This is a genomic window from Streptomyces dengpaensis, from assembly GCF_002946835.1.
GTDB lineage: Bacteria > Actinomycetota > Actinomycetes > Streptomycetales > Streptomycetaceae > Streptomyces > Streptomyces dengpaensis.
In genome coordinates this window covers 5,257,090-5,311,892 of the sequence record NZ_CP026652.1, presented here as the reverse complement: position 1 = coordinate 5,311,892, position 54,803 = coordinate 5,257,090, and the positions used below count along the sequence as shown (strand labels likewise).

67 protein-coding genes (1 of these 67 running past the window's edge) are annotated in these 54,803 nt (G+C 70.2%); 57 read left to right on the top strand and 10 right to left on the bottom strand.

The window, feature by feature from the left end:
* Positions 1–923 carry the 5' portion of a glycosyltransferase family 39 protein gene (locus C4B68_RS24630; protein WP_240634454.1) on the bottom strand. The gene continues 601 nt to the left of window position 1, outside the view, so 923 of the gene's 1,524 nt are visible here — the first part of the coding sequence; it begins with the start codon at positions 921–923; its stop codon lies off the left edge, out of view.
* 356 nt (positions 924–1,279) lie between these two features.
* On the opposite strand from C4B68_RS24630, the gene C4B68_RS24625 reads away from it, so the two are divergent.
* The 3 genes from C4B68_RS24625 (at position 1,280) to C4B68_RS44810 (ending at position 3,065) form a co-directional block, all read left to right on the top strand.
* Positions 1,280–1,612: a hypothetical protein gene (locus C4B68_RS24625; protein WP_180289328.1), complete on the top strand. Its 333-nt coding sequence runs from the start codon at positions 1,280–1,282 to the stop codon at positions 1,610–1,612.
* A gap of 58 nt (positions 1,613–1,670) precedes the next feature.
* Entirely contained in the window at positions 1,671–2,651 is a 981-nt protein-coding gene (galE, locus tag C4B68_RS24620; protein ID WP_099504386.1) for a UDP-glucose 4-epimerase GalE, read from the top strand.
* A gap of 216 nt (positions 2,652–2,867) precedes the next feature.
* On the top strand, positions 2,868–3,065 hold the full coding sequence (locus tag C4B68_RS44810; protein ID WP_099504384.1) for a DUF397 domain-containing protein: 198 nt from the start codon (positions 2,868–2,870) through the stop codon (positions 3,063–3,065).
* A 150-nt stretch (positions 3,066–3,215) separates the two neighbouring features.
* On the opposite strand, the gene C4B68_RS24610 is transcribed toward C4B68_RS44810, so the two are convergent.
* Positions 3,216–3,866, bottom strand: a complete 651-nt coding sequence (locus C4B68_RS24610) for a TetR/AcrR family transcriptional regulator (RefSeq protein ID WP_099504381.1) — start codon at positions 3,864–3,866, stop codon at positions 3,216–3,218.
* Between the two features lie 158 nt (positions 3,867–4,024).
* On the opposite strand from C4B68_RS24610, the gene C4B68_RS24605 reads away from it, so the two are divergent.
* Both C4B68_RS24605 and C4B68_RS24600 read left to right on the top strand, forming a co-directional pair.
* The gene (locus C4B68_RS24605) at positions 4,025–4,945 is read left to right on the top strand and encodes an ABC transporter permease (protein ID WP_099504380.1); all 921 of its coding nucleotides are present in this window, start codon (positions 4,025–4,027) and stop codon (positions 4,943–4,945) included.
* A 58-nt stretch (positions 4,946–5,003) separates the two neighbouring features.
* On the top strand, positions 5,004–5,813 hold the full coding sequence (locus C4B68_RS24600) for an ABC transporter ATP-binding protein (protein ID WP_099504480.1): 810 nt from the start codon (positions 5,004–5,006) through the stop codon (positions 5,811–5,813).
* Between the two features lie 79 nt (positions 5,814–5,892).
* Here the strand turns inward: C4B68_RS24600 and C4B68_RS24595 are convergent, their stop codons facing one another.
* The 4 genes from C4B68_RS24595 to C4B68_RS24580 form a co-directional block, all read right to left on the bottom strand.
* Positions 5,893–6,993 carry a glycosyltransferase gene (locus tag C4B68_RS24595; RefSeq protein WP_099504378.1) on the bottom strand — a complete coding sequence of 367 codons (1,101 nt, stop codon included), beginning with the start codon at positions 6,991–6,993 and terminating at the stop codon, positions 5,893–5,895.
* Complete coding sequence (locus C4B68_RS24590) at positions 6,990–9,944, bottom strand: bifunctional glycosyltransferase/CDP-glycerol:glycerophosphate glycerophosphotransferase (RefSeq protein ID WP_099504376.1); 2,955 nt, start codon at positions 9,942–9,944, stop codon at positions 6,990–6,992. Before C4B68_RS24590 ends, C4B68_RS24595 begins: the two co-directional genes overlap by 4 nt.
* Before the next feature lie 37 nt (positions 9,945–9,981).
* The gene (locus C4B68_RS24585) at positions 9,982–10,494 is read right to left on the bottom strand and encodes a GtrA family protein (protein ID WP_099504374.1); all 513 of its coding nucleotides are present in this window, start codon (positions 10,492–10,494) and stop codon (positions 9,982–9,984) included.
* Positions 10,495–10,704: 210 nt separating this feature from the next.
* Positions 10,705–15,645 (bottom strand): NAD-glutamate dehydrogenase, encoded by a 4,941-nt coding sequence (locus tag C4B68_RS24580; protein ID WP_099504372.1) that lies wholly within the window; start codon positions 15,643–15,645, stop codon positions 10,705–10,707.
* A 680-nt stretch (positions 15,646–16,325) separates the two neighbouring features.
* Here C4B68_RS24580 and C4B68_RS24575 point away from each other — a divergent pair.
* Complete coding sequence (locus C4B68_RS24575) at positions 16,326–16,892, top strand: DJ-1/PfpI family protein (RefSeq protein WP_099504370.1); 567 nt, start codon at positions 16,326–16,328, stop codon at positions 16,890–16,892.
* Positions 16,893–17,308: 416 nt separating this feature from the next.
* Here C4B68_RS24575 and C4B68_RS24570 read toward each other — a convergent pair whose 3' ends face one another.
* The 4 genes from C4B68_RS24570 to C4B68_RS44805 all read right to left on the bottom strand — a co-directional run bounded on the left by C4B68_RS24570 (position 17,309) and on the right by C4B68_RS44805 (position 20,350).
* The gene (locus C4B68_RS24570; RefSeq protein WP_099504368.1) at positions 17,309–17,968 is read right to left on the bottom strand and encodes an HAD family hydrolase; all 660 of its coding nucleotides are present in this window, start codon (positions 17,966–17,968) and stop codon (positions 17,309–17,311) included.
* Entirely contained in the window at positions 17,941–19,539 is a 1,599-nt protein-coding gene (locus tag C4B68_RS24565) for a recombinase family protein (protein ID WP_099504366.1), read from the bottom strand. Before C4B68_RS24565 ends, C4B68_RS24570 begins: the two co-directional genes overlap by 28 nt.
* A gap of 69 nt (positions 19,540–19,608) precedes the next feature.
* Positions 19,609–19,941: a hypothetical protein gene (locus C4B68_RS24560; protein ID WP_099504364.1), complete on the bottom strand. Its 333-nt coding sequence runs from the start codon at positions 19,939–19,941 to the stop codon at positions 19,609–19,611.
* A gap of 22 nt (positions 19,942–19,963) precedes the next feature.
* Entirely contained in the window at positions 19,964–20,350 is a 387-nt protein-coding gene (locus C4B68_RS44805) for a helix-turn-helix domain-containing protein (RefSeq protein WP_099504363.1), read from the bottom strand.
* Between the two features lie 369 nt (positions 20,351–20,719).
* Here C4B68_RS44805 and C4B68_RS42060 point away from each other — a divergent pair, with 369 nt between their 5' ends.
* From C4B68_RS42060 to C4B68_RS24320, 51 genes are all read left to right on the top strand, one after another.
* A complete protein-coding gene (locus tag C4B68_RS42060; RefSeq protein ID WP_167459158.1) occupies positions 20,720–20,869 on the top strand; it encodes a hypothetical protein in 150 nt (49 codons plus the stop codon).
* Positions 20,866–21,045 carry a hypothetical protein gene (locus C4B68_RS24550; RefSeq protein ID WP_099504362.1) on the top strand — a complete coding sequence of 60 codons (180 nt, stop codon included), beginning with the start codon at positions 20,866–20,868 and terminating at the stop codon, positions 21,043–21,045. Before C4B68_RS42060 ends, C4B68_RS24550 begins: the two co-directional genes overlap by 4 nt.
* Positions 21,046–21,113: 68 nt before the next feature.
* A complete protein-coding gene (locus tag C4B68_RS24545; RefSeq protein ID WP_240634453.1) occupies positions 21,114–21,494 on the top strand; it encodes a hypothetical protein in 381 nt (126 codons plus the stop codon).
* Positions 21,491–21,658 carry a hypothetical protein gene (locus tag C4B68_RS42055; RefSeq protein WP_167459157.1) on the top strand — a complete coding sequence of 56 codons (168 nt, stop codon included), beginning with the start codon at positions 21,491–21,493 and terminating at the stop codon, positions 21,656–21,658. The genes C4B68_RS24545 and C4B68_RS42055 overlap by 4 nt, the downstream gene beginning before the upstream one ends.
* Positions 21,655–22,020, top strand: a complete 366-nt coding sequence (locus C4B68_RS24540; RefSeq protein WP_099504360.1) for a hypothetical protein — start codon at positions 21,655–21,657, stop codon at positions 22,018–22,020. Before C4B68_RS42055 ends, C4B68_RS24540 begins: the two co-directional genes overlap by 4 nt.
* Positions 22,017–23,135, top strand: coding sequence for a phage recombination protein Bet (gene bet / locus C4B68_RS24535; RefSeq protein ID WP_099504358.1), 1,119 nt, complete (start codon positions 22,017–22,019; stop codon positions 23,133–23,135). The genes C4B68_RS24540 and bet overlap by 4 nt, the downstream gene beginning before the upstream one ends.
* Complete coding sequence (locus C4B68_RS24530; RefSeq protein ID WP_099504356.1) at positions 23,132–23,974, top strand: hypothetical protein; 843 nt, start codon at positions 23,132–23,134, stop codon at positions 23,972–23,974. The genes bet and C4B68_RS24530 overlap by 4 nt, the downstream gene beginning before the upstream one ends.
* Positions 23,971–24,312, top strand: coding sequence for a hypothetical protein (locus C4B68_RS24525; protein ID WP_099504354.1), 342 nt, complete (start codon positions 23,971–23,973; stop codon positions 24,310–24,312). The genes C4B68_RS24530 and C4B68_RS24525 overlap by 4 nt, the downstream gene beginning before the upstream one ends.
* Positions 24,313–24,378: 66 nt before the next feature.
* Positions 24,379–24,696: a WhiB family transcriptional regulator gene (locus tag C4B68_RS24520; RefSeq protein ID WP_167459156.1), complete on the top strand. Its 318-nt coding sequence runs from the start codon at positions 24,379–24,381 to the stop codon at positions 24,694–24,696.
* Positions 24,697–24,827: 131 nt separating this feature from the next.
* The gene (locus C4B68_RS24515; protein WP_099504350.1) at positions 24,828–25,703 is read left to right on the top strand and encodes a hypothetical protein; all 876 of its coding nucleotides are present in this window, start codon (positions 24,828–24,830) and stop codon (positions 25,701–25,703) included.
* Positions 25,700–26,119, top strand: a complete 420-nt coding sequence (locus C4B68_RS24510) for a hypothetical protein (protein WP_099504348.1) — start codon at positions 25,700–25,702, stop codon at positions 26,117–26,119. Before C4B68_RS24515 ends, C4B68_RS24510 begins: the two co-directional genes overlap by 4 nt.
* A complete protein-coding gene (locus C4B68_RS24505) occupies positions 26,116–26,805 on the top strand; it encodes a zinc finger domain-containing protein (RefSeq protein ID WP_099504346.1) in 690 nt (229 codons plus the stop codon). The genes C4B68_RS24510 and C4B68_RS24505 overlap by 4 nt, the downstream gene beginning before the upstream one ends.
* Positions 26,802–27,263, top strand: a complete 462-nt coding sequence (locus C4B68_RS24500; protein ID WP_099504344.1) for a hypothetical protein — start codon at positions 26,802–26,804, stop codon at positions 27,261–27,263. Before C4B68_RS24505 ends, C4B68_RS24500 begins: the two co-directional genes overlap by 4 nt.
* Positions 27,260–27,433 carry a hypothetical protein gene (locus C4B68_RS42050; RefSeq protein ID WP_167459155.1) on the top strand — a complete coding sequence of 58 codons (174 nt, stop codon included), beginning with the start codon at positions 27,260–27,262 and terminating at the stop codon, positions 27,431–27,433. Before C4B68_RS24500 ends, C4B68_RS42050 begins: the two co-directional genes overlap by 4 nt.
* Before the next feature lie 117 nt (positions 27,434–27,550).
* On the top strand, positions 27,551–28,030 hold the full coding sequence (locus tag C4B68_RS24495) for a single-stranded DNA-binding protein (RefSeq protein ID WP_099504342.1): 480 nt from the start codon (positions 27,551–27,553) through the stop codon (positions 28,028–28,030).
* The gene (locus C4B68_RS24490; protein WP_099504340.1) at positions 28,030–28,512 is read left to right on the top strand and encodes a hypothetical protein; all 483 of its coding nucleotides are present in this window, start codon (positions 28,030–28,032) and stop codon (positions 28,510–28,512) included. Before C4B68_RS24495 ends, C4B68_RS24490 begins: the two co-directional genes overlap by 1 nt.
* A gap of 84 nt (positions 28,513–28,596) precedes the next feature.
* The gene (locus C4B68_RS24485; RefSeq protein ID WP_099504339.1) at positions 28,597–29,643 is read left to right on the top strand and encodes a hypothetical protein; all 1,047 of its coding nucleotides are present in this window, start codon (positions 28,597–28,599) and stop codon (positions 29,641–29,643) included.
* A gap of 106 nt (positions 29,644–29,749) precedes the next feature.
* Positions 29,750–29,989, top strand: coding sequence for a hypothetical protein (locus C4B68_RS24480; protein WP_099504337.1), 240 nt, complete (start codon positions 29,750–29,752; stop codon positions 29,987–29,989).
* Entirely contained in the window at positions 29,986–30,195 is a 210-nt protein-coding gene (locus tag C4B68_RS24475; RefSeq protein WP_143674385.1) for a hypothetical protein, read from the top strand. Before C4B68_RS24480 ends, C4B68_RS24475 begins: the two co-directional genes overlap by 4 nt.
* A complete protein-coding gene (locus C4B68_RS24470; protein WP_099504333.1) occupies positions 30,195–30,614 on the top strand; it encodes a hypothetical protein in 420 nt (139 codons plus the stop codon). The genes C4B68_RS24475 and C4B68_RS24470 overlap by 1 nt, the downstream gene beginning before the upstream one ends.
* Positions 30,611–31,786 carry a coiled-coil domain-containing protein gene (locus C4B68_RS24465; protein WP_099504331.1) on the top strand — a complete coding sequence of 392 codons (1,176 nt, stop codon included), beginning with the start codon at positions 30,611–30,613 and terminating at the stop codon, positions 31,784–31,786. Before C4B68_RS24470 ends, C4B68_RS24465 begins: the two co-directional genes overlap by 4 nt.
* A 59-nt stretch (positions 31,787–31,845) precedes the next feature.
* A complete protein-coding gene (locus tag C4B68_RS24460; protein ID WP_099504329.1) occupies positions 31,846–32,652 on the top strand; it encodes a hypothetical protein in 807 nt (268 codons plus the stop codon).
* Complete coding sequence (locus tag C4B68_RS24455; RefSeq protein ID WP_099504327.1) at positions 32,649–33,062, top strand: DUF6221 family protein; 414 nt, start codon at positions 32,649–32,651, stop codon at positions 33,060–33,062. The genes C4B68_RS24460 and C4B68_RS24455 overlap by 4 nt, the downstream gene beginning before the upstream one ends.
* Before the next feature lie 139 nt (positions 33,063–33,201).
* Entirely contained in the window at positions 33,202–33,702 is a 501-nt protein-coding gene (locus tag C4B68_RS24450) for a hypothetical protein (RefSeq protein ID WP_099504325.1), read from the top strand.
* Positions 33,703–33,758: 56 nt separating this feature from the next.
* Positions 33,759–34,166: a hypothetical protein gene (locus C4B68_RS24445; RefSeq protein WP_099504323.1), complete on the top strand. Its 408-nt coding sequence runs from the start codon at positions 33,759–33,761 to the stop codon at positions 34,164–34,166.
* Between the two features lie 79 nt (positions 34,167–34,245).
* Positions 34,246–34,614: a hypothetical protein gene (locus C4B68_RS24440; protein ID WP_099504321.1), complete on the top strand. Its 369-nt coding sequence runs from the start codon at positions 34,246–34,248 to the stop codon at positions 34,612–34,614.
* A gap of 280 nt (positions 34,615–34,894) precedes the next feature.
* Positions 34,895–35,290 (top strand): hypothetical protein, encoded by a 396-nt coding sequence (locus tag C4B68_RS24435; protein ID WP_099504319.1) that lies wholly within the window; start codon positions 34,895–34,897, stop codon positions 35,288–35,290.
* A gap of 82 nt (positions 35,291–35,372) precedes the next feature.
* Complete coding sequence (locus C4B68_RS24430; RefSeq protein WP_099504317.1) at positions 35,373–35,585, top strand: Acb2/Tad1 domain-containing protein; 213 nt, start codon at positions 35,373–35,375, stop codon at positions 35,583–35,585.
* Between the two features lie 37 nt (positions 35,586–35,622).
* Positions 35,623–36,150, top strand: a complete 528-nt coding sequence (locus tag C4B68_RS24425; RefSeq protein ID WP_099504315.1) for a helix-turn-helix domain-containing protein — start codon at positions 35,623–35,625, stop codon at positions 36,148–36,150.
* Entirely contained in the window at positions 36,140–37,387 is a 1,248-nt protein-coding gene (locus C4B68_RS24420; RefSeq protein ID WP_099504313.1) for a PBSX family phage terminase large subunit, read from the top strand. Before C4B68_RS24425 ends, C4B68_RS24420 begins: the two co-directional genes overlap by 11 nt.
* Positions 37,384–38,868 carry a phage portal protein gene (locus C4B68_RS24415; RefSeq protein WP_099504311.1) on the top strand — a complete coding sequence of 495 codons (1,485 nt, stop codon included), beginning with the start codon at positions 37,384–37,386 and terminating at the stop codon, positions 38,866–38,868. Before C4B68_RS24420 ends, C4B68_RS24415 begins: the two co-directional genes overlap by 4 nt.
* Before the next feature lie 16 nt (positions 38,869–38,884).
* Positions 38,885–41,083 (top strand): phage minor capsid protein, encoded by a 2,199-nt coding sequence (locus C4B68_RS24410; RefSeq protein ID WP_306511468.1) that lies wholly within the window; start codon positions 38,885–38,887, stop codon positions 41,081–41,083.
* A 17-nt stretch (positions 41,084–41,100) separates the two neighbouring features.
* Positions 41,101–41,271 (top strand): Rmf/CrpP fold protein, encoded by a 171-nt coding sequence (locus C4B68_RS42045; protein WP_167459154.1) that lies wholly within the window; start codon positions 41,101–41,103, stop codon positions 41,269–41,271.
* 105 nt (positions 41,272–41,376) lie between these two features.
* Positions 41,377–42,126 carry a hypothetical protein gene (locus C4B68_RS24405; RefSeq protein WP_099504309.1) on the top strand — a complete coding sequence of 250 codons (750 nt, stop codon included), beginning with the start codon at positions 41,377–41,379 and terminating at the stop codon, positions 42,124–42,126.
* A 20-nt stretch (positions 42,127–42,146) separates the two neighbouring features.
* Entirely contained in the window at positions 42,147–43,157 is a 1,011-nt protein-coding gene (locus C4B68_RS24400) for a major capsid protein (protein WP_099504307.1), read from the top strand.
* An 8-nt stretch (positions 43,158–43,165) separates the two neighbouring features.
* The gene (locus C4B68_RS24395; RefSeq protein WP_099504305.1) at positions 43,166–43,417 is read left to right on the top strand and encodes a hypothetical protein; all 252 of its coding nucleotides are present in this window, start codon (positions 43,166–43,168) and stop codon (positions 43,415–43,417) included.
* Complete coding sequence (locus tag C4B68_RS24390) at positions 43,417–43,764, top strand: hypothetical protein (RefSeq protein WP_099504303.1); 348 nt, start codon at positions 43,417–43,419, stop codon at positions 43,762–43,764. Before C4B68_RS24395 ends, C4B68_RS24390 begins: the two co-directional genes overlap by 1 nt.
* Before the next feature lie 12 nt (positions 43,765–43,776).
* Entirely contained in the window at positions 43,777–44,166 is a 390-nt protein-coding gene (locus tag C4B68_RS24385; RefSeq protein WP_099504301.1) for a hypothetical protein, read from the top strand.
* Positions 44,163–44,480, top strand: coding sequence for a hypothetical protein (locus C4B68_RS24380; RefSeq protein ID WP_099504299.1), 318 nt, complete (start codon positions 44,163–44,165; stop codon positions 44,478–44,480). Before C4B68_RS24385 ends, C4B68_RS24380 begins: the two co-directional genes overlap by 4 nt.
* Positions 44,477–44,824 (top strand): hypothetical protein, encoded by a 348-nt coding sequence (locus tag C4B68_RS24375; protein ID WP_099504297.1) that lies wholly within the window; start codon positions 44,477–44,479, stop codon positions 44,822–44,824. Before C4B68_RS24380 ends, C4B68_RS24375 begins: the two co-directional genes overlap by 4 nt.
* Positions 44,821–45,255 carry a minor capsid protein gene (locus C4B68_RS24370; RefSeq protein WP_099504296.1) on the top strand — a complete coding sequence of 145 codons (435 nt, stop codon included), beginning with the start codon at positions 44,821–44,823 and terminating at the stop codon, positions 45,253–45,255. The genes C4B68_RS24375 and C4B68_RS24370 overlap by 4 nt, the downstream gene beginning before the upstream one ends.
* 12 nt (positions 45,256–45,267) lie before the next feature.
* Entirely contained in the window at positions 45,268–45,744 is a 477-nt protein-coding gene (locus C4B68_RS24365; protein ID WP_099504294.1) for a phage tail tube protein, read from the top strand.
* A 12-nt stretch (positions 45,745–45,756) separates the two neighbouring features.
* Positions 45,757–46,242 carry a DUF7426 family protein gene (locus C4B68_RS24360; RefSeq protein ID WP_099504292.1) on the top strand — a complete coding sequence of 162 codons (486 nt, stop codon included), beginning with the start codon at positions 45,757–45,759 and terminating at the stop codon, positions 46,240–46,242.
* On the top strand, positions 46,239–46,445 hold the full coding sequence (locus tag C4B68_RS24355) for a hypothetical protein (RefSeq protein ID WP_099504290.1): 207 nt from the start codon (positions 46,239–46,241) through the stop codon (positions 46,443–46,445). Before C4B68_RS24360 ends, C4B68_RS24355 begins: the two co-directional genes overlap by 4 nt.
* Before the next feature lie 42 nt (positions 46,446–46,487).
* A complete protein-coding gene (locus tag C4B68_RS24350; RefSeq protein WP_099504288.1) occupies positions 46,488–48,701 on the top strand; it encodes a phage tail tape measure protein in 2,214 nt (737 codons plus the stop codon).
* A 456-nt stretch (positions 48,702–49,157) separates the two neighbouring features.
* Positions 49,158–51,446, top strand: a complete 2,289-nt coding sequence (locus C4B68_RS24345; protein WP_143674383.1) for a hypothetical protein — start codon at positions 49,158–49,160, stop codon at positions 51,444–51,446.
* On the top strand, positions 51,368–52,672 hold the full coding sequence (locus C4B68_RS24340) for a poly-gamma-glutamate hydrolase family protein (protein WP_306511466.1): 1,305 nt from the start codon (positions 51,368–51,370) through the stop codon (positions 52,670–52,672). Before C4B68_RS24345 ends, C4B68_RS24340 begins: the two co-directional genes overlap by 79 nt.
* A gap of 14 nt (positions 52,673–52,686) precedes the next feature.
* Positions 52,687–53,118, top strand: a complete 432-nt coding sequence (locus C4B68_RS24335) for a hypothetical protein (protein ID WP_143674380.1) — start codon at positions 52,687–52,689, stop codon at positions 53,116–53,118.
* A gap of 73 nt (positions 53,119–53,191) precedes the next feature.
* Positions 53,192–54,133: a glycoside hydrolase family 25 protein gene (locus tag C4B68_RS24330; RefSeq protein WP_099504280.1), complete on the top strand. Its 942-nt coding sequence runs from the start codon at positions 53,192–53,194 to the stop codon at positions 54,131–54,133.
* 84 nt (positions 54,134–54,217) lie between these two features.
* Positions 54,218–54,454 carry a hypothetical protein gene (locus tag C4B68_RS24325; RefSeq protein ID WP_099504278.1) on the top strand — a complete coding sequence of 79 codons (237 nt, stop codon included), beginning with the start codon at positions 54,218–54,220 and terminating at the stop codon, positions 54,452–54,454.
* Positions 54,451–54,714: a hypothetical protein gene (locus C4B68_RS24320; RefSeq protein ID WP_099504276.1), complete on the top strand. Its 264-nt coding sequence runs from the start codon at positions 54,451–54,453 to the stop codon at positions 54,712–54,714. The genes C4B68_RS24325 and C4B68_RS24320 overlap by 4 nt, the downstream gene beginning before the upstream one ends.
* The last annotated feature ends 89 nt before the right edge of the window (positions 54,715–54,803 follow it).

Below are 54,803 nucleotides of genomic sequence, written 5' to 3'. Positions count from 1 at the left end.
AGCGGCCAGAACCGCGAGACCGCCATCAGCGCCGCGGGCGGGACCACCATCAGCGGCAGGGCGACCGCCGGGAGCGACGGTTCGCCCCGCCGCACGCGCGGTGGCCGCAGCGCGAGCGCGATCAGGACCACGTACGGCACGATCACCAGCCACGCGGGGCCCGTGAACGCCCCCAGCAGGCGCCGCACGCTCCCGAGGCCGGGGTGCGTCAGCCAGGCGACCTGCGCGGACTGGCCCTGCGAGACGAGGATGAGCGGGGCCAGGATCAGGACCGCGGCTCCCGCCGCGCAGCCCCACCTCCGCCACACCCGCGCCGGCACGCGTGCGAGCGCCAGCGTCATCGCATGGGCGAGGAGTACGAGGACCGCCAGTTCGTGCAGCAGGCACGTGACGGCGACGACCGCTCCGTAGACCCACCAGACACCCGACCGCCCCGATCGCAGGGCCCGCACCAGCAGCCAGGTCGATGCCGCCGCCCCGGCCGCGACGAGCGCGTACGAGCGGCCTTCCTGGGCGAAGTGCCCGGCCATGGGCGTGACGGCGTACAGCAGTCCCGCCCAGAGGCCGACCCGCGGGCGGCTCAGGCGGATGCCGAGGGCGGCGACGAAGCCGGTGGTCGCGGCGGCGGCACAGACCGAGGGGAGCCGGAGGGCGACCTCGCCGGGGTACGGGGCGAGGGCCAGGACGGGGTGCATCAGGAGGTAGTACAGGCCGTGCACCGCGTCGACGGAGTGCAGCAGCTGCCAGATCTGCGGAACCGTGCGCCGTGCGACCTGAAAGGTCACCGCCTCATCGCGCCACATGCCGCCGCGGTCGAGCCCCCAGAGCCCGAGCACGAGCATGACGGCCACGGGCAGCAGGACGGCCACCGCCTCCGGACGCCGCAAGCGCTCCAGGCGCCCCAAGCCCCCCAGGCGCCGCATGTCCTCCAGGCGCCGCCGGCCCTCCGGACGCCGCCATCTCTCCAGGCGCCGGATGCCCGACCGTCTCACCCACGCACGCACCATGAGGCAAATTTTTTGCGATTAACCAACCTTTGAAAGGTATTGACGGCGCATCAACCCTTATGCCCCATCCATGCGGCTTACGGTGACGCGCTCCACGCGCGCGTGCGGCGCGTTCGCGGCGCTGGGGCCCTGGTGAAGGTCTGGCCCGCCCTGACGCTGATCGGCACGCCTCACGGCCGTACGACCCGGGAGGCCTGGACGTCGGCACTGATCACCGCCGCCGGGTTGCTCACCCTCCTGGCAGCCCGTTCACACACCAGGAGGAGGGGCGGGTGGCCCTGCGCGGCGAGGCCCTTTGGCTGCCGGACCGGTACGGCGACCTCTGGACGGCCGAGACGCCGGTGGACCTGGCGGCGCTGGACGCGGGCACGTGGGATCTCCGGCTGACGCTGCGCTTCCGCGACGGCACGAGCCGGGAGGCCACGGCGCACGCGCTCGCGGGCCCCGGCCTGCTGCGCCGCCGCGCGATTCCGGAGCTGCACTACGGCGTCGTCCTTGTGCGGCCGTACCGCACGCACGCGGGGGCGCTGGCGCTGCGCACGGCGCCAGGATGGCGCGGCATGACCACTGTCGTACGCCGCCGCCTCGGACGCCTGGTTCACTGATACGCGACCGCACGACACACGCCCCACTACGGGCTCACTGACGAGGGGACGGCCGCACATGACCTGGCTGATCACCGGCGGCGCCGGCTACATCGGGGCGCACGTCGTCCGCGCGATGCTCGACGCGGGCGAACAGGCCGTGGTCTACGACGACTTGTCCACGGGCATCGCCGAGCGCGTGCCCTCCGGAGTCCCCCTGGTGGTCGGCTCGACCCTGGACGGGGACCGCGTGGCGGACACGCTGCGGGAGCACGGCGTCACCGGTGTGGTCCACCTGGCGGCGAAGAAGCAGGTCGGCGAGTCCGTCGATCTCCCCCTGCACTACTACCGCGAGAACGTCGAGGGCCTGCGCGTCCTCCTCGAAGCGGTGACGGCCGCGGAGGTCCGCTCCTTCGTCTTCTCGTCCTCCGCCGCGGTGTACGGCATGCCGGACGTGACCCTGGTCACCGAGGAGACGCCGTGCGTGCCGATGAGCCCGTACGGCGAGACGAAGCTCGCGGGCGAGTGGCTGGTCCGCGCGACGGGCCGGGCCACGGGCCTGTCCACGGCGTCGCTCCGCTACTTCAACGTGGCCGGAGCGGCGACCCCGGAACTGGCCGACGTGGGCGTCTTCAACCTCATCCCCATGGTCTTCGAGAAGCTCACGGAGAGCGCGCCGCCGCGCATCTTCGGCGACGACTACGCGACCCCCGACGGGACGTGCGTCCGCGACTACATCCACGTGGTCGACCTGGCCGAGGCTCACGTGGCCGCCGCCCGCGCCCTGGAGGCCTCCCCCGGCAGCGACCTGACCCTCAACATCGGCCGCGGCGAAGGCGTTTCGGTCCGCGAGATGATCGACCGCATCAACGCCCTCACCGGCTACGACCGCCCCCCGGTCACCACCCCCCGCCGCCCCGGCGACCCGGCCCGCGTCGTCGCCTCCGCCGACCGCATCGCCACCGAACTGGGCTGGAAGGCGAAGTACGACGTCGAGGACATGATCACGTCGGCCTGGGAGGGCTGGGTACGGCTGCATCCGGGGGCGGCGCGGGGGTGAGGCTGCGCTGCGCCGCCTGACCGTTGGGCCGTCGCCGGACGTCCGGCGACGGCCCAACGGTCAGGCGAGCCAGGTCACACGCTGGATATACACGCGCTTCCGGTAGTCGATGACCTGGTACCACACCATGAGCGGTCCCGTGGCGATCACCGCAGGCCCTGCGGTTCGTCACACTCGCTCCATCGCCCGGGTCCTGCCCCAGTGAAAGGCCCTTCCATGTCCCCGGACCTCACCTGGCAAAAGTCCTCCTTCTCCGGCGGCGGAGATGGCGACGACTGCGTCGAACTCGCCCTCCCCACCACCCATCCCGCAGCGGTGGACCGAGCTTCTGCACGTCCCCCTGCCGGGCTCAGGCGGACGGGTACTGCGGGCCGCGGAGCTCAGCGAACTGGCCCTGCGGCTGGCAGGGCGTGAGCGGGATGCCGCGCCCTGAGCAAACGGCGGTTGGCGGCCCCGTCGGGGTCGAGGAACCTGCGATGCTGCTGAACCGGCCCAGCGTGCCGGCGCGCGGGGGCCGAGGTGCACCCCCGTGCCGCAGCACGGGCGCAATATCGCTCGCCCAGATCACAACGCCTTCAGCGCCGCCGCCGTCGCCCGGGCCAGGCTCGCCAGGTAGCCCTTCGGCAGCTTGGGCCCGCGGACCACGACCGCACGCCAGTACAGGGGCCCGGACATCAGGTCGAGCGCGAGTTCCTGGTCGATGCCCGCGCGCACCTCGCCCCGTGCCGCCGCCGCCGCGACGATCCCGCTCGCGACGCTCTGCTGCCCCTCGCGCAACGCCTTCTGCAGGGCCTCGGCGATCTCGGGGTTACGGGCCGCCTCGGCCTGGAGGTCGGGGATGACCTGCCCCGCGATCGGATGGCGCAGGGCGCGTGAGGTGACCTCGTACAGCAGGCGCAGGTCCCCCTCCAGGGAGCCCGTGTCCGGGGCGGGCAGCCCCTGGACCGCGACGGCCGAGACCAGGTCGAGAACCAGGTGGAGTTTGGAGCGCCAGCGCCGGTAGACCGCGGTCTTGCCGACGCCCGCGCGGCGCGCGATGCCCTCGATGGACATCCGGGCGTAGCCGACGGCCGCGAGTTCCTCGAAGACGGCGGCGCGGATGGCCTCGGTCACGTCCTCCCGGAGGACGGCCGCCCCCGCGGGGGCCCTGCGGCGCGGCGCCTTGCCATCGGCGGGCGCGGGGGCATCGGCGTTCGGCGTCATGCCGACCAGCATAGGCCGTTACGACGAAACGGTTGCGTTCCGACGTACAGAAGCCCTACGCTCGCGTTGCGACGATACGGTCCCGTCCCGACGTAAGCAGATGGCAAAGGCGACGTAGGAAACGTCCCAGGACGGGCTCGCACCCCCACCCCCGAGCGAAAGCAGCGGATGTGAGCCAGGTCCTCCACACACCGCCCCCGACGTCGGTCTCCCCCGCCGGCGACGACGACGCCGCGGCGCTCGCCGCCCGGTACGGCCTCACCGTCAGCGGCGCCCGCCCGTCCCTGCACGCGTACGTCCGCCGGCTGTGGGCGCGGCGCCACTTCATCACCGCCTTCGCCACCGCCAAGCTCACCGCCCAGTACAGCCAGGCGAAGCTCGGCCAGGTGTGGCAGGTGATGACCCCGCTGCTGAACGCGGCGGTCTACTACTTCATCTTCGGTGTGCTGCTCGGCACCAAGCACGGGGTGGAGGACTACGTCCCGTTCCTGGTCACCGGCGTGTTTGTCTGGACCTTCACCCAGAGCTCGATCATGGCGGGCACCCGGGCGATCTCCGGCAGCCTCGGCCTGGTCCGCGCCCTGCACTTCCCCCGGGCCGCGCTGCCGGTGTCGTACGCCCTCCAGCAGCTCCAGCAGCTGCTGTTCTCGATGGCCGCGCTCGTCGTCATCCTGCTCTGCTTCGGTGTGCCGGTGAGCGTGTCATGGCTGCTCTCGGTGCCCGTGCTCGTCCTGCAGTTCGCGTTCAACGCGGGCGTCGCGATGATCATGGCGCGGGTGGGCGCCAGGACGCCGGACATCGCGCAGCTCATGCCGTTCGTGCTGCGCACCTGGATGTACGCCTCCGGGGTCATGTGGAGCATCGACCAGGTGGTCGGCAACCGTGACCTGCCGCGCTGGGTGATGGTGCTGCTGGAGACCAACCCGGCCGCCGTCTACATCGACCTGATGCGCTTCGCGCTGATCGACAGCTTCCACGCGCACCAACTGCCGGACCACGTGTGGGCCCTGGCCATCGGCTGGGCGCTGGTCGCCGGGGCCGGCGGCTTCATCTACTTCTGGAAGGCCGAGGAGACGTACGGACGTGGCTGACATCATCGCCAAGAGCGCACCCGCGGACATCACGAAGAGCGCCCCCGCGGACGCCCCTGTGGACGCGCGCACACACACCCCGCACGGCACCTCCGCCGCGCCCCGCGTCCCCACCGTCATCGCCGACCGCGTCGACATCGTCTACCGCGTCAACGGCACCGGCGTCGGGCGCGGCAGCGCCACCGCCGCCCTCAACCGCATCCTGCGCCGCAAGAAGGCCGAGAAGGCGGCGGGCGTACGCAAGGTGCACGCCGTCAAGAGCGTCTCCTTCACGGCGTACAGGGGCGAGGCCATCGGCCTGATCGGCACCAACGGCTCGGGCAAGTCCACCCTGCTCAAGGCGGTCGCGGGCCTCCTCCCCGTGGAGAACGGCAGGATCTACACCGACGGCCAGCCCTCGCTCCTCGGCGTCAACGCGGCCCTGATGAACGACCTCACCGGCGAGCGCAACGTCTACCTCGGCGGCCTCGCGATGGGCATGACCCGCGAGCAGATCAAGCAGCGCTACCAGGAAATCGTCGGCTTCTCCGGCATCAACGAGAAGGGCGACTTCATCACGCTCCCCATGCGGACGTACTCCTCCGGCATGGCGGCGCGGCTGCGTTTCTCCATCGCCGCCGCCAAGGACCACGACGTCCTGATGATCGACGAGGCCCTGGCGACCGGCGACCGCTCCTTCCAGAAGCGCTCCGAGGCGCGCATCCGGGAGCTGCGCAAGCACGCAGGAACGGTGTTCCTGGTCAGCCACAACAACAAGTCGATCCGGGACACGTGCGACCGGGCGCTCTGGCTGGAACGCGGCGAGCTGCGCATGGACGGGCCTACGGCGGAGGTCCTCAAGGAGTACGAGAAGTTCACGGGCAAGTAGCGCTCATTCGCGGGCAAGAAGCACGCAACCACGGGCAAGCAGCACTCACTCCCAGGCGAATGGCCCGCAGCGGTCGCGTTCACCGCTCCAGGAACGCGAACAACTCCTCCCAGTGCCGCACGATCTCCCCGGTCCTGTAGCGCTGGATGTTCACCCGTGCCGCCTCGCCCATCCGGTCCCGCAGCTCCTTGTCGGACATCAACGCGTCGAGGCGGCGGGCGAGTTCGCCGGTGTTGCCGAGGGCGGCGAGGAGGCCGTCCTCACCGTCGCGGATGATCTCGCGGACGCCGGGCGCGCAGTCGAAGGCGGCACACGGCAGGCCGGTCGCCATGGCTTCCATGACGGCCAGCGGGAAACCCTCGCCGCGAGAGGACAGCACGAAGACGGAGCCACCGCGCAGGGCGCCCGGTACGTCGCTCGTACTCCCCCTCCACTCGACGACATCGTCGAGGCCGAGTGCCGTGCACTGCTTCTTCAGGATCTCCTCGTCCTCGCCGGAGCCGTAGATCCGCAGCCGCCAGCCGGGGTGGCGCGGCGCGGCCTCGGCCCAGGTGTCGAGGAGCATGTCGATGCCCTTCTGGTCGTGCAGCCGGCCGACGCTGACGACGACGTTCTCGGTGCGCGGCGAGGGCACCTCGGGCATGAACGGGAGGGGGTTCGGCATGAAGGAGGCGTTGTTCATACCCTGCCCGATCCACAGGTCGGCGTCCTCGCGGGTGAGCGAGAGCATCCGGTCGACGCCCTTGTAGTGCCTGAGCACCCGCTGGAAGCGCGAGGTCTTCTTGCAGTACGCGAACGACTCGTGGCTCATCCCGATGACGGTCAGCCCGGTCGTGTCGGCCTGCTTGACCCACTCCATCGCCCACACCTGGGTGACGATCACGACCGCGCCGGGGCGTGCCGTGCGGAACAGCGCGGTCAGCCTGGCGGCCTGTTCGCGCATGCTCGCCGCACGGGCCCGGCCCGGACGCGGCGGCTGCCCGTCGTACAGCGTCGTCATCGGGTACGGGACCTCGCCGAGCCGCTGCACGACCTCGGCCGGGGTGATGCCGATGACGTGGACCCGGTGCCCCCGCTCGGTGAAGAGGCGGGCCATCTGGTGCGACCAGCTGGTCACCCCGCCCAGTTCGTCGACGCTGTTGGAGACGAAGAAGACGTCCCGCTGCGGGTACTCGGTCATCCACGCCTCCAGTCCGCGAAGAACTGGTCCACGATGTCGCGGGCGGCGCACCCCTTGTCGTACTCGCCGAAGTCGGCGACGAACCGCTCCCGCGCGGGTGCGTACTTGACCACCTGTTTCTCCAACGAGCCGAGCTCGGTGTGCAGTTCGTCCTGGGTCCGCACCACGGGGCCCGGAGCGTGCTCCAGCAGGTCGAAGTAGGTCCCGCGCCCCTCGTGCACGTACTCCTCGTAGTCGTACGCGTAGAAGAACATCGGCCGGTCGAGGAGCGCGTAGTCGAACATCACGGAGGAGTAGTCGGTGATCAGCCCGTCGGCCAGCGCCAGCAGGGGGGTCACGTCGTGGTGTGCCGATACGTCGATGACGCGGCCGCGCACGGACGGCGGCAGCACGACGTGGTTGAGGTAGTGCGAGCGGACGAGGAGCACATACCGGTAACCGAACTCGTCCGCGAAGCGCTCCACGTCGAAGGGCAGCTCGAACCGGCGGTGCCGTGCGCCGTGCCGACGGAAGGTGGGGGCGTAGAGCAGCACGGCGCGGCCCCCCGGGATCCCCAACTCGGCGGCGAGGGACCCGCGTTCGCGGTATCCGGTGGCCTCTTCCCGCTTCTTCGCCTGGACGAGTGCGTCGTTGCGCGGGTACCCCACCCGCAGCAGCGTCCGCTCCTGGAGGCGGAACGCCCGCGCGAGGGTGCGCACATCGTGCTCGGAGCGGATCAGGAACCGGTCGAAGCGGTCGAGCCTGCGCTGCTGCTCGGCCTGCTGCGCACGGGACTTGAGCTTCCACTCGGGCTCGTCGAAGCCCATCCGCTTGAGCGCGGAGCCGTGCCAGGTCTGGAGGTACGTCGTCTGCGGGCGCTTGGTCAGCTTCAGCGGGTAGCTCTGGTTGTCGACCCAGAACTCGGCTTGCGCGAGGGCCTTGAGATAGTGCAGCGACCAGCGGCGTACGAGGGTGGCGTCGGCCGGAAAGCCGTCCGGACTCCCCGCGTACGACCACACCGCCTCGAACCGCAGCCCCTGGCGCCGCATTTCCTCGTAGATCGCCTTGGGGCTGTCGCTGTACTGCCTGCCCAGGTGACTCTCGAAGACGACCAGTCCCTTCTTCACCGGAAGGCGGCTGAACACCTCGTGGTAGATGCGGATCTTGGTGTCCCCGGAGGTCAGCTTCTCGTGGAGCGTCCTGGCCTTGCGGTAGCGGGACTTGACGAACCGTCCGGCGGGGCCGTGCACACCGCGCTGGACGAGTTCGTTCGCCTTCTTGTCGGGGACGAGCCGGAAGGCGAGGTGGCCGCGCGCGGAGACGACCGGCTCTATGCGGTCGGCGACCAGCCGGGTGAGGCGGGGCCGGATCGGGACCGGCGCCCGGCCGGCGAGGAGGCCAGGGTCGGCCGCCGTGAGCCGGGTCGTGGTGCGTACGCCGTCGACGCCGAGGTGGAGTCGTACGTCCCACACGGCGTCCACGATGCCCAGGGGACGGACCGCCGCCAGGTCGGCGGAGCCCTCCCAGGCGATGGTCCCTCCCTCGTGCCGCACGCTCGCCGCGGGGAAGTGGAAGGTCTGCAAGCGCACGCCCTGGCGGCGGGCGTAGAACTCCAGCTCGCCGGTGAGGCGGGCGCCGGGCGGGATCACGCCGAGCGGGTTGGTGATGCGCCCGGCCAGACGGATCGTGCGGCCCGACTCCTCGTAGTGGGTCAGCGCGTTGCGCAGGAACATCTGCTCGACCGGCTTGGCGTGGTAGCCGAGCTCGGTGACGTCCAGAACGTGCCGACCGAAGGTGTCCTCCTCGATGTGCTCGGCGCACCAGTACACGCGCCCGTCGCGCTCGACGAGCGGCGCGGAGATCTTGTCGCGGTTGGTGAGCGTGTCCACGGCGGGCAGCAGCCGATCCCAGTCGCTCACCTGGAGGAAGTAGGCGCAGATGGCGTGGATCGGCTCGGCCTCGTCGAAGGCGGCGCGGTCGATCGACTCCAGGTACGGGCGGGCGAGCGCGGCGAACTCCTGCCGGTAGGCCGCGTCCCGGAACGGCAGCTCGCGCAGGTGCAGCATGAGGTCGTGCTTGAGCCACTTGACGTCCTTGGCGAACTTCAGCTCCAACAGGCCGTTGTCCGCGAGGAGTTGGTCGACCCGGCGGTGGATCTCCATCCGGTGCGTGAAGTTGGCGATCTCGTCACGCCGGTTGCTGATCGACTTCGCCGCCGCGTTGTCCGGCTTTTCGACGACCCTCCAGTCGTAGACCCGGTTCGGGATGAGCGTGATGCGGCGGGCGGCCACGTACGCCCGCGCGGAGAAGAGCAGGTCCTCGTAGTGGATGCCGACGGGGAACTCCAGCCCCTGATCGAGCAGGAACCGCCGGCGGTAGCACTTGTTCGTCGACAGGGTGTCGAAGACCAGCAGGTCCGGCAGCTCGGAGATCGACTCCAGGGTGCGGGTGCGCTCGTACAGCCAGGGGTACCACTTGACCTGCTTGCCGGTGCGCGAGTCGACGTGCACGCGCACGCACAGGCCGGAGACGAGGTCGGCGCCGGTGGTCTCGGCGGCCTCCAGCATGTTGCGGCAGGCGTTGCGCTCCAGGACGTCGTCGCTGTCGAGGAAGAGGACGTAGTCGCCGCGGGCCTGCCGGATGCCGTGGTTGCGGGGGGCACCGCAGCCGCCGCTGTTCTCGGGCAGCTGGAAGGCGCGTACGCGGTCGGGGTGCTCGGCGGCCAGCCGCCGAGCCACCTCGTACGAACCGTCCGTGCTCCGGTCGTCGACGATGACGACCTCGACGGCGCGCAGCGTCTGGTCGAGGACCGAGCGCACGGCCGTGGGCAGCCGGGCGGCGTCGTTGTAGACGATGACGACCACGGAGACGGCGGGGACCGCGGAATCGGCGGGGTCCACGGAGTCGGCGGGGTTCACGGACGCGGCGGGGACCACAGACACGGCAGGCGCGCGAAACTGATCCACATTCATCCTATTAATCCTAGACAGTGGACCCGTTACGCGGCGGTCAGTGACCGTGCTTCGCGTGCTGGAACACCCATGTCCGATACACGACGAAGCGGAACGCCGAGGCCAGCACGATCGACAGCACCTTGGCGATGTTCGAGCCGAGCGGGCCGCTCATGCCCAGGCCGTGGTAGCCGATCCAGAACAGCGCGCTCTCCATGGCGACGCCGAGCCCGCTGAACGCGAAGAAGAGGGCGATCTGCCCCCGGGTGCGCGAGGCCCGGTCCCGGTACGCGAAGAAGCGGAAGCCCAGGTAGTTGGTACCCATCGCGACGCAGCTGGCGATCACCGTGGCGACCATCGGGGCCCATGCCAGGCCGTGCAGCAGAAGGTTGAAGCAGAGGATGTTGACCGCGACCCCGCTGCCGCCGACGACCGCGAACCTGGCCACTTCGAGGGCGAGACGACGAGCCTTCCCGAATGCGCCCGAATGGGTGACGGGTGGGTCGGGAGAGGCGAGCGGCGGCTCAGGCGCCGGACGGCCGACGTCGGCCCGCCCCTCGAAGAGATTCACAGCCACAATTGTCCCTTTTATCGGCAATAGGTAAATTGTAGGTGCTGTTGTCCCAAGAGATCGGCAGGAGCCCGGCGAGCGGCAACCTGACCAGCGGGCCGTCGTACGCAAACGGGGGCGCCCCGGCCATCAAGACCGGGGGCGCCCCCGTCGGCGTACGGGCCGCGAACGCGTTCGTAGCCCGTACGGGCTACGCGTTCGACGTACGGGCTATGAATGCGTCCGCAGCAGCGTCCGCATCGTCCGCATCGCGACCGACAGATTCGCGAGGTCGAACGAGTCCGAGCCCCGGATCTCCTCCAGGGTCGTCCGGGCACGTCCGAGGATCGCCGCGTTCTTCTCCTCCCAGGCCTGGAAGCGCTGCTCGGGGGTCGACGTGCCGTTGCCGACGGAGAGGACATCGGCGGTGAGCGCCGCATGGGCCGCGTACAGGTCCTCGCGGATCGACGCGCGGGCCATGGACTGCCAGCGGTCGGCGCGCGGGAGCTCGATGATGCGGTCCATGAGCTGGGTGATGCCGAGGCGGTCGGCGAGGTCGTAGTAGACCTCGGCGACGGCCATCGGGTCCTTGCCCGTGTGGTCGGCCACCGAGACGATGTCCAGCGCCGGGAAGGCGGAGGAGAACCCGGCCACACGGGTGGCGAGTTCGTCCGGGACACCGGCGCCCGACAGCTCGTCGTAGATCCGCTGGTGCCACTCCAGGTCCGCGCCGCGCAGCAGCTTGGGCAGTTCGGACCAGACCTGCTCGACACCGTCGCCGAAGAAGCTGATCGTCTCGGCGAGCTGGAGCGGCTGCGGCCGGTTGTTGAGCAGCCAGCGCGTGCCGCGCTCGACGAGACGGCGCGAGTGCAGCCGGATCCGGGTCTGGACGTCCGCGGCGACGACGTTGTCGAGCGCCTCCACCGCGTCCCACACCGCACTGGAGTTGAAGATCGCGCGGGCCGCGGTCTGCGCCCGGACGATCTCCTCCAGCGACGCGCCCGTCTCCTCGCGCAGCCGGTGCAGGAAGCTCGTACCGCCCGTGTTGACCGTGTCGTTGACCAGGACGGTCGTCACGATCTCGCGGCGCAGCGCGTGCCCGTCGATCCGCTCGCGGAACTGCTCGCGCAGCGCCGTCGGGAAGTACGCGAGGAGCAGGCTCTCCAGGTACGGGTCGTCGGGCAGCGAGGTGCCGAGCAGCTCCTCGGCGACCGTGATCTTCGTGTACGCGAGGAGGACGGCCGTCTCGGGGCCGGTGAGCCCCTGCCCGGTGGTGAGCCGCTCGCGGATCTGCCGCTCGGTGGGCAGGAATTCGAGGGCGCGGTCGAGGTGGCCCTCCCTGACCAGGTGGCGCAGGAAGCGCTGCTGGGCGTGGAGCATGCTCGGGGACTGGGCGAGCGCGTTGGAGATGGCCACGTTCTGCGCGTAGTTGTTGCGCAGCACCAGGGCGCCGACCTCGTCGGTCATCTCGGCGAGCAGCTTGTTGCGCTGCTTGACCGTCAGATCGCCGTTGCTCACGACCGCGTTGAGCAGGATCTTGATGTTCACCTCGTGGTCGGAGGTGTCCACGCCCGCGCTGTTGTCGATGGCGTCCGTGTTGATCTTGCCGCCGTGCTGGGCGAACTCGATCCGGCCGAGCTGGGTCAGACCCAGGTTGCCGCCCTCGCCGACGACCCTGACGCGCAGATCGGCGCCGTCCACGCGGATCGCGTCGTTGGCCTTGTCGCCGACGTCCGCGTGCGACTCGTGGGACGACTTCACGTACGTACCGATGCCGCCGTTCCACAGCAGGTCGACCGGCGCCTTGAGGATCGCCTTCATCAGGTCGGCCGGGGTCATCTTGGTGATGCCCGGCTCGATGCCGAGGGCCTCGCGGATGTGCGAGTTGATCGAAATGGACTTGGCGGTACGCGGGAAGACGCCGCCGCCGGACGAGATCAGCTCGGTGTTGTAGTCCGCCCACGACGAGCGCGGCAGCTCGAAGAGACGGCGGCGCTCCGCGTACGACGTCGCCGCGTCGGGGGTCGGGTCGATGAAGATGTGCCGGTGGTCGAAGGCGGCGACCAGCCGGATGTGCTCGCTGAGCAGCATGCCGTTGCCGAACACGTCGCCGGACATGTCACCGACACCGACCACGGTGAAGTCCTGGGTCTGGGTGTCGAAGCCCAGCTCCCGGCCGAACCTCTTCACGGACTCCCAGGCACCGCGGGCGGTGATGCCCATCTTCTTGTGGTCGTAACCGGCGGAACCACCGGAGGCGAAGGCGTCGCCGAGCCAGAAGTTGTAGCTCTGCGCGACCTCGTTGGCGATGTCCGAGAACGTCGCGGTGCCCTTGTCGGCGGCGACGACGAGGTACGTGTCGTCCCCGTCGTGGCGGACGACGTCGAACGGGGGCACGACCTCCCCGGCGACCATGTTGTCGGTGATGTCCAGCAGCGCCGAGATGAAGGTCCGGTAGCTGCGAATGCCCTCGGCCAGCCACGCGTCACGGTCCACGGACGGGTCGGGCAGCTGCTTGGCGACGAAGCCGCCCTTGGCGCCGACCGGCACGATGACGGTGTTCTTGACCATCTGCGCCTTGACCAGGCCGAGGATCTCCGTGCGGAAGTCCTCACGCCGGTCGGACCAGCGCAGACCGCCGCGCGCGACCTTGCCGAACCGCAGGTGCACACCCTCGACACGCGGCGAGTACACCCAGATCTCGTACGCCGGCCGCGGCGCCGGCAGGTCCGGGATGGCCGTCGGGTCGAACTTCATGGAGACGTATTCGTGCGGCTGGCCGCCCAGCGCCTCCTGGAAGAAGTTCGTACGCAGCGTCGCCTTGATCAGGTTGAGGAAGGACCGCAGGATCCGGTCCTCGTCGAGCGACGCGACCTGGTCGAGCGCCGCGTCCAGCTCCTCCAGCAGGGCATCGGTCAGCTCGACACCGGCGCTCTGGCGTTCCGGCGACATCCGCGCCTCGAACAGCGAGACGAGCAGCCGGGTGGTGTGGACGTTGTCGCGGAGGGTGGTCTCCATGTAGTCCTGGCTGAAGGTCGAACCGGCCTGGCGCAGGTACTTGGCGTACGCGCGCAGCACCATCGCCTGCCGCCAGTTCAGCCCGGCGCTCAGGACGAGGGCGTTGAACCCGTCGATCTCCGCCTCTCCGGTCCAGGTGGCGGCGAAGGCATCCTGGAACCGCTCGCGGCCGTCGTCACCGAGGTAGTCGCCGTTGCCGACCACGGACTTGGGCAGACGCAGCCCGAAGTCGTAGATCCACGCGGTCGTACGGTCCGCGCGGCGCAGCTCGTACGGCCGCTCGTCGGTGACCTCGACGCCCATGCGGTTCAGGGCGGGGAGCACCGCGGAGAGCGAGACCTGCTCGCCGGTGCGGTAGATCTTGAACCGGCGCTCGCTGGGCGTTGCGCCCACCGGCTCGTACAGGCTGAGCGAGAAGTCCCTCTGCGGGTCGCGCGTGAGCGCCTCGAGGTGGACCAGGTCGGCGACGGCGGCGCGTGGGGTGTGGTCGGCCTTGTAGCCCTCGGGGAAGGCGTTGCCGTAGCGGCGCAGCAGCTCGGCGGCCCGCTCCTCGCCGCACTCGGCGGTCAGCGCTTCCGCGAAGCCGTCGGCCCAGGACCGCGCGGCCTCGACGAGGCGCGCCTCGATGCGCTCCTTGTCGATGTCCGACAGCTGCGGCAGCACGGTGCCCGGCGGGACCCGGACCACGAAGTGCAGCCGGGACAGGATCGACTCGGTGTTCCAGGCCGTGAAGTCGACGCTGGTGCCGTTCAGCTCCTCCTTGAGGATGTCGATGATCCGCAGGCGTACGCCGGTGGTGTAGCGGTCGCGCGGGAGGTAGACGAGGGCGGAGTAGTAGCGCCCGTACTCGTCCTGGCGCAGGTAGAGGCGCAGGCGCCGGCGCTCTTGCAGGTAGAGCACGCTGGTGACGATGGCGCGCAGCTCGTCGACCGGGGTCTGGAACAGCTCGTCGCGCGGGTAGGTCTCCAGGATCTGGAGCAGGTCGCGGCCGTCGTGGCTGTTGGGCGAGAAGCCCGCGCCCTTGAGGACTTCGTCCACCTTGCGGCGGATGACAGGCACGCGGCGCACGGACTCGGTGTACGCGGCGGAGGAGAAGAGGCCCAGGAAGCGCCGCTCCCCGATGACGTTGCCGTTTTCGTCGAACTTCTTCACCCCGACGTAGTCGAGGTACGACGGCCGGTGCACGGTCGCCCGGCTGTTGGCCTTCGTGAGGATCAGCAGCTTGTGCTCGCGGGCCTTGGCGCGGGCGTCGGCGGGCAGCCGTTCGAAGGACGGGCTGACGGGGTGGCTGTCCACACCGGCGTGGTGCGGGTCGGAACGGAGAATACCGAGCCCGGTCCCGGGAACGGCGGCGAGCGAGTCGTCGTCGCGCAGCTCGTACTCCCGGTACCCCAGGAAGGTGAAGTGATCGTCCGCGAGCCAGCGCAGCAGCTCGCGGGCTTCCTCGACCTCCTGGTCGCGCAGGTCGTCGGCGGTCGGCTCCTTGGGCAGTTCCTCCGCGATCCGCAGCGCGGCGTCGCGCATCTTCTCCCAGTCCTCGACGGCCTCACGGGCGTCGGACAGGACGCGCAGCAGGTCGGCGGTGATCTGCTTGAGATCGGAACGGTCGGTCTCGCGGTCGATCTCGACGTGGATCCACGACTCGACGTGCGCGTCGTGCGGCAGCTCTCCGGCGGTGGGCCGGCCGGCCAGCACCTCGATGAGCTTGCCGGTCAGATCACGCCGTACAACGATCTGCGGGTGGATGACGACATGAATGCCGCGCCCCTGCCGGGACAGCTCATTGGTGACCGAGTCGACGAGGAAGGGCATGTCGTCGGTGACGACCTCGACGACGGAGTGGCTGCAGGCCCAGCCGTTCTCCTCGACGGTCGGCGTGTGGACCCGCACGTTGGCCGTGCCCTGTGGGCGGTTCTCGGCCAGCCGGTAGTGCGAGATCGCGGCTCCGAAGATGTCGACCGGGTCGCGGTCGGCGAGGTCCTCCGGGGCGGTGTGCAGGTAGTAGCGCTGGAGGAACGCGAGCACGGTGTCCCGGTCGGGGGTGCCCTCGCCCGTCGTCCCAGTCGGTAGGTGCCCCCCGACCGGGCTGTTCTCAGCTACCCGGGCGGCCCGTTCGAGCAGCTCGGCCTTGGCTTCGTCCAGCTTGGTCTGCATTGTCCTCTGGCTCCTGTCGCGCGCCGTTGCGTGACGTTGAAGGAAGTACGGTCTCTTCTCTTCCGACGTAACGCCGTGACGCGGGGTGTCCGGTCTGCTCCGACGCTATGCCGCAAGGGGAGATGAGCGGGAGGTTATCGGCCATGTTCGCCACCTCCGGAGACTGTGACGCCGCTCTCGGCGACCTCTGTTCCGGGGGTGTTCTTGGCGTCGGTGGCGTCAGGGTCGTCAGGGGGGTTCTTGACGTACGGGGTGCGCGTACCGCGCCTGCCGCACGTGCGGCACTTGCCGCGTTCGCCGCCCCGACCCGCTCGTGAAGATCAGCGACGGCCGCCCGGTCACGGTTGTGGTCCGTGCGTTCCGGGCGCGGGGCAGGGGCGACGATGCCCCCGCGAGATATCGCGCTGATCACGCCACCAAGGCTATCGCTCCCTACCCGGGGGGCGTCATGAGCCGTATGTGTACAAAACCGGGGGGAGAACTTTGACAGTCTGCACAGGGACGAAAGGGATGGTTGACGCGTACAGAGCCGCCGGCATCCCGAACGCGGGGCCTGAAAGACGCCGGCCCCCTTGGCAAGGCGCCCCGCCCGGGGCACGTTGACCAGGACGGCCAACGAAGGCGGACGTACGGTTGAGCCATGGCACGGCCGACGCCCGGTTGAGGGGAGCGGCACCGACATGACAGCGAAAATCCTGATCGTCACCGGCGACGCGGCGGAATCACTGGAGGTCCTCTACCCCTACCAGCGCCTGCGCGAGGAAGGTTACGAGGTCCACATCGCGGCCCCCACCCGCAAGCAACTGCAATTCGTGGTCCACGATTTCGAACCCGGCTTCGACACGTACACCGAGAAGCCCGGCTACACCTGGCCCGCGGATCTCGCGTTCTCGGAGGTCGACCCCGGCGAGTACGTCGCCCTGGTCGTCCCCGGCGGCCGCGCCCCCGAGTACCTCCGCAACGACCCCGAACTCCGCAAGATCCTCAAGTCCTTCTTCGACACGGACAAGCCGGTGGCCCAGATCTGTCACGGCCCCCTCCTAACGGCGGCCGTCGACGCCCTGAGCGGCCGCCGCGTCACGGCGTACCCGGCGCTGGAACTCGACATGCAGGCGGCCGGCGCGACCTTCCACGACGCGGAAGCGGTTGTCGACGGCACGCTGGTCTCCTCCCGCGCCTGGCCGGACCACTCCGGCTGGATGCGCGAGTTCCTCAGGGTGCTGCGCGCGAAGGCTCCGGTGACCTGACCGCGACAAGCGTGCCACGAGCGGCGGCTGCCCGCCCAGGGGGCTGGCCGCGGCGCCGGGCCGCACCGTGGCGGCTGGCCGCCGTGCCGGGCCGCATCGCCCTGCCGCCCCCGGCCGGGCCGCCCTCGCCATGGTCTCCGGTCAGGCGGATCCCGCCGCCGCGGCTCCGGTGACCTGACCACGACGGACGTGCCGCGAGCGGCGGCTGCCGGCCAGGGCGTCCGCCCGGCTGCGGTGCCGGGCGGCACCTTGCTGCCGCCGCTCGGCCGGGCCGCCCTCGCCGTCGTCTTCGGTCAGGCGGATCCCGCCGTGCCTCCGATCGGCCGATGCCTGATGTCGCCCCCCGGCCGTCGCCTCCAGTCAGGCCGATCCCTGCCGCGCCGCCCGGTCAGGCTGGCCCCCGGCCGTCGCCCCGGTCAGGCCGCCAGTCGCTCGGCCTCCTCGACCGCCTCCGCCAGGCTGTCCACGACGGGCACGCCGGCCTCCTCGAGGCTGGCGCGGCCGTGGGAACCACCGGTGTAGAGGACCGCCTGCGCACCCACGTGCCCGGCGGCGAGCGCGTCGTCGGCCGCGTCGCCGATCACCACCACGCGGGACGGCTCGACGCCCGCGAGCGCGCCCACGTGCCGCACCATGTGCTCGGCCTTGCTGCCACCGGAGGGCCCGGTCCGCCCGTCGACCCGTATGAAGTGCGGCTCGATCCCGAATCCCCGTACCAGCGGGACCAGTTCGTCATGCCCGTACATGCTGAGGATCGACTGGCTGTTCCCGGCGGACCCCCACCCGGCGAGCAGCGCGGGCACGCCCTCGGTGAGCTCGCAGGCCTTCCGGTGCTCCGCGTAGTACCGGTGGAAGGTCTCGTCCATGATCTGCCACTCGTCGTCCGTCGGCAGCCGCCCGATCAGCCGCTCGTAGAACTTCGGCACCGGCACGCAGTACAACGCCCTGTACCGCTCCAGCGTGATCGGCTCCAGCCCCAGCTCGGCGAACGCCGCGTTCGTCGCCCCGATGATCGCGTCATTGTCGTGGAACAGTGAAGGTAAAACGCCTACTTGGCCCAGGGGTCTGGTTCCCACACGGGATGAAACTGGAACTCCGTTCCGGCCGTGCCGGACCCGTGCTTGACGAGGGCGACCCGGCGCAACACCTTGTGATACAGCCGGTTTTTCTCAGCCTCGTTCATGGCCGGCCACAGCCCCACGGTGTCCGCGATGAGCTCGGTGTACGCGGAGCGTTCGGGGAGCGGTTCCACCTCGGCGGGCATCGCGGCTAGCTCAGCCTCAGCCTGTTGCCGTTTCGCGCGAATCGTCGCCACGGCGTCCTCGTATTCGCCAGGCTCGAAACTGTCCGGGTCGGCCGCCCGCTCGGCGCGCAGGTTCGCGAGCGCCTGGCGCTGCCGCTCGACCTCGGCATGGAGCCGGGTACGGGCGCGCAGGGCCTGCGCCGTCTCGTGTTTGGCGCTGTCCTGGCCGTCCTCAACCGGGGTTTCTGGGGCCGCATCAATGTCTTTTGCGGCCTCCCCCTTCAGCCACTGGAAAGCCTTCTCTTCCACGACCGTGCGGCGCGCATAGCAGCCATCGCATCCCATGGACCCATGGCGGGTGCGTGTCGAGCACTGGTAGGCGTAGCCAACGGTGACGTTGCCGCCCCCTTTCACCTCAGTTCCGCCGCGGCACTGTGCGCAGCGTACGAGGCCGGTGAGTTCGTAGAGACTGGCGCGGGCGCGTGGCGGAGTCGCGGCGACCTCGCGCCGACGCTTCTGGTACGCCTCCCACAACTCGTAGCCGATCAGTTCCTCGTGCGCGCCCTGGATGTACACGTACTGGTGGCATGAGCCATCTGCTTTGCCGCACCGGTGGTTGGGGTCATGGACGCGGAGCAGGCCGGCGGGGAAACCGCCGTCCATGTAGCGGCGTACGGTCTGCTCGCTCCACAACTTGCCTTGGGTGCTGCGCCACCCGGCGCTGTTGAGCCGGTACGCGAGGGCGTGAAATCCGGTGCCGTCGATGTACTTGCGGTAGAGGTCGGCGATGACCCGGCCGTATTCGGAGTCGATCTCGTACCGCTCCTTCTGGAGTCGGAATCCCTCGGGCTCGACGGGGTCGGGGATGCGGCGTCGGTGCCAGATGTACCCGGCGCGTTTACGGCCCTGTGCTGGCAACCCCAACTTGTACTTGCGGTGTTCGTGGGTCTCGCGCCACTGCTCCCCGGCGCGGTCGCTCTCGAAGGCGCCGAACTCAAGAATCATCCCCCTCTGAAACCGGCCGATGGCGGTGGTGGCGTCGATCTGCTCAGTAGCGGATTCGAGTTGCCCTCCGGCGCGTTCGAGGCGGGCGAGCCACATGGCGTTGCCGGTGCGGTCGCGGCCGAAGCGGGAGTATCGCCAGACGGCGACGCCGCGAGCCTCGCCCTCCTCGACGCGCTCGATTGCGCTGGTGATCTTCCGCTTGAAGTGGCGGCCGGACACGTCCAGGTCGGTGACGAGGGGTTCGAGTAGGCGTTTTCCGTGCTGGACTGCCCATCGCCGAATGGCTTCTTCCTGTAGCTCCGGGCTGATCTTCTCCTCTTTCCAGGTGCTCACCCGGATGTAGCCGAGCCATGGTTCGTCGTCGGCGTCGGCGGGTGGGCGTTGTTGTGGCAGCAGCATGCAGACTCCTTCCGGGTACAGGTCGGCCCCGGTCGCGCGTGGTGGCGGCCGGGGCCCTGTCGTCGGTTGTTACTTGGCGGCGCGGTCGATGCGGACCACTCCGGCGGCAGACGAGGTGTGGTCCGGGGCGGTGTCGCCTCGGGCGAGTGCCGCATCGTGTTGGGCGAATCGGCGTCGGGTGGTGACGCCTCGGTCGTGGGCCCAGTGGTAGCCGACGTGCAGGGCGTGCGGCGCGAGAATGGCGAGGGCGAGCGTGGCGAGCAGGGTGACGGCGAGACCGACATCAGACGCGTAGGTGTAGTTGCCAGGGCTGGCGGCGCGGGCGGTGAGCTGTATGACGATGCCGATGATGAGTGCAAGCGCTGCTGTGCCGGTTGCCAGTACGGCGGTGGTGCGTCTCATGTCGCGTTTCCTTGTCCGGGTTTCAGGGCCCCCCGGTGAGAGCCCGGATCATGGTGAGCACTGCTTGTTGGTGCGCGGGATCGGTGACTCCGAGTGCCTCTAGCGCCTGGTGTCGGGTGATTCCTGTGGTGGGTCCTGCGGGGAGCTCTCCTGGCTCGATGTAGCCGCACATGGCGAGTAGTGGGGTGACTGGCACGTTCAGCCGCTCAGCGATTTTGCCGAGGGCTGTGGTGGTAGGTCGCTCGACTCCTCGGAGCCATCGGCCGAGGGCTTGTGGGGAGACGCCGGCGTCGTGTGCGAATCGTGAGCGTCCTCCGCCGCGTGGTCCGAGGTCGTATCCCCGTGCAGTGAGTTGGTCGGTGAGCCATGCGCCGAAGACTTCGGCGGCTCTGGTGTTGTCGGTAGACATGCCTGTGAGGATATCGCGCGCGATACGTTCGAGCGGTAGTTATCGAGGTATGTAGGCCCCCTCCCCTCAAGACGGCATATGCATGCCGTCTTCATCTAGCACACTAGACCGCGCCTGTTCGACAGTGCAACCCATGTAAACCGCGGGTCTTGGGCCGAAAATCGAACACAAATGGAACGCGGCAATCACGTCTCGCGCACGACACCTTTACAACTCCTTGATCTACCTAGCCAGGTAGATAGGTGCTATGGTCTACCTACCGAAGCAGGTAGTAACCTGTCGCACGAGAGAGGTAAGCCCCCCGTGAGGTACGACCGCACAGCACTACAGGCCGCAGCACGCGCCCGCGGCCACAAGAACAGCCGCCAAATGTCCCAGCATCTCGGCATCGGGGAAATGACCGGCTGGCGTCTGTGGAACGGCCACGCCGCGCCCAGCGCCCACACGGCCGCGCTCGTCGAATTCGCCTACGGCGTCCCCGCCCGGCAGCTCATCAAGCCCGCCGGAGTTCAGGGATGAGCGCCGTCATCCCCCGCGAGCAGGCGATAGCCGAAGCCCGCGCCGTCCTCGACCAGGCCCGCGCCCGCATTGCCGCCGACTACGCCGCCGGACGCCTCGACCCCGACAAGGCCGCACTGATCGCCCACCTGTGGCGCCCCGCCTCGGCTCCGGCCACGCACCGCGCCGCCGCCTGAACACGCAAAAGGGCCGCCCGGATGCGACCCGGACGACCCACCACGACCGCCAGAGAAAGGCACCGATCGTGACCACCGAGACTATCGCCCTCCCCCGCGCCATACAGGCCGTCAAGGGCGCCGACGCCGCCCGCCGCCACACGCAGCGCACCGGCGTGATCGCCCGCCAGCTCGACCAGATCGCCCCCGGCACCGTCCTCGTGCGCATCACCCCCGTCACGCACGACGGCCGCCCCCGCACCTGGGTAACCCTGGACGCCGCAACCGGGCCCGTCGAGGCCGACCGCGACGCGCACCGCGCCGCGTACGGCCTGCTGCGCCGCATGTTCCCCGGATCCGACTGGACGCGCGCCGTCCTCTACGACGCCCGCACCGGATACGTCACCTACGACGAGCCGACCGCGCCGGCCGAGCTCGGCCTCTACACCGCCGAGGAGGCCGACCAGTGATCCCCCGTCCCGTCGCCACCGCCAACGACCGCACCGATCTCATCCTTCACATCGTCCCCGCGCGAACGTTCCTACGGCGTATCGGTGCTATCTGCCCGCTGTGCAAGGGACAGCCGCCCCTCGGGTTCACCTGCAACCAGTGCGGTACGGGGGCCGACCAGTGATCCGGCCACAGCTCACCGCCGACGGCCGCGCCGTCCGCCTCCCCATCGGCGAGTACATCGCCGCCCTGGTCGACGACCTCGCCATTGCCTACACCGAGGACCCCGACCAGATCGCCGCCCTGCTGCGCGCTCACGCGGCGAGCGTCGTCGCCCTGGACTTCGCCGAGTGCAGCGAGGACGCCACCGACTACGGCCGCGCCATGCGCGCCGCCGAGGCCGACGGCACCCGCGAGGCCCTGCTCGAAGAGCTGCCCGCCGATCACCAGCTCGACCCGCAGCTCGCCCCCGACGACGCGATCAGCCTCGCCACCCGCATCACCAAGCACGCCGCACACATCCGCCTGAGGAGCACCCGCAAGTGACTGTCACGACCCTTCCCGCCGCCCGCTTGGCGCCCGCGCCCGCCCCGCACGGTGGGGCCCTCGCCGTCCGAGTCGATCAGACCGCATGGACCCCCGAGCAGGCCGCCGTGCTCCGCCAGTCCGGCATCAAGGACCAGGTAACCGCCGCCGAACTGGCCGGCTTCCTGCACCTGTGCCAGCGCACCGGCCTTGACCCGTTCTCCCGACAGATCTACCTGATCGGCCGGTGGAGCAAGAAGGACAACCGCGACGTCTACACGCCTCAGACCGGAATCGACGGGTACCGCGTCATCGCCCAGCGCGTGACCACGCAGACCGGCGGAACGTACGGCTACGAGGACACCGTGTGGTGCGACCCGTCCGGCCGGTGGCGTGACGTGTGGCTGCCCGAGGCGCCCCCGGCCGCCGCGAAGGTAACCGTGATCCGAAACGGGGAGCGGTTCTCCGCCGTCGCGACGTTCCGCGAGTACGTCCAGACCTTCCCCGACGGCAACCCGAAGGGCCTGTGGGCGAAGATGCCCGCCGGTCAGATCGCCAAGTGCGCCGAGGCGCTCGCGCTCCGCAAGGCGTTCCCCCACGACCTCGCCGGGGTGTACACCGCCGAGGAGATGGCTCAGGCCGACAACACCGACTCGGCCCCAGTCGTTGTCGAGCAGCAGCCACGCCGCAGCCAGCACGCCGAGTCGGGCCCGTGGGAGCAGGAGGCCCCGCCGCAGCAGCAGGAGCGCCGCGACTACCGCGCCGAGGCGCAGGCCGCCGAGGACGCCGACACGGTGCGAGGGCTGTGGCAGGAGGCGAAACGGGCGGGCGCGCCGACGGAGTACCTCGACCAGATCGCCGCCATCGGCCGCGACCGGGCCGAGATCGACGCGACGATCGTCGTAGCCGATGACGGTTACCGAACCATGGACCAGGACGACGCCGAGCAGTACGCCGAGGTGCGCGCGCACGCCGAGGCGGAGAACGCCCTCCGACTCGCCGCGTCCCGCGCCAACCTCCCCACGTTGGACGCCGACTTCCAGCGCGTCTACGGCCTCCCCATCGAGCAGGCCCCCGCGCAGCAGCTCGACACGTTCCGTGCCCAGATCGAGGCCGCCGCCGGGGGTGCCCAGTGAGCGAGCAGACCCCGGAGCCCACGTTCCGCGACTCCGTCACCCGCCTCGCCGCGCTCGGCGCCTTGTTCGACGAAGTCAAGGCTGCGTACAGGAAGGCCCGCACCGAGGTACAGCACCACCTGAACACGCAGTACAAGGAAGCCGGGACCACGAAGGTGGACGCCCTGTTGCCCGGCGGCACGAAGGTCGGTTCCGTCTCCCGGACCGGCGGGGAAACGGCCGCGCAGATCGTTGACCCCGATACGTTCACCGCGTGGGTCCGCGACACGTTCCCCAGTGAGCACGTCGTCGAGATCGTGCCCATGCAGGTACGGACGAGCGTCCGGCCCGCCTGGTCAGATCAGGCACTCGCCGCGATGACCGCAGCCGGGACGCCCCGGTACGTCGACGAGGCCACGGGCGAGGTGCACGACGTGCCCGGAGTCGAGATCCGGCCGAGCGCGGCCGCCGGGCTCCGCATGACGTACACCCGCAAGTCGAAGAACAGCCCGTACGACGGCCGCGAGTTGGTCGCCGAGGCATGGCGAACGGACGACCTCGCCGCGCACGTGCTGCCTGTGCTCGCTCCGGCCGCGCAGCCTGCCGCGATCCAGACGTGCGGCGCGTGCGGCGCCGGATACGACTACGGCCAGCCTTGCCCGACGTGCGAGTTCAAGGACCGCATGGCCACTGAGACCGCGCCGACCGCCGCGAAGCCCGCGCCGCAGGTCAGCCGGCGCTTCCCCGCCGCGTTCGACGGCGAGTGCAAACACTGCGACGGCCCTATCGACGAGGGCGACGAGATCGCGTACGTCGACGACGAGATCGCATGCGAGACGTGCGCGGAGGCCACCGCATGATGCCGCACCTGCCCTACGTCGACTCGGTGGCCGCCGAACTGACCCTCGCCGCCGTCCCCGCCGAGGTCGTGCGCGCCGAGGAGACCGAACACGGCGACCTGGTCGGCCTGTTTGAGTGGCCCGAGGACCGCGTCACGCTGCGCTGGCACTCCGCCGACGGATGGCGGCACGAGGCCCCGCACTGCGGCGGGCCGCTGTTCATCGACCACATCGCAGCACCCGACGTCGTCGCCAACACCGTGCGCCTACTCCTCGACGGACACCCGCCGTACCGGTCGTACGCCCGGTGGACGGGCGCCGCGACCCTCGACCGCGCCCTCGCCGACCGCGGCTGCTGACACCCCGCCACACCGCCCGCCCCGGCCGCCGTGCCGGGGCGGGCCCTCGATCGGAGACACCACAGCGTGACCACCACCAGCCTGGCCGAAGCCACCACCAGCGGACAGTGGGCCGCCCTCGCCGCCTGCACCGGCCACGACACCAACCTTTGGTTTCCCGAGGACCACGACCAGCCGACCGACGACGCCCGCGCCGAAGCGCTGAGCATCTGCGCCACCTGCCCCGTGCGCGCCGCCTGCCTCGACGCCGCCCTCGACGAAGAAGGCGGAATCAAACCGGCGAGCCGCAACGGCATTCGCGGCGGCATGACCCGCGAGCAGCGCCACAACGCGTACCGGAGCCGCGCCAGAGCCGCCCGGAAAGCCGCCGCCCAGGCCGCATGACCCCCACCGACACCCGCGCCGCGCTCGACCGCGCCGCCTAGTAACCGCCCCGGGGCGAGGACGAGCCACCCGCGCCCCTCGCCCCGGGCGCCACACCCCCCGAACCCGCACCAGCGAAAGGCGCCGCACCCGTGGCCCGCATACGCACCATCAAACCCGAGTTCTTCACGTCCCTCACGGTCGCCGGACTCACGCCCGAGCAGCGGCTCACGTTCATCGGTCTGTGGACCCACGCCGACGACGAAGGCCGATGCGTCGACGACGCACGGCTCATCAAGGCCGCCGTATGGCCCCTCGACGACCGCACCGCCGCCGACGTCGAGGCAGACCTACGCGCACTCACTGAGTCCTCACTGATCACTCGCTACACCCTCAACCGCAAGCCGTACATGGTCGTAAACGGGTGGCGCGAACACCAGCGGATCAACCGGCCCACGAAAAGCCGTTTCCCGGCCCCCGAGGACGCCGACAGCCCGCCTACCAGCGGAAATGCGCCCTCCGTGGACACTCACGCACAACTCAGTGAGGACTCACGTCCGGAAAGGAACAGGGAACAGGGAAAGGAACAGGGAACAGGGAACAGGGATTCATCGCCGGAGCTCGCTACGCGAGACACCGACCCGACGCCCGAGCGCGAAGACGTCGAGCAGCTCTGCACGCACCTCGCCGACCGCATCGAGGCCAACGGTTCCAAGCGGCCCACGATCACGAAAGCGTGGCGCAACGCCGCCCGCCTCATGCTCGACAAGGACGGCCGCACCCCGCAGCAGGTACACGCCGCGATCGATTGGTGCCAGGACTCCGAGTTTTGGCGCTCCAACGTCATGAGCATGCCGAAGCTCCGCGACAAGTACGACACCTTGCGCCTCCAGGCCACCCGCCCGACCGCCGCCCACGGCGGGAACGTCGTCCCCATCGGCGCTGCCCGCCCGTCCACGACCGACCAGCGGGTCGCCGAGGGCATGGCCCTTGCCGCCCGCCTGCGCGCCCAGGAGGCCGCACAGTGACCCCCGGCCTGACGCCCGTCGAGTTCCTGTACGGCATCAACAGCAGCGTGTCCGACGACTCCCGGTTCTACGAGCCGCCTCGCGTCGTCCAGTTCCGCATCACGAAGAAGACCCCGAAGCGGATCTACTACGTGCGGCGTGAACGCATCCCCGGCGATATCGAGATCGGCTACGTCAACAGGCAGCAGATCGAAGCGGACGGCGAGATCTACAACCACGGCGCAGGCGGCTGGTGGGCGCCCGACTTCCACCTGTACCTGACGCCGCCTGCCCTTACGCAGGCGCAGAAGCCGAGTCTCGCCGAACTGAAGTCGGCTATGGCCGCCGCGCACCCCGACCGCGGCGGAACGGACGAGGCGTTCATCGCCGCCCGCGCCCGCTACGAGCGCGCCCGAACCCAGGAGACCACACGATGACCCCCGCCGAAGCCGCCGAGCTCCTCACCCTCGCCGCCGCATTCGACCGCCGCACCGTCGGCGAGGCCGACGCCCGCGCATGGGCCGCCGCCCTCAACTCGACACCCCTCGACGACGACGCCCGCGCCGCCGTCGCCCGCCACTACGCCGAAACCGACAAGTGGCTCACCCCCGCACACGTCCGCCAGCAGCGCGCCAAGATCCGAGCCGACCGCGTCACCGCCGCGAACGTCGTCTACGACGGCCGAGCAGGCGAAACCGGCGCCGAGTCCATCGCCCGCCGCCGCGCCCAGCTCGACGCCGTCGCAAACGGCCGTATCGCCCCGCAGAGCATCACCCGCGCCATCGGATTCTCCGAGGACCGGCCCGCCCTCCCCGCCGGCGCCACCCGCGAGGAGCGCGAGGACTTCGCCGCCGAACGCCTCGCCGCCCTCGGCTCATACGTGCCCCGCTCTGTCGCCGACGCCCTCGCCGAGTACCGGCCGCACCGCGCCGAACGCGAATCCCTCGCCCAGTACGGCCAGCCCGACCCGCTCGACGTGCCGTGTCCGTACGAGCCGTGCCGCGCCCCCGCCAGCCAGCCGTGCCGCATGGGCGCCAGCCGCCGACACCGCGCCACCGCCCACCCGTCCCGCCTCGACGCCGCCACCACCCACCACAACGCCCGCCAGGAGCAGCACGCATGAGCCCCACCCCGAAGCAGGCCCGCAGCTACCACCGCAAGGCCCGCACCGTCGACACCACGAAGAACGTGACCGCGTACCGCGTCGAGGCCAGTTGGAACACCCGGCCCAACGCCCCGGTCGTCATCAAGACCGCCGACAAGCGCCGCGCCTACAGCAAAGCCCGCGAGTTCGCCAACCAGGCCGCATACGTGATCGTTCAGGAACACCAGGGTTGGGACCGGTGGCGCACCCTCGACGAGTTCGACGGGCCCGCCCTCGACGCCGAGCGCCGCCGAGCCGAACGGGCCGCCGTCGAGGACGCCCGCCGCGCCGCCGAGGAAGCCGAGCAGCGCCTCGCCGCCGCCGAGCAGCGCGACGCCGAACAGGCCGCCCTCGCCCGCCTCATGTCCCGCCCGCCCGTAGCACGCGAGCAGTCCGGACGCCGCGAAGCCCGACACGTCACCGGCGCCCAGCGATGATCCCCGCAGCCGCGGTCGCCGTCATCCGCGCCGCCATCGAAGACACACACCTCGCCGAACTCGCCCACCGCCCAGGCCACACCGCCACCCGAATCGCCAAAGCCCTCGAAGCCGCCGGATGGAACCTCACCACCAACCGGCCCGAGAACACCAGCAACAAAGCCGCGTAGGCCCTCACCCCCCATAACGGTCAGGTAAAAACCCACACCCACGCCCGGTAGCTACCGTCCTCAGCAGGTAGCTACCTGCCATAATCGATAACCACACCACCGGAAGGACCCCCGCCCATGGCAGGCGAGACACAGATCGTCGTCGTCGGAAACCTTGTCGACGACCCCGAACTCAAGTTCACCCCCGCCGGCGCCGCCGTCGCCAAGTTCCGCATCGCCTCGACCCCCCGCACCCTCGACAAGTCCACGAACGAATGGAAGGACGGCGACAGCCTGTTCCTCACCGTCAGCGCCTGGCGGAAGCTCGGCGAGAACGTCGCCGAGAGCCTGAAGCGCGGCGACCGCGCCATCGTCCGCGGACAGCTCAAGCAGCGTTCGTACGAGGACGGCCAGGGCGTGAAGCGGACCGTTTACGAGCTCGACGCCGAAGACGTCGGCCCCAGCCTCCAGCGCGCAACCGCCACCGTCACCAAGGCACAGCGCAACGGCCAGGCACCGCAGGGCGGATACGGGCAGCAGCAGCCCACCCAGGGCGGATACGGCCAGCCACAGGACAATCCGTGGGCAGCCCAGGGCAGCTCCCAGGCGCCTTTCTGATGTCCCCCGCACACGTCGAGGTACCGGCGAAGAACGGCGACGATTACGTAACCGTTCTGCTCGACCTCGACGACGCCGAACGCCTCAACGGCCGCCGCCTCTCCATCGGATCGCACGGCTACGCACAGATGTGGGAGGCCCCTCACGTCATGCTCGTGCACCGCTGGGTAATGGGCGTACAGCCCGGCACCGGACACCGCGTCATCGTCGACCACATCAACCGGCAGGTACTCGACTGCCGCCGCAACAACCTCCGGTTGGTCACACCGAGCGCCTCCAACCTCAACCGCGGCATAGCCACCCGCGAACTCCCCCGCGGCGTCTACAAGGTGCGCAGCGGCCGATACTCCGCCGTCATCAAGCGCAACCGGGTACAGCGCAACCTCGGCACGTACGACACCCCCGAGCAGGCAGCCGCAGCCGTCGAAGCCGCACGCGCCGAACTTGACCGCGACGCCTTCACACACCCCGCAGCGGCATAGCCACCACCCACGCCCGCGTCCGGACGCCGCCGCGTCCGCGCGCGCGTGCCCGCCTCGACCACACCGAGACAGGAGCCCCACCCCATGACCGAGCTCTACGCCTACGCCGACGCGCAGAACCACAAGGTGGCCATCGAGCCCGCGAGCAGCGGCCGGCACATTGCCGTGCACGCCGACGACCTCGCCATCGGTGGCGCGCACGTCGACGTGTGGGTGCCGTTCGACGAGGTCCGGCAGCTCGCCGACGCGCTCACGGACGGCGCCGCGTACGAGCACACCGACCACATGGGCGACCGCCTCGCCGTCGAGCCGTTCGCCAACTGGACGACGTTCGAGCTCACCCGCTGCCGGGAGGACGACGACGAGGAGCCCACCACGGTGCGCGTAGCCGTCCTGTCCGCCCGCCTCCCGAAGTTGCGCGCAGCGCTCACGGCCGCCACCGAAGAGCAGCCGCCCGCCGACGAGGAGCAGGCGCAGCAGCCGCGCCGGATCCTCACCGAGGACGAGTACGAGGCCGCCTACGCCGCCGCCCGTCGCGCATTCGGCAGGTACACATTCGGCACCGTAAGCCCCGCGGTAGACGAAGCGGTCACGGCCGCACTCGCCACCGTCGGCATACTCACCCCCGCCCCCGAGGCCGAGCCCGACACCTGCCCCGCCATGTTCGCCGACCCCAACGGCATGTGGTGGCAGTGCGCCGAGGACGTCGACCACGACCCCGCCGACGGGCACGACGCCGGCGACTGGTCATGGCCGCACGCAGCCGAGCAGGTCAAGGCCGCGGAGCACCCCGCCACCGTCCGCGCTCAGGCGTTCGAGGAGGCCGCCACGATCGCCGAGCAGGTCGCAACCGAGATGCGCGCGTGCGACGGGACGTGGCCCGAGGAGTGGTCGAGCCGCGACGTCCGCGACGCCGTCGAGTCCGCCGCCGGCCGCATCCGCGCCGCCGCCGAGGCGCAGCAGCGACCGCGCAGCACGTCGTCAGCGGGACCGCCGCCACGCTGCCCGCACCGGCCGCCGCCGCAATCGCCGTCGCCCTCACCGTCCTCGCCGCCGGCGCACCCCTCGGCATGTGGACCCCGCGCATCCCCGACCGCCTCGCCCGCCGCACCCGAAAGGCCCCACCCGTGAAGCCCCTCGCCGCCACCGAGGACCCGCAGCGCGACCCCGAATGGTGCCACCGCCACGGATGCCACAGCAGCCAATGCCCCGGCCCCCACTAAGGAGCGCCCCGACCATGGGCATGATCCGCGATCACTGGTTCCGCGCCGACTACGCCAACGAGCCGTGCCGCTACTCCGCCTGCGGCCGGCCGCAGGCCGAACACGTCGAGTCCGTCGGCGAATGGATGGACCCCCGCCACTGGTTCCGGCCGTCGCTGCGCCGCCCCTCACGCTGCGCCCGATGCGCCCGCCTGTTCGCCCACTCCACGCACCACGGCAGCCGCAAGAACCGCCGCCTGTGGTGGCGCCGATGAAGTGCAAGCAGTGCGGCCGGCGCCTCACCCGCCCGGCCGCCGACAGCCTCGGCCCCGTCTGCCGCCGCCGCCAACGCGCCGCGCACGCCAAGCACGCCCGCATCGTCGCCGCCTACCGCGCCAAAGCGCACCGCATCATCCGCGACCGCGCCACACGCCAGCCCACCCCCGACCAACTCGCCCTCGACGAGCAGGAGAACGACTGATGGCCCGCAACATTGGAGCCGACGGCCGCACCGTCTACCGCGCCGTCATCGTCAAGACCTACGCCGACGGCCGCACGTACACCGCGCACGAAGGCCCGTACACCGAGCCCGGCCCCGCCCGCGCCCGCGTCACCTTCTGGGTCAACCGCATGACCGCGTACGGCGACGGCCGCAGCGCGACCGGGCACGTCGAGCAGGCGCACACCGTATGGGCACCCGTGGGCGAGCAGGTCGACCCCCTCGCCGCCGCCCGCGCCCAGGCGTACCGCGGCGCCGCCGACGCCCTCGACGCATCCGAGACGCTGCGCGACCTCACCGACGACCACATGAGCGACGTACACGCCGCCGCCAACGAGCTGCGCCGCCTCGCCGACGAGATCCACCTCGCCACCACAACCGCCGAGGAGTCCGACCAGTGACCCGCCGCACCATGGCCGAGCGCAAGCGCCGCGCCGCCGAGCGCGACACCCGCCGCGAGAGCCTGTTCGTCCTGCTCTCACGCGCCCGCCGCGGCGTACCGCTCACCCCCGCCGAGGCCGCCCTCATGTTCGCCCACGTCGAGGTAGAGCTCACGGAGGCCGACGAGCTACGCCGCACCGTCGCCGGACAGCAAACCGCCATACAGGCCGCCCACAACCGCACGGCCGCCGCCGAGGACGCCATACGCGAGGCCGAACAACGCGCCGAGCAGGCCGAGGAGCACCTCGCCCGCATCCGCAGCATGGCGGACGCGTGGGAACGCCGGCTCCCCGCGACCATCCGCACGGCCACGGCCGCCGAAGCCGTCCGCCGCGCCGCCAACGGGGACGACAGCCCGGTCATGTTCGCCTTCACGGCCGAGAAGACCGCCGAGGAGCAGCTCGCCAAGGCCCAGCGCCGCGGCGACATTTGGAAGGCCAAGGCGCACGAGATCGAGGAGCACCGCGACCGCGGCGAAGCCACGTTGCAGCGCGTACGTGACGCCGACGGTCTCGGCGCAGCCCTCGCCGCCGTCGCCGAACACGACGGACTCACCCCCGACGCCGCACGCGCGCACGCAGCGTTCACCGAAGCCGCCGAGTCACCCCGCGCCCGCCTCGCCGAGCAGCAGCGCGCGCACGAGATCGAGCTCGCCACCGTCCGCCGAACTTTGTCCGACTCCGAGACCCTCGGCCACCGCCTGTTGCAGCGCGCCGAGCGCGCCGAGGAGCGCCTCGCCGTCGAGCGCCGCCGTGGCGACGGATGGCAGCGGCACGCCCTCGACGCCGACCACAAGGCCGACCGGTACCGAACCGCATGGTTCGCCGCCCGCCGCGACCGCCGCGCCGACCGCGCCGCCATGGCCGCCGAACTCCCCCTCGTTCACGCCGGACGGCGGGCCCTCGCCGAGGCCGCCGAGCCGTGCAAGTCCAAGAGCGTGGGCAAGGACCACCCGATACACGAGTTGCTCGCCGCCCTCACCCGCGGCGACGCGCTCGACCGGCCCGCCGCCGTCGACCTCACCAGCCGGTACTACCAAGCGATACACGACGCGTACTGCCCGCGCTCCCACCGCCCGCGCCGCCCCGGCCGCGCCGCCGAGGCCAACCTCGCCGCCCTCGCCCGCCCGTAGCCGCCACGGCGCCCCGCACCACCGCGGGGCGCCCCCTCGACCGCCAGGAGCAGCAGCCCATGACGACCCCGCCCGCCGGACACCGCGCCGCCGTCGACCTCGCCGCCATCCGCGAGGCGTGGGGCGACCTACTCGCCGCCATCGACACCCCGCCCCGCGCCGAATGGCCACCCCGCGACTCCCGCGCCCTCGGAGTCATCGACCACGGCATCAAACCCGACCCGGGCCCCACCATCGGCCGCATGCCGCTCATCCTGCGCGAGCACCCCGCCCCCCTCAACGTCGACGCCCTCGACGCCGCCCTCGACGTCGAGCGAGCCATGTTCGACCTCGCCGACACAATCGCCGCCGCCGTGCAGCGCCCCGTACGGCGTGCCCTCATACAACCGAAGGCGACGTTCCTTCGGTGGGGCGAGGACCAGGCCGACCGCGACGATCCGGCACGATGGCACTACAAGGCGCCCACCTCGCCCGGATCCCGCGCGTACGGCCTCCACTGGGCCGCCGTATGGCTGGAAGGCCGCGCCCTCGACGAGCCCGCCGGCGACCTGTTCACGCCCATACCGGCGCTCATCCTCGACGACCTCGCCACCGTCGCCCACCGCGCCCGGCAGCGCGTCGAGAAGGCCCTCGGCCGCGACGGACGGACAACGACGCTCGCCGAGCCGTGCCCGTGGTGCAAGGGCGAGTTGACCGCCCGCACGCAGTCGGGGGGCGAGCCGTCCGTGTCCTGCTCGACCGGCGAGGCGTGCACCGCGCCCGCGCTGCTCGACCGCGGCCGGCGGATGTGGCGGGGCGCCGACTTGGTGGGGTTGTACGTGGCAATGGAGGCTGCACAGCGCCGCGAGGAAGAATCGGCAGCATGAGCCACGACATCGACATGGTGCGGTTCCTCCGCAACCGCTACGACGAAGACGAGCGCACAGCCCGCGCGGCCATGTGGGACGAGGAGTCGGGCGTCTGGACGGCGCGCCCACCCCAGGCCAGTTACGAGCGGTACACGGTCGCGGACTACTGCGATGACGGCGTGGTGGTCGTTACCCCGGAGAACGCCGACGCTGACGGTGTGGGCCGCCACATCGAACGCCATGACCCGGCCCGTGTCCTGCGCGAGGTCGACGCCAAGCGGCGGATCCTCGACGACTACGAGCGCTACGCCGCCGAACGCCGCCGCGAGTTGGGCGGCTGGAACACCGACGAGGTTTCGCCCATCCTGACGGCTCTTGCCGTCGTGTACGCCGACCACCCCGACTATCGGCCGGAGTGGGGGCTGTAGCCACCGAGAGGCGAACAACCCGAGGGGCGCCGGAAGTTGACCGGCGCCCTTTTGCTTGAACCGCTTGTGTACTCAGTGCAGCACTCAGTACAGTGGCGGAGCCGGACCACACCCGGCACACCGAAGGGAGCACCCCCTCATGAAGACATACGCCGTCCGCGGAGCCCGCACCAAGCTGACCGGCCACTACCGCCGCCCCGGTACCCGCGACCTCTACTGCGGCCGACCCGCGGGCGCCATCAACGACTACGCCCGCGAAGTGCACGGCTTCAAGCTCTGCGCCCGCTGCGTCAAGAACGAAGCCCTCGACCGCGCCGCCGCCACCGCCACCGCCGAGGCATGGCTCGACCAGGCGCCGACCGAAGTACAGCAGGCGGTCACCGAGGCCGCCGAGGAGCGCGCCGCCCGCGCATCCGTCCGCCACTACATCGCCCGCGAGTTCCCGCTCGTTGCCGACCTGCTCGACATCGACCGCAAGGCCGCCGAGGACGAGGCCCGTCTCGCCGCCCAGATGGTGACTGAGGCCGAGGCCACCGCGGGCACGTGGCGCGGCGAGTGGATCGGCGCCCGCGCCGCCTCGACTACGCCGACCCTGTTCGATGTCGACCCCGACACCGAGCAGGGCGCACTGTTCGCATAGCCCGACCGGCCCGCCCTCGGTTGAGGGCGGGCCCACCGAAGACAGGAGCACAAGAGATGAGCTACCCCGACGGCCCCCCGGAAAGCTGGACGTACCGCGAGCTGTACGACGACGTACGCGGCGCCCTGATCAACCCCGCAGCCCTCGACGCCCTACTCGCCAAGCATGGCGCCCAGCAGCCCAACGAGCAGACGCCGGCCGCGACGTACGTACACGTGAGCAGCACCAGCGACACCCCGGCGCCCAAGCAGCAGGCCGCCGCCGCCTCGGCCGCCGCCGCCCGCCTCGCCGAGGCCGCCCTCGCCCGCCGCGCATGGAAGGCCGTAGAGCCGGACATGCCGCAGATCATCGCGGACGCCAAACGGGCCGGACGGAAACCCCGCGACATCGCCCGAGACCTCGACACCGGCGATTCGTACGTCTACCGGATCTTGCGCGAGCAGCGCGCCGCCGTCGAGCAGTAGCCCACAACCAGCGCGGGCCCGCACCGGCGACCACACCGCCGTACGGGCCCGACTAACCACAGAGGGAGTAACCCCCGCCATGGCCAAGACCAACCCTACCCAGCCCAAGAAGCCGACCCCGCCCCAGCCCGGCTCACGCCCCAGCATCCGCGTAGACGACGCCCTCGCCGACGATCTCGCCGTCCTCATGTCGACCGGCGCCAACCTGTCCGACGCCATCCGCGCCGCCGTCCGACAGTCCGCCGACATGCACCGCACCGCATGGGCAAACGGCATCGTCCCCCGCGGTACCGCGCCCCGCCTGCTCGCCTACCAGTTGGAGCAGAAGCCGACCCGCGCACCCCGCCCGACCAGCCCGTATGCCGCCGCGTCCGACAAGCGACCGACGCCACATGCCACCGGCCGCCGCATCCCCGCCCCACCCATCGGACAGACCCACCGCGCATGACGACACCGCGCCCCGCCGTCCGACACAGCGGGGCGCACCCGTCCGACGCCCGTCCGGACGCCGCCATGTCCGCGCGCAGGAACGTTGCGCCGTGACCATTTCGTGATCTACAGTTGGCCGCGACCCCGGCGTGCCCGGAAACGGGGCCGGACGCATGCAGACCGAACGCCCCGCCGAAATCCCCCCGCGGCGGGGCGTTCGCATGCACCGTGCAACCTTCCCCCCACCCCACGCGTCACAGACTCCGCGAACAATCGCGTACCCGTGGGGGGACCACACCGTGAAGCACCACCGCACCACCGCCGCCGCACTGGCCGCCGTCGCCGCCCTCGCAGCGCTCACCGCATGCAGCAGCAGCGACGACGACAAGCCCGCCGCCAACGTCCCCGCGTACAAGATCACGCAGCAGGACGACAGCGGGAACCAGCGCAACGTGTCCGTCGAGGTCACCTCGACCAAGGATCTCCGCGCCGTATTCGACGACGTGGCCGCCAAGCTCACCGACCCCGCCGGCTACTTCGTGTCGATCAACTGCGCGACCGGCGGCACCGGCAAGGTGGACAACCGGCTCGCCAACGGCAGGAAGGCCGTAGGCAACATCGGCGCAGCCTCGACCGGCCTCGACGACGGCCAGACCGACTACAAGGCCAACACGGGCCGCACCTGCCCCGCGTAACGGCCCCGCCCCACAACGCCCCGTCGCACACCGCGGCGGGGCGTTTCGCATGCCCGCCCCATCGCCGACGAGAGGCCCGCCCATGCTGCCCGAAGACATCGAGCACCGGTTCGCATTCCACGCCGCGACCACCGACGAGAAGCGCGACGCCCACACGTCCGTACGCCAGGCGTGCCGCCGCCTCGCCGACCACATCAACGAGACGTGCCCCGACGGCCGCGAGAAGTCCCTCGCGATCACGGCCATCGAAGAGGCCATGTTCTGGGGTAACGCCTCCCTCGCCCGCCAGCAGTAGCAGCGGGCCCCGTGACCCGTGCAGGAGGTGACACCCCATGGCGCGCCCCATCACCGATAAAGACCGCGCCGCGGTGCGCCGCCTGCACGGCCAGGGCATGAGCCGAAACGACATCGCCCGCAAGCTCAGCCGCTCGCCGTCCACCGTGTCGAAGATCGCGACCGCGCTCGGCCTGTCTTTCGACCGCGCCGCCGAGGTCCAGGCCGCGACCGCCGTACGCAAAGCCGACCTCAGCGCACGCCGCGCCGCATTCGCCGAACGGCTACAGGACATCGCCGAACGCGAGGCCGACAAGCTGCACGCGCCCACCCTGTACTGGGAGTGGGGCGGCAAGGACCACAAGTACGCCGAGAAGACGGCAGACGAGCCGATCCCCGCGGACCGGCGCGCCATCATGTCGACCATCGCGACCGCAGTCGACCGCTCCCTGAAGTTGGTTCCGCCGAAGGACGACGGCGCCGCCGAGTCCCGCAGCGTGATCGGCGACCTTATGGCCGGCCTCGCCCTCGACTACGCCGCGCGCCACGGAGGGCCGCCGCCAGAGGCCGCCGCCGATGCGGAGTAACCTCGCCCTCTCCCCGAAGCAGATCGATTCGATCATGGAGGCCCGAGCCTTCCAGAACATTTGGGAAGGCTCGGTTCGCTCGGGGAAGACGATTGCGTCCTTGCTCCGGTGGCTGGACTTTGTGGCCAACCGGCCCGAGGGCGGCGAGCTGGTCATGGTCGGCCGCACCCGCGACAGCCTCGCCCGCAACGTGTTCGGCCCGCTCACCGACCCCACGATCTTCGGCAGCGTCGCGCAAGACATCCACTACACCAACGGCGCCCCGACAGCGAACGTCCTCGGCCGCACCGTGCATGCCCTCGGCGCCAACGACGCCCAAGCCGAGCCGAAGGTCCGCGGCCTCACGTGCGCCGGCGCGTACTGCGACGAGATCACCACTCTCCCCCGCACGTTCTACGACCAGCTCAACGCCCGATGCTCGGTCGAGGGATCGAAGATCTTCGGGACGACCAACCCCGACAACCCGAATCACTGGGCCCGCAAGGAGTACCTACTCCGCCCGCGTGAGACCCGGCTCCGTTCCTGGCACTTCGTCATGGACGACAACCCCGGCTTGTCCGAGGCGTACAAGGCCCGCACGAAGGCGTCGTATCGCGGCCTGTTCTACAAGCGCAACGTCCTCGGACTTTGGGTCATGGCCGAGGGCGCCATTTACGAGGCGTACGACGAGGCGACACACGTCGTCGACGAGCTGCCCGAGATGCGCCGCTACTGGCTCGGCATGGACTACGGCACCGTCAACGCGACGTCCGTGATCCTGCTCGGCGAGGGTGTCGACGGCCGCATGTACGCGTGCGCCGAGTGGCGGCACGACTCCCGCAAGGCGCTACGGCAGATGACCGATGCGCAGTACTCCGCGGCGATCCGCGCGTGGCTTGCCGAGCTCGGCATCACGCCCGAGTGGTCATTCGTCGACCCGTCCGCCGCGAGTTTCATCACGCAGGCGTACGAGGACGGATTCCCCAACCTCGCCAAGGCGACCAATGACGTCGTCGACGGCATCCGCAGCGTGGCATCCCTGCTCGCCGCCGGCCTGCTGCGCATCCACCGATCCTGTACCGGCCTGCTCGACGAGCTACCCGGTTACGTGTGGGACGAGAAAGCCGCCGAGCGCGGCGACGACAAGCCCATGAAGGTCAACGACCACAGCGTTGACGCGCTCCGCTACGCCGTCCACTCGACGGCGCACGAGTGGCGCCACCTACTCACCGCGCCGACGGAGGCGACCGACGAATGAGCCTGCCCGAGAACGGCGCAGCATGGCCGCCCCGCGAATGGGCGCCGATATACGACGCGATGCGCGTTGACGATGCTTGGTACTCCGGTGACCGTCACCGCCTCGCCCGCGTCTACGGCCACAACCCGCGCCCCGCGGAGCGCCGCCGACTGTGGGGGCGCCGCAACGCCGAGCACCAGCAGGGCCGCCGCGACCACCGGTTGCACGTCCCGCTTCCGAGCGATATCGCCTCGACGTCCGCAGACCTTCTGTTCGCGGACATGCCGACGATCACCCTCCCGGAAGCCGACGCCGCGACGGCCGACCGCCTCGCCGTCCTGCTCGACGAGGGCCGCGTGCAAGAGACCCTGCTCGGCGCCGCGGAGCAGGCCGCCGCCCTCAGCGGTGTGTTCCTGCGCGTCACGTGGGACCGCACCCTGACCGACCGGCCGCTACTCACCGTCATGCAGCCCGACGGGGCGATACCCGAGTGGCGTTTCGGCATGCTGCGCGCCGTCAACTTTTGGCGTGAGCTCAGCGGCTCGACCGAGGCGACCGTGTGGCGGCACATCGAACGCCACGAGCCGGGCCGCATCGTCCACGTCCTGTACGAGGGCACCGCCGACAGCATAGGCCGCGCCGTGCCGCTCACCGAGCACCCGGACACCGCGGACCTGGTCGGCAGCCTCGACGCCGAGGGCGACGGGCAGAGCATCGCCACCGGCATACGCGACCTCACCGCCACGTACGTACCCAACATGCTGCCCAACCGGCTGCACCGCGGCAGCCCGATAGGGCGCAGCGACTACGCCGGCGTACACGACCTGTTCGACGCCCTCGACGAAACGTGGACGTCTTGGATGCGTGACATCCGCCTCGCCCGCGCCCGGCTGATCGTCCCGGACAGCTACATACGCGGCCACGGCCCCGGTAACGGCGGATCGTTCGACGACGACCGCGAGGTGTGGGAGGCACTGAAGATCCCGCCGACCGAGGGCGCCGGTATCACCCTGTCTCAGTTCGCGATCCGTGTCGACGAGCACCAGGCCACGGCCGAGGCGATCGTTCGGCAGGCCGCGCAGACCGCCGGATACTCGCCGCAGTCATTCGGCCTCGACGGGGGCGGGCAGCCCATCACCGCGACCGAGGTCGACAGCCGCGACCAGCGCAGCATGGTCACGCGGAAGAAGAAGTCCGGCTATTGGCGCCACTCACTCGCCGAGATGCTGCATGTTCTGTTGCAGGTTGACGCCGTGCGGTTCGCGAGCGGGGTCACGCCGGACCGGCCGCGCGTCGAGTTCGGCGATGGGGTGGCCGAGAGCGAGCAGGCGACCGCGACCACGCTCGACCTGTTGAACCGCGCCGGTGCTGTGTCGACCGCGACGAAGGTCCGGGCGCTGCACCCGGAGTGGGAAGACACCGCTGTGCAAGCCGAGGTCGCGGCGATTCTCGCGGAGACCGGCGCCGCCGCCCCGGACCCCGTCGGGAACTTCCCGCTGTAGACGAGGGGGGCGTGCCGTGGCGATCCATCCGGGCATGGTCGAGGACCTCGCCGAGCGGACCCGCGACCTGTACGCCGCCGCCGAGGAACGCTTGTTGGGCATCATCGCCCGACAGCTCGCCGACGGGCACGACGCCCCAGGGTGGGCAGAGCGGAAGCTCGCCGCCGTGCAGCGGGTACGCCGCGCGTCGGGTGCCGTCGTCGACGAGCTCGGCCGCGCAATGTCGTTGGAAGTGTTCGACGCGGTGGCCGAGGCGTACAACACCGGGCACCGCGCCGCCGTTGCTGAGCTCGGCGTTCTCGACCCCCACGGAGTGCGCCACCTCGACGACGTCCTACCGGCCGCGCAGGCTGTCGACCGCCTCGCCGCCGAGACCGTCGACCTACTCACCGAGCGGCACCGGAGCATTCTGCGCGCCGTCGACGACGGATACCGCGCCGTCGTTGCCGAGGTGACCGCCACGCCGCTACTCGGCACCGGTACCCGCCGCCAGGCCACGCAGGACGCCATGACGCGGTTTGCAGACCGCGGCATCAGTTCCTTTACGGACCGTTCCGGCCGCCGCTGGCAGCTCACGTCTTACGCGGAAATGGCCGTCCGTACGTCCGTGGGACGCGCGGCGACCGAGGCGCACATGCGCACCCTCGGAGACGCTGGCGTAGACCTGGTGATTGTGTCCAACTCGCCGCGCGAGTGCCCGCTATGCCGTCCGTGGGAAGGCAAGATCCTTTCCATTGGTGGCCGCGCGGGAACGGTCGAGGTCGAGCACGCCATCGACGACGGCCGCATGGTCCGCGTCGACGTCGCGGGCAGCCTCAACGACGCCCGCCAGGCCGGACTACAGCACCCCAACTGCCGCCACAGCGTGTCCGCGTACACGCCCGGTATCACCCGCGTCGACGCCGCCGAGTCCGACCCGGAAGGCTACGAGGCAGGGCAACGACAGCGCGCCATCGAGCGGAACATCCGCAAGCACAAGAACCGCGCCGCCGCCGCCACGACCCCCGAAGCCAAGCGGGCCGCAAACGCCAAGGTGCGCCAGCATCAGGCCGCCATGCGCGAGCACCTCGCCGCCCACCCGGACCTACGGCGCAACCCCAAGCGCGAGGCCCCCGGGGCGAGCAACCTGCCCGCACCGCGCCGCACCGTGCCCGACGAGGCGCAGCAGGCCGCACGCATCCGTTCCGGCGACGACCTCACCCCGCGCGAGATGAGCGACGACCAGCTCAGCGCCGCCATGCGGCACGGCGAGTTGACCGAACGCGACCGCGCCCGCATCGAGACCGAGGCGGACCGCCGCGACACTGCCGCCCTGCTCGACCGCGCCGCACCGGGCGGACACCTGTCCGACGACCTGCTCGCTCTGTCCGACGACGACCTCGCCCGCGTGTTCGGCCACGTCGACGACCGCGACCGGTTGCGCATCATGGCCGAGACCGACCGCCGCGACCGCGCCGGACAGTTGCCCGGAGCCCGCCGCGACCTGCTCGGCCTGTCCGACGACCAGCTCGCCGCCCGCTACCGCGACGCCCCCGCAGACCGCGACGCCCTCGCCGCCGAGGCACACCGCCGCGACCTGCTCGCCCAGCACTTTCCCGGCGGGCAGCTCGCCGACCGCCTCGACGACGTCGGAGACGACGCCCTCGCATGGTGCATGCAGTACGCCGACGAGCGCGAGATCCTGCGCATCGCCGAGGAGATGGACCGCCGCGACGCCGCCGCCATGCCCGCGCCCGCGGCGACCGGCGACGCCGTCGACGACCTGCTCGCCGACCGCAACGCCCTCGCCGAGGCGATGGACCCCGCCCCCGATCCGGACGGGTGGGGCGCCCTCGCCGACGACGCCACGTTCGCCGAGCAACTCGCCGAAGCCGTCGACGAGAGCGGAGCAGGCGAGGAGGTACCGCGCATCACCCGCGCCGAGGCGCGCGCCATGTACGACGAGTACGTATACCGGCAGTACCTACAGGCCGAGGACGACCTACGGGGCGTTCTGCTCAACAAGAAGGCACAGGCCGCCGGACGAGCCCCTATCACCCTGTTCAGCGGTCCCGCACGCATCGCCCACGCGAACGCATCGGACGAGCTAAAAGAGTGGTGGGCCGAACACGGCCGCCTCACTCAGGCCGAGTTCATCGAGAAAGCCACCGGCCAAGCGCAGCGGTGGGCAGCCGGAGCCCGTAAGAATGAGTCCGACCACCAGAACAAACGCTGAGACCCGGGGGCGACCGCATGGGCACACGGCAGGACATCGCGCGAGCGATCCAGCAAGGGCAAGAGGCCGGCAGGACCGGCGAGCCGCCCACCGTATGCCCGTACGGCGCCGCCGACATCCTGCGCACCGCGTGGATACGCGGCTACGCGCAGACCGCGCCGAGCCCCACCCAGGGCGACGACGCATAGCGCACCCCACTGACAGCACCACCCGAGGGCCCGCCAGGAGCGGGCCCTTTTTGCATGCCCACACGCCCGCCAGGAGCGGGCCGACCAGCCCCAGGAGGGCACCCCATGACCACGGCGTTCCGGCATCCCCTGGCCACCCATACGGCCGACACCATCCTCGGTTACCGACGCGACGGACGCCCGATCTACGCCATCGCAGGAGGCGACGGCACCGGAGAGGGCGGACAGGGCGGACAGGGCGGACAGCAGGGCGACCCCGGCAACCAGCCGACCGGGCAGGACCCGGCCAGCGCAGCGCCGACCACGCCGCAGCAGCCCGCCACACCGGCCGCACCCGCGAACGAGGACCCCGCGGCGACCATCGCCCGCCTCACGTCGGAGCTCACCGCCGCCCGCAAGGACGCCGGAAAGTCGCGCGTGACCGCGAAGCAGCAGGCCGCCGACGACGCCCGCAACGAGCTCGCGCAGCAGATCGGCAAGGCACTCGGCATCGTCAAGGACGACGCCCCCGCCGACCCTGCGCAGCTCACGCAGCAGCTCGCCGCCGAGCAGGCCAAGGCACGACAGACCGCCGTCGAGCTCGCCGTTTACCGCACCGCGCCGGCCGCGGGCGCCAACCCCGACGCCCTGCTCGACAGCCGGGCGTTCGCCGACGCCGTCGCCGCGCTCGACCCCACCGACACCGACGGCATTACCGCAGCCATCAAGGCCGCCGTAACGGCAAATCCTCGCCTCGCCGGACAGGCACCCAAGGGCCCGGAACGGGGCGGAGCCGAATTCAACGGGCCGCCCGCCGCCGAGCGGAAGCCCGCAACCCTCGAACAGGCCATCGCCGCGCGCATGAGCAGCGGCTGACACCCCAGGAGTAAACCCCCATGGCTACTACGCTCGCAGAGGCCAAGCTCAACGCACAGGACGACGTCGACGTGCAGGTCATCGACGAGTTCCGCAAGTCCAGCGACATCCTCGACCGGATGACGTTCGACAACGTCGTTTCGCCGACCGGCGGCGACACCCTCACGTACGGATACCGCCGGCTGATCACCGAGCGCGGCGCGGACTTCCGCGCGATCAATGCGGAGTACACGTCGGCCGAGGTCACCTCCCAGCGCTACACGGTGGACCTGGTCCCCCTCGGCGGATCGTTCAAGGTCGACCGCGTCGTCGCCCGGATCGGCCCGGCCGCGTCCGGCGCCGTGACGCTGAACATGCAGCAGCTCATCAAGGCCAGCCGGGCAAAGTTCGCCGACGCTGTGATCAACGGCGACACCGCCGTCGACGCCAACGGATTCAACGGCCTGTCCAAGATCCTCACCGGCACCGCGACCGAGTACCTGCCGCTGACCAACGGCGTGAGCCTCGGCTACGTCGACTGGACCACGGTCGACACGAAGGCCGAGGCCCTCGCCGAAATGGCCCGCCTCGACGCCTGGCTGTCGCTCATGGACGACCGGCCGGACGTCATCTACGGCAACCGCAAGACCCTCGCCCTGTTCAAGATGCTCGCCGCGTGGGCCGACCAGATCGACAAGACGACCGACGCGTTCGGCCGTCCGGTCGTCGCGTACAACGGCATCCCGCTGGTCGACCTCGGCGCCAAGGCCGGAAGCAATACCGACGTGATCGGCCTGGTTTCCCGCGATGCCGACGGTGGCGGCGCCGGCGGATCCATCGCCAACCTCGGCGACCTGTACGCCGTGCGCTACGGCCTCGACGGTTTCCACGGTGCGAGCGTCGGTGGCGGCGCCCCGCTGCTGTCGACGTACCTCCCGGACTTCACCACGGCGGGCGCTGTCAAGACGGGCGAGGTGGAGCTCGGCCCCGTCGCCCCGGTCCTGAAGGCGACCAAGTCGGCCGCCGTGTTCCGCAACATCAAGAGCGCGTGAGGTCCGCCATGACGATGCGCATCACTGCGCCCGTCGCCGGATACAGCGGCGACGGGCCCGGCGGCATCCAGTTCCTCGACGGCATCGCCGAGACCGACGACATCGCCGTCATTGGCTACTGCCAGGGCGCCGGCTACGACCTCGACCCCCTCGACGACACCGCGCCGCCGGACCCCGAGCCCGAGCCGGACCCCGCCCCGAACGCCCCGCAGGCCAAGCCCGCGGGGCGTTCCGCTTCCCGCAGAAAGGGTGACGCCTGATGCCCCGCACCACGCTCACCGCGCAGAAGGTGACGGGGGCGACACCTCTCGTCCCCCTCACGTTCGGCCCGGTCGACGCCGCCAACGGCAACCAGTGGATCTACACCGGCCGCCGTCGACTGATCGTGAACAACGCCTCGGCCAGCCCGGTAACGGTCACCGTGCGCACCCGCACGCCGCTTGCCGTGGCAGGGCTCACCGTCCCCAACCGCGTCATCACGGTCGCCGCCGGAACGCTGGCGTTCATCGTCGAGTCCGCCGAGGCGCGACAGAGCACCGACGGAATGGTCTACGTCGACTTTTCCGCCGCGACGTCTGTCACCGCCGCACTGGTCGAAGATCAGTAGAGGGGGCCGCCGATGAGCCGCGTCTACGCCACCCCAGCGCAGTACGCCGCGTGGACCGGCCAGACGGCCCCCACCGGCGCCGACCGGCTACTTGCCCGCGCGTCCGAGGACATCGACGACGCCCTACGGACCGCGGTCTACGACACGGACGACGCGGGCATGCCGACCGACCCGGACATCGTTACGGCGCTCGCCGACGCGACCTGTGCGCAGGTCGAGTACCAGCAGGCGACCGGCGACGACGGGACCGGAGCCGCGGGCCGATGGGGCAGCGTCTCTATCGGCCCCGTGTCCCTGTCTGGCCGCACGGACACCGCGGCGGGCCCGTCCGGGCTCGACCTCGCACCGCGCGCGGACCGCGCCCTACGACGGGCCGGATTGCTGCCAGGGGTGATCTGTTGAGAGTCCCCGGCTACCTACTGCGGCACCGGATCACGGTCGAGCCGTATCTCGGCGTATCGGCGTACGGGCCCCGCTACGGGCCCAAGGTCGAGGACGTTCCCGCACTGGTCGACGAGACGATCAAGCGGGTACGGGACGCGACCGGAGCCGAGGTCACCTCGACCGCGCAGATCATCGCGGCCCCGGACCTCAACTGTCCTACCGGGTCACGTATCACCCTGCCGGACGGCCGCACCACGACCGCGCTCACCGTCGCCCACCACACCGCGCCAGGCCTCCCCGTCCCCGCGTCAACGGAGGTGAGTTGCGAGTGAGAAGCGCACCCATCAGATGGAACGGTGACGCCGCCCTCGCAGCCATACGGGCAGGCGCGGTGCGGGGCGTACGCCTCGGCGCCGAGCACCTGTTGCAGGTCTCCCGCGAGCGCGTACCGATCGAGGAAGCCACGTTGGAGCGGTCCGGGGTCGTGTCCGTCGACGAGTCGTCCATGACGGCCGTCGTCAGCTACGACACCCCGTACGCCGTCCGCCAACACGAGGAACTGACCTACCGCCACGACGCGGGCAGGACAGCGAAGTACCTCGAAGGCCCCTTGCACGAGGAAAACGGCACGATCACCGAGATCATCGCCGCCCAAGTCCGGAGGGCGATCCAGTGACGTTCCTGGTCGCCATCGTCGACGGCCTCGCCCGCCTGCTCGACACAGCAGGCGTCGCCACCTACCGGCCCGACGGCATATACGCCCCGACGGATACGGCGATCACGGACACCGTCATGCCCGACAGTCCGGACCGCGCCGTTGTCCTCACCGCCTACGACACTGCCGACGATCCCGCGCTCACCGACTGCACTGTGTTCGTACAGGTACGCACCCGCGCCGGTACCGACCCGCGCGCCGTGGCCGACCTCGACGAGGCCGCATTCGGTGTGCTGCACGGCCTACGCAACCAGCAGTTCGGCACCGCGCACGTGCAGCTCATCAAGCGCGAGAACACCGCGCCGATGGGCGCCGACGCCAACGGCCGCCACGAGCGGACCAGTAACTACACGCTGCGCGCCCAGCGCCCGCAGTCCGACCGCCTCGAATAGGAGGAGCCCCCCATGTCCACCCCTGTTGAGACAGAGACCGCGCTCGCGCGCCGGTACCGCCTCGAACTAAACACCGGCACCGACGCCGCGCCCGCGTGGGCGATCGTGCCCGGCGTCAAAGACTTCGCGCCGAAGGTCGATCAGACCATGCAGGCGTCCACGACGTACGAGGACGAGGGTTGGGCCGACCAGACGCCCACCGAGTACGCGTGGAGCATCGAACTGACGATGCTGCACCGCTGCCACCCCGTCACGAAGGCGTTCAACGCCGCTCAGGAAAAGCTCAGGCTCGCCGCGGAAGCGTTCGGCGACGCGGGCAAGGTGCACGTTCGCTGGTACGACCGTGAGGGCCGCGACGAGGCGTACGAGGGCCGCGCCCTGGTCAAGTGGGAGCAGGACGGCACCGCCACTGACGACCTTGACTCCGTCAAAGTCACGCTCACCGGCAAGGGCAAGCGGACCGCGATCACCAACCCGCTCGCGGCGTAGGAAGGCTGATCGATGGCCTTTCAGGCACTGGGGGAGTTGCTCGACGAGACACTCGCGCTCCCCATCAAAGACAAGACGTACACCATCCCGCCGCCGTCCGCGGCAACCGGCCTGCGCGTGCAGGCCATCATGCAGGCCGCCGCGGTGGCCGCGGACGGAGGGCAGGTCGACGAGGCCGTTTTGGCGGATGCCGCCGAGCGCGACATGTACCGCGACGTGCTTGGCACCGCGCACGCTGAAATGGTCGCCGACGGCGTTACGTGGCCTGTGCTCAAGCACTGCGCCGTGACCTCGATGGTGTGGATCGTGCAGGACAAGGGCGCCGCCGAACGCTACTGGAACAGCGGCGGCGACCCTTCTCGTCTGGCCCCGAACCGGAAGCAGCGCCGCAGCTCACCGGCTGCGGCGAGCAAGACCCAGTCTCGGGGCTCCACGAGTGGTACGAACTCCCGCCCGGCCAAGTCCGCCGGCGGAAAAAAGGCCGCGCCGCGCGCGTGAGCTGGGCGCAGATCCTCGACGAGTGGCCGCTCGTCGAGGCCGACCTACACGAGACGTACGGCATCGACATTGGGGCGCCCGGCCTGCTCGATACCCGCTCCTGGCGATGGCTGCGCGTCCGCATCCTCGGCCTGATCTCGGCCGACTCCCGCCTTAACCGGCTGCTCAACCCCCCACCCGACGCGCCAACGGCGCGTAAGTAGCACCGCGCCCCGCGCGGCCCCCATACGAGAGGAGGCCCGCGCATGGCGCTGACTGTGGGCGAGCTTGCCGCCACGATCACCGTGGACGACAGCGAGGCCGAACAAGGCCTCGACACCTTCCAGTCCCGTTTGCGGTCCGCCCTATCTCGCATCACCCAGCGGGCCCGCGAGGGTGGGCAAGACGCCGGCGACGCTCTCGGCGAGGGCATCGAAGAGGGCGCCAGCGAGGGCGCCGAAGCTGCCGGTAGCAGCATCACCGACAACCTGAAAGGCCTCGCCCTCGGGGCGATCGGCGGCAGCCTCGGCGCCGCGCTCATGTCCGGTATCGGCGCCGCGCTCGAGCAGGAGCAGATAACCGCCAAACTCGGTGCGCAGCTCGGCGCCACCGGGCCCGAGGCGGAGCGGTACGGGCACATCGCAGGCGAGCTCTACGCGAACGCCATCACGGAGGATATCCAGGGCGCCGCGGACGCGATCAAAGCGACCATGAATGCGGGATTGCTGCCGCCGGACGCGACGAACGACCAGATCGAGAGCATCTCTACGAAGCTCTCGGACCTGTCCACGGTCCTTGAGATGGACGTGGGCGACGCCGCCAACGCGGCCGGCGCCATGGTCCGCAACGGTCTGGCGAAGAACGCCGAGGAAGCTCTCGACATGCTTACGCAGGCGTCCAACCAGGGCGCCAACCGGTTCGGGGACTTGGGCGACACGATCACTCAGTCCGCGAACAACCTGCACCATTTCGGGCTGACGGGCGAGGAAGCGTTGGGCACGGTCCTGCAAGGCCTCGACGCGGGCGCCCCGTCCGCGGAGACCCTCACAGGCGCGCTCGAAGAGATGGCCGCGAACGCGTCATCGTCCGCGGATGTGTTCACGAGCCTGGGCCTGAACGGCAAGCAGATGGCGAAGGATTTCGCCGAGGGTGGCCCCGCAGCGGGCAAGGCTCTTGACGACCTGATGGACAAGCTGCGGCAGACAAGGGATCCGGCCAAGCGCAGTGCCGCAATGGTGGCGCTGTTCGGTGAGGAAGCCCTCACGATGCAGGACGCGCTGTTGGCGGTGGACCCCTCGCAAGCATCTGCGCGGCTCGGTGATTTCAGCGGAGCAGCGGACACGGCAGGCGACAGTTTGCACGACAACGCCGCGACGAAGGTCGAGCAGTTCAAGCGCAGTTTGAGCACGACGTTTATCGACATGCTCGGCAACCAGGTTCTTCCCCGGCTGGAAGGGTTCTTCGAGTTCGCGCGGGAAAACTCTGGGCTTCTGATCGGTCTCGCCGCGGGTGTGACTGCGGTCGGCTCGGCGTTCTCGCTCGCTGCCATTGGCGTGTGGGCGATGAATTCAGCGATGCTCGCGAACCCCATTTTTTGGATTGTTGCGGGTGCCGTCGCTGCGGTCGCTGGCGCGGTGATATTGATCGTCCTGTACTGGGACGAAATCAAGGCCGCAACGCTCCTTGCGTGGGATTGGGTGGTTGGCAAGATCACCGAGGCCAAGGATGGGATCATGGTCGCGGTCGGTTTCCTCGGCCAGATTCCGGGTCTCGTCGGCGACTGGTTCGGCGATATGAAAGACCAGGCCGTACGCAAGAGTACCGATCTTGTTACGTGGCTGAGGGGCTTGCCGGGCAGTATCGGGTCTGCGATCGGCGGCATGGGCAGCACGCTGCGGGGCGCCGCAACACGCAGCTTTCAGTCTTTCCGTGACGCGTCGGTGCAGAAAGTTGCGTCGTTCATTACGTGGGTGCGGGGCATCCCGGGGCAGATATCCCGCGGTATCGGCTCGCTGTCTGGTCTGCTGTCCGGTAAGGGGCAGGACGTTGTACGCGGCCTGTGGAACGGCATCAAGTCCATGGGTTCTTGGTTGCGAGACACGCTCATTGGATGGGCGCGCAGCATCATTCCCGGGCCGATTGCTAAAGCGTTGGGCATTGCCTCGCCGTCGCGGGTGATGCGCGATCAGATCGGCCGTTGGATTCCCGCGGGCATCGTCGAGGGCATCGAGGACGGGTCCGGAGCGGTGGGTACGACCATGCGGAACTTGGTCTCCGTGCCGACCACCGGGCAGGCCACGGCGGCGCATGTGGCCGCGCAGTCCGGCGGCGCGGTGTCCGGCAGCACCCGGGCGAGCGATGTGGTGCGTATCGGCTCGGACGGCAGCGCGTTCGGAGACTTCATCATGGGCGAGCTTCGGAAGGCCGTAGGCACGCGTGGCGGGAACGTCCAGTTCGCTATCACGGGAAGGAGCGCGTAAGTGGCATTCCCGGAAACGCCCTTGGGGCTGCGCGGTGAGTTGCGCATCGGTTCGCAGTGGCAGGACATCACCGCGGACCTGTACACCCGGGGCCCGATCACGCATACGCGGGGGCGCCCGTACCGGTCGAACGCTGCGGATCCGGCGCAGTGCACGGCGACGATCCGCAACCTTGCTGGGAAGTACGTGCCCCGTAACCCTGAGGGCGAATGGTTCGGTCTGTTCGGCCGCGGAACTCCGTTCCGTATCAGCATCGCTGCGGGCCCGTCCTACCTGGCTACGACCGACGGGACCGGCAGCACCAACGGCGCCCGCACCCCCGATGCCGCGGCCCTCGACATCGTCGGCGACCTCGACGCGCGATTCGAGGCCACCCTCGACAACTGGGGCGCCGCCGGATCTGTCGAGCTGTGCGGTAAGGGCGCCATCACCGGTAACCAACGTTCGTGGCTCCTGATGATGCGTGACGGGCGCCTGCACTTCGAATGGTCCGCGGATGGCGCCTCGACGATTCAGGCGGACTCTACGGTGCTGCTGCCCATTCCGGCATCCCGGCGCATCGCCGTACGGGTGACGCTCGACGTCAACAACGGCGCGTCGGGCAACACGACGACGTTTTACTACGCCGACACGATCGGCGGCACGTGGACGCAGCTTGGCGCACCGGTGGTCAACTCCGGTACGACGTCCATTTTCAACGGGACGGCCGTGCTGGCCGCTGGCAACGGGTGGCCCGAGCTGGCCTTTCCCGGGCCGTCCGGCAAGGTTCACGCGTTCGAGCTGCGCAACGGGATTGGCGGCGCGGTGGTCGCAAGCCCTGACTTCACGGTTCAGACGCCCGGCGCCACATCATTCGTTGACGGCGCAGGCCTCACGTGGACCGTGTTGTCAGGGAGCGAGATAACCAACCGGTTGACCCGGTTGGAGTACGAGGTACCCGAGTGGCCGCCGGAATGGTCGGCGTCCGAGCAGGACGCATGGACGTCCATCACGGCCGCGGGCATCCTGCGCCGCCTCGGACAGGGCGCAAAGCCCCTCGCCTCGACACTGCGCCGCCGTATCCCCTCGTACAAGCCTCTCGCGTACTGGCCGATGGAGGAGGGGAAGAACGCCGAGCAGGCCTGCTCCCCTGTCGCGGGTGTGAGGCCGCTGCAACTGGGGCCGGCGAACTGGGCCGCGGCCGACTCGCTCGCGAGCTCCAACGCGCTTCCTACGATCGACTCGTCGACGTCGACCGCCTGCGACATGTACGGCCGTGTTCCCCCGCCTCACACGACCGTGACGCGGTGGTCGGTCGAGTGGGTGTACCGGCTCGACACGGTCAACACCACGCTGCGCACACTCATGCGGATCGTCAGCGTTGGCACCATCCGCGAGTGGTTCATCCAGCAGCGCAACGACATGACCCGCATTCTCGGCAAGGACGACGACGGCAAGACCGTCTATACGCAGGACATCGGTACCGGGGCCGACCTGTACAAGCAGTGGATACGGGTTCGGTTCGCTGCCATCCAGAACGGCGGCACCGTCGACTGGAACATCACGTGGACGGACGTTGGCGGCGACGCCGGATTCTTCTCCGGAAGCGTGGCGGGCAACGTGGGGCGCCCAACTGGGGTGGCCTCGCCGCCCGATGGCTACTCCTCCGACCTCAACGGAATGTCGCTCGGCCATATCTCCGTGTGGACCACCGACAGCACGCCCGCATTCGACAAGGCCATCGACGCATGGACGGGTGAGACCGCGGGCGCGCGCATGGTCCGGCTGTGCCAGGAACAGGGCGTGCCGCTCACGATCGTGGGCAACATCGCCGATACCGCACCGGTAGGGCCCCAATCGCCGGCGCCCCTGCTCGACCTGCTGCGCGAGTGCGCCGAGGCGGACGGCGGGATATTCGGCGAAGTGCAGGACCGGCGCGAGCTCATGTACCGCACGCGCGCCAACCTCTACAACCAAGAGCCTGCGCTCACGCTCGATTACGCCGCCGGGCAGGTGGCGCCGCCGTTCAAGCCCGTCGAGGACGACACCGTACGCAACAGTTGGGAGGTCAGGCGCGCGGGTGGATCCAGTGGTACCGCGGTCCTCGACGAGGGCCCGCTCTCCGTCCTCGACCCGCCGGACGGGATCGGCCTGTACGAGGACTCAGCGTCGCTCAACCTGTTCGAGGACGAGCAGGCCGAGCCGATGGCGAATTGGTTGCTGCACCTGTCGACGTGGGATGAGGCCCGATACCCGTCGGTCACGGTCCTGCTGCACAAGGCGCCCGAGCTCATCCCGGCCGTTCTCGCACTGCGCGAGGGCGACAAGATTCGCATCGTGAACCTGCCTAAGCGGTTCACCGGGTCGGGCACTGCCGAGCTGCTCGTCGACAGCCTCGCCGAGACGCTCCTCCCGCGTGCATGGACGATCACTTTCAACTGTTCGCCCGCTGGCCCGTGGACCGTTGGCGTCACAGATGATCCGGTCCTCGGCATCGTCGACAGCGGCGCAACCACGCTCGCCGAGGCGGTCGACACCGACGACACTGTGTTGCTGATCAACGTTGCCGACGGCCTGCCGTGGCTGTGGGAGACCAATTTCGACATCTGGGTCGCTGGGGAAACCATGACCGTCACGGCTGTCATGGGCGACGTCGGCGACGACTTCAACCGGTCTTACGTGGGTGGGTGGGGCACCGCGGATACCGGCGAAGCGTGGACGTTCATCGGTGGCAGCGCCTCGGACTACAGCGTGCAGGGGGTGTGACCGTGGCAGACCTGTACGCCTCATACACAGCGCTCGCTGCGAGCGAGGTCGAGGGCATGTCATACGAGCGCCGTAGCGTGCCCGTGACGGGCACGACGTGGTCGGCTATCGCCATTCACGGTGGCGGCATCGAGGCCGGATCTGGCGAGATGGCCCGCGCGGTCGGCGCCGGGCTCATGAACCACTACGAGTTCGCCGGGATTAAGAGCGCGAACAACTGGGACTTGCACGTCACCAGCACGAATTTCGACGAACCGACCTGCTTGGGCATCGTCACGGCTGCGCGACGCTGCCTGTCCTTCCACGGCTACACCGGCACTACGGACGTGGCTGAGACGTCCCTCGGTGGCCTCGACACTGCCACCGTGGCCCGCGTTCAAACCGCGCTGCAATACGCCGGATTCCGCGTGATCACTGCCGCGCAGGAGATCAACGGTAGCGACCCCGCGAACATCGCCAACAAGACGACGATCACAGCGGGTGTTCAGATCGAGATGAGCGCGGCCCTGCGTGCGTCGTTCTTCCCGAACGGCGACACGTCCAGGGCGATGCGTGACAGCGGGCAGCGAACGGCCACGTTCAGCCGATACGTGGCCGCGATCCGGTCCGTGTTCGATGGACAGGGCACGGTGTCGCAGGGCAGCGTGAACGTGAGCCGCTGGACGACCGTCCCCTACAGCGCCGCGGACATCGACATCGTGGCGGGCATGAGCACCGACAAACTCGCCGTGGGTGGCTCCCAGTTCCTCAACTTGGCGGGCCGCTTCGTGGACGTGAATAACGCCTACTTGGCGCGCGTCGCGTTCAACACTGACCAAACCGTCACGCTCACATTGCGCAAGCGGGTAGCGAGCACGGAGACGCTCCTCGCGACGGCCGCCAACACGTCCGGCCTTACGCACGCCGCGGGCCGCATGTTCACGGTGCGGTTTCAGATCACCGGCAGCACGCTGCGGGCGAAAGTCTGGCTTGCGGGGGCCGCGGAGCCGTCGGAGTGGTCCGTGACCACGCCAGACACCAGCCTTACCGCGGCGGGCGCGGTCGGTACCCGCTCCATCCTGTCGACGACGAACACCAACGTTCTACCGGTGGTCGCCAGTTACGACGGATTCCGGCAGCTGGCCCCGCAGCGTATGCGGGTGGTGCGGTCCGTCAACGGGATCACGAAGGCACAGCAGGCAGGCGCCGCCGTCCGGCTCGCCTATCCGTCCATCATCGCTCTGTAAGGAGGCTCGGCACTGTGACTCAGTGGCAACCGGGCATGGTCATTACGGCCGCGCGGCTCATCGACGGCCCGCCGACGATCACCACCTCGGCCGGGCTCACCCCGGGCTCCGGGTTCACCGTCAACGACTTCCGCGGCTACCGGTGCGGAAAGAACGTCGAGCTGAACATGTACCTGTTCCGGTCCGGGGCGACGATCCCCGTATCCGGAACGGGCAACTTCACGCCCGATGTTGCCGCCTGCACTGTGCCGTCCGGGTGGCGCCCCACCAGCGGCACGACTAACGGCAACTGGGACGACGGCACCGCCGAGGGCGGATTCGTCATCGGCACGGACGGTATCTGCACGCTCCGCACCACCAACGGTGAGGCCATCGTGGGCGAGGCGTCGAGCGCCGGAAACGGCAGAAACGTCCGCTTGCACATCACATTCATTCTGGACAACTAGGCCACCGCGCCACCCGAACACCCCGCACGCCCCGCGCACCGCGCCGGGCGTTTTTTCATGCCCTGGAGGCATCATGACCAGCACTTGCCGCGGTATCGACGTGTCCGCCTATCAGGCCTCGATGGATTGGGCCGCGCTCAAGTCCGACGGTCTCTCTTTCGCGTTCGCCAAGGCGTCCGAGGGACAGAACACGCGTGACGCCCGGTTCGCCGCGCACATCAAGGGCATCAAGGCCGCAGGCCTGATCGCCGGCGCCTACCACTTCGCCTGGCCGAACCAGGACCCCGCCCGCGAGGCTGCGAACTACATCGCCGCCGTCCGTCCGCACGCTGGCCCCGGGTTCCTGCACTGGCTCGACCTGGAGGCGTACAGCGACCGCCGCAACTACCGCGGGCGCACTGCCGAGCAGATCCGGGCGTACGCCGCCGCGTGGATCGCCGCCGTGCAGAAGGCGTTCCCTGGGCAACGTGTCGGCATCTACACGAGCGCCGACGACATCGCCCACGGCCACGTGCCCACGGGCGTACCGCTGTGGTACCCGGCGTACCCGGGCGCGAGGGTCGACACGTTCGCCGAGGCCGAGGCAGCGAGCAGGCCCACCCCGTCCGGGCGCACCGTCACGATCTGGCAGTTCACCTCCACCCCCGCCAAGGGCCCGCGCGTCGACTCGAACCTCTGCTACATGTCCGCGTCCGCGCTGCGTACGTGGGCCGCGGGCGACACCGCGCCGAGCAAGCCGTCGACGCCGAAGCCGTACAGCCCGCCGCCGTTCCCGAGCGGCCTCGCCCCGAACAAGGCCCGGCCGTCCGCCGTGACGCTTCAGCGCGCGCTGAAGAAGGCCGGACACATGGCCAAGAGCGTTCCGGAGTCCCCGAACTACGGGCCGAAGACTCAGGCCGCCGTCGCCAAGTTCCACAACGCGCACCCGCAGTACCGCGCCGCGGGCAAGAGCTATGACCCCGCGATCGGCCCCAAGGGTTGGGCGGCTCTGTTCCGCCTCGCCTACGGCAAGTAGGCCACCGAAAAACCTCGAGCATCGCCGCCCGCCCGGCATCGCGCCGGGCGGGCCCCACCCCTCACACCCCCGGAGCAACCCCCCATGAGTCCCGCCGCCAAGCGCACCGCCCGCACGGTGTTGCAAACCCTGCTCAGTCTCGCCGCCGTCCTGCCCGCCCTCGTCGACACGGACGGCATCGCCGAGGCCCTGCCGTGGCTCGCCACCGCTGCCGCGGGCGCCGGCGCCCTCGCCCGCATCATGGCCATGCCCGCTGTCGAGCGCCTGCTCGACCGCCTCGGCCTCGGCCTGGTCGACAACGACGGGAGCCCGAGCGCGTGACGATCCCGCCCCCGCACGACCCCGTCTCTGTTGCCGTGGAGCTGGAGAAGCTACGCGGCACCATGGCTGAGGGATTCGCCCGCGTAGATGGGTCCCTGGCCCTGCTCGTACAGCGTGGCGACCAGACCGATAAGGCCATTGACGACCACGAGAAGCGGCTCGACGCCCTCGAACGCAACCGGTGGCCGCTCCCTGCCGTGGCCGCACTGACGGGCGTTGGTGCGCTCGCCGTGTCCGTGTGGCAGATGGCCTCCCACTGAATCGCAGACGCCCCCCGTACGGCCACACAGGGCCGCGACGGGGGGCGTTCTCTGCGTTCCCTGAACCAGTCCACCCCAACGCCGTACCC

What these genes read in the sequence shown, in the direction of transcription:
- C4B68_RS24325 (WP_099504278.1), top strand. Translation starts at nt 54,218, where the DNA reads ATGAGTCCCGCCGCCAAGCGCACCGCCCGCACGGTGTTGCAAACCCTG.
- C4B68_RS24415 (WP_099504311.1), top strand. Translation starts at nt 37,384, where the DNA reads ATGAGCCTGCCCGAGAACGGCGCAGCATGGCCGCCCCGCGAATGGGCG.
- galE (WP_099504386.1), top strand. Translation starts at nt 1,671, where the DNA reads ATGACCTGGCTGATCACCGGCGGCGCCGGCTACATCGGGGCGCACGTC.
- C4B68_RS24395 (WP_099504305.1), top strand. Translation starts at nt 43,166, where the DNA reads ATGACGATGCGCATCACTGCGCCCGTCGCCGGATACAGCGGCGACGGG.
- C4B68_RS24495 (WP_099504342.1), top strand. Translation starts at nt 27,551, where the DNA reads ATGGCAGGCGAGACACAGATCGTCGTCGTCGGAAACCTTGTCGACGAC.
- C4B68_RS24525 (WP_099504354.1), top strand. Translation starts at nt 23,971, where the DNA reads ATGATGCCGCACCTGCCCTACGTCGACTCGGTGGCCGCCGAACTGACC.
- C4B68_RS24610 (WP_099504381.1), bottom strand. Translation starts at nt 3,866, where the DNA reads ATGCTGGTCGGCATGACGCCGAACGCCGATGCCCCCGCGCCCGCCGAT.
- C4B68_RS24360 (WP_099504292.1), top strand. Translation starts at nt 45,757, where the DNA reads ATGGCCTTTCAGGCACTGGGGGAGTTGCTCGACGAGACACTCGCGCTC.
- C4B68_RS24365 (WP_099504294.1), top strand. Translation starts at nt 45,268, where the DNA reads ATGTCCACCCCTGTTGAGACAGAGACCGCGCTCGCGCGCCGGTACCGC.
- C4B68_RS24590 (WP_099504376.1), bottom strand. Translation starts at nt 9,944, where the DNA reads ATGAATGTGGATCAGTTTCGCGCGCCTGCCGTGTCTGTGGTCCCCGCC.
- C4B68_RS24595 (WP_099504378.1), bottom strand. Translation starts at nt 6,993, where the DNA reads ATGACCGAGTACCCGCAGCGGGACGTCTTCTTCGTCTCCAACAGCGTC.
- C4B68_RS24385 (WP_099504301.1), top strand. Translation starts at nt 43,777, where the DNA reads ATGAGCCGCGTCTACGCCACCCCAGCGCAGTACGCCGCGTGGACCGGC.
- C4B68_RS24505 (WP_099504346.1), top strand. Translation starts at nt 26,116, where the DNA reads ATGACCCCCGCCGAAGCCGCCGAGCTCCTCACCCTCGCCGCCGCATTC.
- C4B68_RS24550 (WP_099504362.1), top strand. Translation starts at nt 20,866, where the DNA reads ATGAGCGCCGTCATCCCCCGCGAGCAGGCGATAGCCGAAGCCCGCGCC.
- C4B68_RS24455 (WP_099504327.1), top strand. Translation starts at nt 32,649, where the DNA reads ATGAGCCACGACATCGACATGGTGCGGTTCCTCCGCAACCGCTACGAC.
- C4B68_RS42045 (WP_167459154.1), top strand. Translation starts at nt 41,101, where the DNA reads ATGGGCACACGGCAGGACATCGCGCGAGCGATCCAGCAAGGGCAAGAG.
- C4B68_RS24480 (WP_099504337.1), top strand. Translation starts at nt 29,750, where the DNA reads ATGGGCATGATCCGCGATCACTGGTTCCGCGCCGACTACGCCAACGAG.
- C4B68_RS44805 (WP_099504363.1), bottom strand. Translation starts at nt 20,350, where the DNA reads ATGTCTACCGACAACACCAGAGCCGCCGAAGTCTTCGGCGCATGGCTC.
- C4B68_RS24390 (WP_099504303.1), top strand. Translation starts at nt 43,417, where the DNA reads ATGCCCCGCACCACGCTCACCGCGCAGAAGGTGACGGGGGCGACACCT.
- C4B68_RS44810 (WP_099504384.1), top strand. Translation starts at nt 2,868, where the DNA reads ATGTCCCCGGACCTCACCTGGCAAAAGTCCTCCTTCTCCGGCGGCGGA.
- C4B68_RS24345 (WP_143674383.1), top strand. Translation starts at nt 49,158, where the DNA reads ATGATGCGTGACGGGCGCCTGCACTTCGAATGGTCCGCGGATGGCGCC.
- C4B68_RS24460 (WP_099504329.1), top strand. Translation starts at nt 31,846, where the DNA reads ATGACGACCCCGCCCGCCGGACACCGCGCCGCCGTCGACCTCGCCGCC.
- C4B68_RS24450 (WP_099504325.1), top strand. Translation starts at nt 33,202, where the DNA reads ATGAAGACATACGCCGTCCGCGGAGCCCGCACCAAGCTGACCGGCCAC.
- C4B68_RS24350 (WP_099504288.1), top strand. Translation starts at nt 46,488, where the DNA reads ATGGCGCTGACTGTGGGCGAGCTTGCCGCCACGATCACCGTGGACGAC.
- C4B68_RS24500 (WP_099504344.1), top strand. Translation starts at nt 26,802, where the DNA reads ATGAGCCCCACCCCGAAGCAGGCCCGCAGCTACCACCGCAAGGCCCGC.
- C4B68_RS24485 (WP_099504339.1), top strand. Translation starts at nt 28,597, where the DNA reads ATGACCGAGCTCTACGCCTACGCCGACGCGCAGAACCACAAGGTGGCC.
- C4B68_RS24420 (WP_099504313.1), top strand. Translation starts at nt 36,140, where the DNA reads ATGCGGAGTAACCTCGCCCTCTCCCCGAAGCAGATCGATTCGATCATG.
- C4B68_RS24470 (WP_099504333.1), top strand. Translation starts at nt 30,195, where the DNA reads ATGGCCCGCAACATTGGAGCCGACGGCCGCACCGTCTACCGCGCCGTC.
- C4B68_RS24475 (WP_143674385.1), top strand. Translation starts at nt 29,986, where the DNA reads ATGAAGTGCAAGCAGTGCGGCCGGCGCCTCACCCGCCCGGCCGCCGAC.
- C4B68_RS42060 (WP_167459158.1), top strand. Translation starts at nt 20,720, where the DNA reads ATGTCCCAGCATCTCGGCATCGGGGAAATGACCGGCTGGCGTCTGTGG.
- C4B68_RS42050 (WP_167459155.1), top strand. Translation starts at nt 27,260, where the DNA reads ATGATCCCCGCAGCCGCGGTCGCCGTCATCCGCGCCGCCATCGAAGAC.
- C4B68_RS24575 (WP_099504370.1), top strand. Translation starts at nt 16,326, where the DNA reads ATGACAGCGAAAATCCTGATCGTCACCGGCGACGCGGCGGAATCACTG.
- C4B68_RS24430 (WP_099504317.1), top strand. Translation starts at nt 35,373, where the DNA reads ATGCTGCCCGAAGACATCGAGCACCGGTTCGCATTCCACGCCGCGACC.
- C4B68_RS24400 (WP_099504307.1), top strand. Translation starts at nt 42,147, where the DNA reads ATGGCTACTACGCTCGCAGAGGCCAAGCTCAACGCACAGGACGACGTC.
- C4B68_RS24580 (WP_099504372.1), bottom strand. Translation starts at nt 15,645, where the DNA reads ATGCAGACCAAGCTGGACGAAGCCAAGGCCGAGCTGCTCGAACGGGCC.
- C4B68_RS24565 (WP_099504366.1), bottom strand. Translation starts at nt 19,539, where the DNA reads ATGCTGCTGCCACAACAACGCCCACCCGCCGACGCCGACGACGAACCA.
- C4B68_RS24425 (WP_099504315.1), top strand. Translation starts at nt 35,623, where the DNA reads ATGGCGCGCCCCATCACCGATAAAGACCGCGCCGCGGTGCGCCGCCTG.
- C4B68_RS24560 (WP_099504364.1), bottom strand. Translation starts at nt 19,941, where the DNA reads ATGAGACGCACCACCGCCGTACTGGCAACCGGCACAGCAGCGCTTGCA.
- C4B68_RS24405 (WP_099504309.1), top strand. Translation starts at nt 41,377, where the DNA reads ATGACCACGGCGTTCCGGCATCCCCTGGCCACCCATACGGCCGACACC.
- C4B68_RS24490 (WP_099504340.1), top strand. Translation starts at nt 28,030, where the DNA reads ATGTCCCCCGCACACGTCGAGGTACCGGCGAAGAACGGCGACGATTAC.
- C4B68_RS24330 (WP_099504280.1), top strand. Translation starts at nt 53,192, where the DNA reads ATGACCAGCACTTGCCGCGGTATCGACGTGTCCGCCTATCAGGCCTCG.
- C4B68_RS24440 (WP_099504321.1), top strand. Translation starts at nt 34,246, where the DNA reads ATGGCCAAGACCAACCCTACCCAGCCCAAGAAGCCGACCCCGCCCCAG.
- C4B68_RS24445 (WP_099504323.1), top strand. Translation starts at nt 33,759, where the DNA reads ATGAGCTACCCCGACGGCCCCCCGGAAAGCTGGACGTACCGCGAGCTG.